Origin of the sequence: Polaribacter marinus, assembly GCF_022662535.1 — a bacterium.
Lineage (GTDB): Bacteria > Bacteroidota > Bacteroidia > Flavobacteriales > Flavobacteriaceae > Polaribacter > Polaribacter marinus.
Genome location: NZ_JAKQYM010000001.1, coordinates 1 through 57,671, shown reverse-complemented (window position 1 = coordinate 57,671; position 57,671 = coordinate 1). Strand labels below are relative to the sequence as shown.

The window sequence follows — 57,671 nt, the reverse complement described above, 5'->3', positions numbered from 1 at the left end:
TATAATTATATTCGAAAATTAGAAAAAAGGAAACACTATAGATAGAATGAATTTAATTGAAAGAGCCACAGAGTTTGAGAACAGAAAATTCTCATTTAAAACTACTAGTGACAGAATATTAGCCTCTAGAGAAGTAAAAGCTTTAATTTTAGAACTTAACGAAGTTTATAAATTAGAAAAAGATCCAGAAATTATGGATCAAATGAAACGATTAACCGCTGTGAAACAAAAAATTGAAAAGCGTTTAAAAGGAAGACGATAAACATTTTTCTAAAGTCTTTCTAATGATAAAGACTTGTATGGAAAATTTAATTTACAATATAAAAATCAACAGTTTACAAGATAAAGCTGTTGATTTTTCTGCTTTTAAGGGGAAATACATTCTTTTTGTAAATGTTGCTTCCAAATGTGGTTTTACCCCACAGTACAAAGATTTACAAAAACTAAATGACATTTATAAAAATAACTTAGTTGTTATTGGGGTTCCATGCAATCAATTTGGAAAACAAGAACCTGGTAATTCCGATGAGATCCAAGAATTTTGCCAAGTAAATTATGGCGTTTCTTTTTTAATAACAGAGAAAGTAGATGTTAAAGGTACAAATCAACATCCATTGTATACTTGGCTTACTTCAAAAAAATTAAACGGAAAAAAGAGTTCTTCTATTAAATGGAACTTTCAAAAATATTTAGTTTCTCCAGAAGGGAAATTAGTTGATTACTACTTTTCTATTACAAAACCTTTAAGTTCTAAAATTACTAAGCATTTTAAATAATGAAGCCACTTCTTAAACTCATAATTTTATTTTTATTTATCAATTTCGGAAGTCTTGCTTTGGGTAGTTTTCTTATGAATAATGGACCTTTAACGGAATGGTACACAAGTTTAAACAAAGCTCCTTGGACTCCTCCTGGATGGTTTTTCGGTGTTGCTTGGACAACTATAATGATTTGTTTTTCAATTTATCTAGGGCATTTATTCATAAAAGATAAAAGAAAAAAATTATTAGCAATCGTATTCTTTATTCAATCTATATTAAACATTAGTTGGAACTACATTTTCTTCAATCAGCATTTAGTTTTCTTTGGTTTAATAGTGATTGTAATACTATCATTAATTATATTCTATTATTTCTTCAAACTAAGTAAAAATGTTGGTAACTATAGATATTTAATTCTTCCTTACATGATCTGGTTGTGTATTGCAACATCTTTAAATCTATACTTTTTAATTTATAATTAAATGAAAATATACACACTTCATAAAAAACAAAACATCCCAATTAGTATTGAAAAAGCTTGGGAATTTTTATCTAATCCTATAAATTTAAAAACCATTACACCCGATTATATGAGTTTTGATATTCTTTCTGGAACTGAAAAACCAATGTTTGCGGGTCAAATTATACAGTACATTGTTACCCCTATTCTTAGAATTAAAACAAAATGGGTAACAGAAATTACACATGTAAAAGAAAATGAATATTTTGTAGATGAACAGCGTTTTGGTCCATATGCATTATGGCATCATAAACATTTTATCAAAGAAATTAAAGGAGGCGTACAAATGGAAGACATTATCGATTATAAAATACCTATGGGAATTTTAGGTCAATTAGCATATCCTATTTTAGTAAAACCAAAACTAGAAGAGATCTTTAACTACAGACAAAAAAAAATGATTGAACTTTTTGGAGAATACAAGTAAATGAACGAGGAAATCAACATTTTTTGGTTTAGAAGAGACCTCCGTTTAGATGATAATTGCGGACTATTTCACGCATTAAATTCTAAAAAAAAAGTGCTACCAATTTTTATTTTCGATAAAGAAATTTTAGAAAGACTACCAAAGGATGATGCGCGAGTAACTTTTATACATCAAGAATTAGAAAACCTCAATAATCAACTAAAAAAAATAGAGAGCTCTTTAACTGTTTTTTATGGAACCCCAAAAGATGTATTTACAAATCTTATTCAAAAACACCACATACATTCTGTTTTCACAAATAACGATTACGAACCATACGCCATCAAAAGAGATTTAGAAATTAAAGAATTCCTTACTTCAAAAAACATTAATTTTAACACTTATAAAGATCAAGTGATTTTTGAAAGAAATGAAATTGTAAAAAAAGACGGAACAGCTTATAAAGTATATACCCCTTACTCTAAAAAGTGGTTAGAATCTTTTCATTTTAAAGGAGTACATTTTTTCCCTTCAGAAAAGAATTTAGAAAATTTCATTAAAACTAAAAAACATCAAATTAAAACATTAGATGAAATTGGCTTTACAAAATCTTCTATAAAAATAGAATCTTATAAAGTTAGCCCAGAACTTATTGATGATTATGAAGAAACCAGAAATTTTCCTTCAAAAAACAGTACATCAAAATTAGGAACCCATTTAAGATTCGGAACCGTTAGTATTCGTAAAATGGTTAACCTAGCGTCTAAAAGTAATAACAACACTTTTTTAAAAGAATTGATTTGGCGTGAGTTTTTTATGCAAATTTTATGGCATTTTCCACTGACCGCAAAAAACAGTTTTAAACCCAAATACGATAGAATTCTGTGGAGAAATAACGAAAATGAATTTGAAGCTTGGTGTAAAGGAAAAACAGGTTATCCTTTAGTTGATGCTGGAATGAGAGAATTAAATCAAACTGGTTTTATGCATAACAGGGTAAGAATGTTAGTTGGTAGTTTTTTATGCAAACATTTATTAATTGATTGGAGATGGGGAGAAGCATACTTTGCAGAAAAATTACACGATTACGAGCAAGCAAGTAACGTTGGTAACTGGCAATGGGTTGCTGGTTGTGGTGTTGATGCTGCCCCTTACTTTAGAATTTTTAACCCTACAACCCAAATTCAAAAGTTTGACAAAGATTTAACCTATATAAAAAGCTGGGTTACAGACTTTCAAGAATTGACTTATCCAAGTCCAATTGTTTATCATAAATTAGCAAGAGAACGCTGTTTGAGCGTTTATAAAGACGCTTTAAAATAATATCAAATTTATCTTGTTCAGTTTCTTTTTTTGTATTTAATTTGCAAACTCTTAATTCAAAAAGCCGATGTAGCTCAGCTGGCTAGAGCAGCTGATTTGTAATCAGCAGGTCGTGGGTTCGAGTCCCTCCATCGGCTCTTAATTTAAAAATCTCAAAAAAATATTTTTTGAGATTTTTTTTTAGATTAAACTTTTATAAACCACCTTTTTAAGATTATAATTACACTAAAAAAAAGTTTCAATCATTCAAAAAAAATTAACTTTTTTTTATATAATTTCTTATTTTTAGAACGATTAAACGTTTTGTATTTTTGTGGTATATTCCTTTGATATAAAAAAAGAAGGAACTAACATTTTATACACATAAACACAACCTTTTTTAACTTGTATAATTTAATGTTTGCTTTAAAAGCAAAAGATATTAAAATCAATAACTTTATTAATCTATAAAAATCTTTAGATTTTTGTAAATTTGTGAAACTAAACACAACTAAATGTTAATAATTGGAATTGCTGGAGGAACAGGAAGTGGAAAAACTACTGTTGTAAATCAAATAATCAATCAACTTCCTGCAGATGAAGTTTGCGTAATATCACAAGACTCTTATTACAAGGAAACAAATAACTTATCTTATGAAGAAAGAACCAAAATAAATTTCGATCATCCTAGAGCAATCGATTTCGATTTAATAGTAAAACATTTAACAGCTCTTAAAAATGGCGAAATAATAGAACAACCAGTTTATTCTTTTGTAACACATAACAGAACAAAAGATACTGTAAAAACACATCCTAGAAAAGTTGTAATTGTAGAAGGAATTTTAATTTTTAATAGCGAAGCACTTCGAAACCTTTTCGATATTAAAATTTTTGTACATGCAGATACAGATGAACGCTTAATTAGAAGGGTTCGAAGAGACATTACAGAAAGAGGAAGAGACATAGATGAAGTTTTAAACCGTTATCAAGACACCCTAAAACCTATGCATCAGCAATTTATTGAGCCAACAAAGAATTTCGCCGATTTAATTATTCCTAATGATAGATTTAACACCGTAGCCATAGACATTGTAAGAACAGTAATTAACGAACGTTTATAATAATGACTTTTCGTACCTTTAAAAATAATAAAGTCGTAAAAATTATTACAAATATTTTTGTTTTAATTTTTATTCCATTTTTAATTTGGATGTTATTTTTTGATGAAAACTCATATTTGGTACATCGTAAATTTGATAAAGAAATTAACGATTTAGAAAACACCATTTCATTTTACAAAACAAAAATAGCAGAGGACAAGGCTACGATAAAAAAGTTAGAAGATTCTTTGCAATTGGAGCGTTTTGCTAGAGAAAAATATTTAATGAAAAAGGAAAACGAAGACATATATATAATTGAATTTGATACCATTAAAAAATAATGAGTAATTTTCTATTTGATGAATTTAAAGGAACGACACCTACAGCTTGGAAACAAAAAATTCAAGCAGATTTAAAAGGTGCAGACTATAATGAAACTTTACTTTGGAAAACCGAAGAAGGCATTGTTGTAAAACCTTTTTACACATCTGAAGATCGATCAAATCAAAAAATAAATACTCCTAAAAAAGGATTTAATATTTGTCAAACTATTTTTATTGATGATGAGAAAATTGCAAATTCGTTAGCTACAGACGCATTAAAAAGAGGAGCTAATTCAATTCAATTTAAAGCCAATTCTGTTTTTGATTATAAAATTGTGCTTCAAAACATTAATGTAAAGTCAACATTTATTTACTTTAATTTTTACTTTTTAAATGAGGAATTTCAAATTGAACTTTCAAATTACATCAAGTCAAAACATACTTTTTTTCAAACCGATATTATTGGCCATTTAGCAGAAAGCGGCAATTGGTTTGTTAGCTTAAAAGACGATTTTAAAAAGCTAGATAACATTGTAAAATCTACTAGTAATTGCATCTCTGTTTCTGGTGACTTGTATCAAAATGCCGGAGCAAACATTAGTCAACAACTTGCATATACTTTGGCACATGCAAACGAGTACCTACAACATATTGGTAGTAAAAATGCCCATAAAATTAACTTTATAATGTCTGTAAGTGGTAATTATTTTTTTGAAATTGCTAAATTAAGAGCTTTCAGAATCTTATGGGAAACACTTTTAAATGAATACGACATCCTAGACACTGAAGCTCATTTATTTGTTCAACCTAGTTTACGTAATAAAACCTTATACGATTACAACGTAAATTTACTAAGAACAACTTCCGAAACTATGAGTGCTATTTTGGGTGGTGCAAACACTATTTCTACCATTGCTTATGACACAATTTATCATAAATCAAATGAATTTGGAGAACGAATTGCAAGAAATCAATTATTAATTTTACAACAAGAAAGTTATTTAAATGAAGCTCAAAACTTTGCTGATGGAGCATATTATATTGAGTCTTTAACAGAGCAATTAGCTGAAAAAGCATTAGAAATTTTTAAACAAATAGAACAATCTGGTGGATTTTTAAAACAACTAAAGGACGGCAAGATTCAAAAAAAGATTAAAGAAAGTAGCGAAAAAGAATTAGAAAAACTAAACAAAAAAGAGATTGTACTTTTGGGAACAAACTTACAATCCAATAAAAATGATACAATGAAAAATGATTTGGAGTTGTATCCTTTTGCAAAAAAAAGAAATATTAAAACATTAATCCCCCCAATAATAAAAAGTCGTCTTTCAGAAACATTAGAAAAAGAAAGATTACAAGAAGAAACTAATTAAACACGTATTTGTTTTGGGGAATAATAATGAAATAATAAAGCACCGTAATAGGCAAAATATTCTTGAAAAAGAGATTGAACACATAAAAACAAAGACCCCAAAATATCTTTTAGGGTTAATGGTAATAACAATTGTTCTTACATTTTATTTAGAAGAAAAGGTATACCATTATTTTGGAAACGGTATAAACTTTATTATTTCAACAATAATAATTTTAATATTAATTAGTACTCTTTTTATATTTCAAAATTTTAAGAAAATTAAAATTAAAAAGAAAGAATTGAAAAGAATAAGCACAAAACTATACGATTTAATGAAGCTAAAATTAGATGAAGAAAACAACTAGAAAATCATTTGATACTCTTAAATTGAAAAAATCGTATTCAAAACCTTCTATCGCTTTTGAACACGAAAACTTTGTAGCAGGAATTGCGCCAAATTTACGTGGCCCCTATTCTACAATGTTCGTAAGAAGACCATGGACCATAAGACAATATGCTGGTTTTTCTACAGCAGAAGAAAGCAATGCCTTTTATAGAAGAAATTTAGAAGCCGGTCAAAAAGGACTATCTGTTGCTTTTGACTTAGCCACTCATAGAGGTTATGATTCAGATCATGAACGCGTACAAGGTGATGTTGGTAAAGCAGGTGTTGCTATAGATTCTGTTGAAGACATGAAAGTTTTATTTGACCAAATTCCGTTAGATAAGATGTCTGTCTCTATGACTATGAACGGAGCGGTCTTACCAATTCTAGCTTTTTATATTGTTGCCGCAGAAGAACAAGGAGTTTCTGCCGACTTATTAGCAGGAACTATTCAAAATGATATTTTAAAGGAGTTTATGGTGAGAAACACATACATCTACCCTCCTTCTCCTTCCATGAAAATTATTGCAGATATTTTTGAATACACCAGCAATAATATGCCAAAATTTAATTCGATTTCTATTTCTGGATATCATATGCAAGAAGCAGGTGCCACTGCAGAAATTGAGCTAGCTTATACATTGGCAGACGGATTAGAATATCTAAAAAAAGGAATAGAAGCAGGAATGGATATCGACTCTTTTGCTCCAAGATTGTCTTTCTTTTGGGCCATTGGTATGGATCATTTTTCAGAAATCGCAAAATTAAGAGCCGCAAGAATGTTGTGGGCAAAGATTGTAAAACAATTCAATCCTAAAAATCAAAAATCTCTAGCATTAAGAACCCATTGTCAAACAAGTGGCTGGTCATTAACAGAACAAGATCCATTTAACAATATTGCTAGAACAACGATTGAAGCCATGGCTGCTGCTTTTGGCGGCACACAAAGCTTACATACAAATGCTTTGGATGAAGCCATTGCATTACCAACGGATTTTTCAGCTAGAATTGCAAGAAACACACAAATCTACTTACAACAAGAAACACATATTACAAAAACGGTAGATCCCTGGGCTGGAAGCTACCATCTAGAAAAATTAACTGAAGATATTGCCAACAAAGCTTGGGAATTAATGACAGAAGTTGAGGAATTAGGAGGAATGACAAAAGCAATTGAAAAAGGAATTCCAAAAATGAGAATTGAAGAAGCCGCAGCAAAAAAGCAAGCAAAAATTGATAGCGGACAAGATGTTATTGTTGGAGTAAATAAGTATCAATTAAAAAAAGAAGACCCTTTACACATTTTAGAAGTAGACAATGAAGCTGTTCGTAAATCACAAATAGAAAGATTAAACAAACTAAAATTAGAAAGAAATGCTGTTGCCGTAAAAAAATCTTTAGTAGCTTTAACCGAAGCTGCAAAAACAGGAAAAGAAAACTTATTAGATTTAGCAGTTAAAGCAGCAAGAAACAGAGCTAGTTTAGGTGAAATTTCAGATGCTTTAGAGGAAGTTTTTGGAAGACATAAAGCAGTTCATAAAACCATTTCTGGCGTGTATAGTAAAGAGATAAAAGACGACAAGCTATTTAAAAAAGCTACCGAATTAGCAGACAAATTTGCAGATTTAGAAGGAAGACGTCCAAGAATTATGATTGCAAAATTAGGACAAGATGGCCATGACAGAGGCGCAAAAGTAGTAGCTACTGGTTATGCTGACTTAGGGTTTGATGTAGATATCGGACCACTTTTTCAAACACCTATAGAAGCTACAAAACAAGCTGTAGAAAACGATGTACATATTTTAGGTATTTCTTCCTTAGCAGCAGGTCATAAAACATTAGTACCACAAGTAATTGCAGAATTAAAAAAATATGGTCGAGAAGATATTATGGTAATTGTTGGAGGAGTAATACCTGCACAAGATTATCAATTCTTATTCGATGCAGGCGCTGTAGGTGTTTTTGGTCCTGGTACCAAAATTGCACAAGCTGCTATAGATTTACTAACCATATTAATTGACAGTGTAGCCGAATAATTAAATAAACGATCAAACTTAAATTAAGTTAAAACGAACTAGTACCAATCAAATAAAATCGTAGCGTACTCTCTGTAAATCTTAAAAAGCATACTTTTCCGATAAAAAAATATGCTTTTTTAACATTAAAAAACATCAAAACCACAACTGTTTTAGTGCTTTTATCCTTAAATTTGCAACACTTTTAAAGCAATACTTTCAGGATGAAAACTATTTTAAATTTCCTCTACTCTACACGTTTAATGGCCGTTTTATTTATTCTATTTGCAGCAGCAATGGGAGTTGCCACTTTTATAGAAAACGATTACGGAACACAAACTTCTAAAGCATTAGTCTATAACACTTGGTGGTTTGAGGCAATAATGGTGTTTTTTGTCATCAACTTTTTTGGTAATATATTTAGATATCGCCTCTACAAAAAAGAAAAATGGGCTGTTTTAATGTTTCACGGAGCTTTCTTATTTATTCTTATTGGAGCAGGAATAACAAGGTATGTTGGCTACGAAGGGATTATGTTGATAAACGAAGGTGAAACAACCAATGAGTTTTTGACGGAAACAACTTATGTAAACTTAATTGTTGACAATAGAAAAGTTCAAAAAAAACAACACAAACCTATTTTACTTTCCGCTTGGGGAAAAAACAATTGGTCATTTTCCGATGATTTTAAAGGAAAGGATTACAAAGTTTCTTTAGTTGATTACATCCCATGGGCAGAAAGAAAATTAGTTGAAGATAAAAATGGAGTAGAACATTTATTTTTTGTAGAATCTTCCGAAGGTACTCGTCATGAGCACTGGATCAAAAAAGGAACCATCCAAAATATCCACGGTGTTTTAGTTGGTTTTGAGGCAAAAGAAGAAAATATTTCCATCAATTTTAAAAACCAAGACGGAAACTTAAAAATGATTTCTAAGACCGATGGAGATTGGTTTAGAATGGCAGATCAAAAAAGAGGAAAAATAACCAAAGATTCTGTTCAAAATTTTCAATATTTAACTTTACACAATATTGGAGACTTACAATTTGTAATTCCTAAGCCAGCAGAGAAAGGAATCATGCAAACTATTAGAGGTCCCAAAGACGATAAAAAATTAGACATTATTGTTTTAGACGTCACTACAAATAATAAAACCGAAAGAGTAGAACTCTCAGGAGGAAAATATAATAATGATAATGCAAAAGAGTTTTCTATAGGTGATTTAAATTTTAGAATGTGGTACGGCGCTAAAGTTTTAAAAACTCCCTTTAGTATAAAATTAAACGATTTTCAGCTAGAGAAATATCCAGGTTCAGAAAGTGCAGCTTCCTATGCAAGTGAAGTTACAGTAATTGATGGCAAAGACAAATTTGATTATAGAATTTTCATGAATCATATTCTAGATCATAAAGGCTATAAATTCTTTCAATCTAGTTATGATTTATCTGGCGAAACAGAAGAAACTCATTTATCTGTAAATCATGATTTTTGGGGAACTTTTGTAACTTATTTAGGATATTCACTTTTATACACAGGTTTAATTTGTATGCTTTTTGCTAAAAACACACGCTTTGACGACTTAAAAAAATCGTTACGAAAAATAAGAAAGAAAAAGGTAACATTATCTATTGTAGCTGCTCTATTTTTATCTTCAATAAGTTTTGCTCAACATCAAGATAATCATATCAATAGAATTACTGATCAACAAATAGATTCTATTTTAAAAGCAAATTTAGTTGATACTCATCATGCTGAAAAGTTCAACAAATTAGTCATTCAAGATGCTGGTGGACGAATGAAACCTGCACATACTTTTGCTTCGGAACTCGTTAGAAAAGTAAGTCATACAAACGAATTATATGGCATGAAACCTAGTCAAGTTTTCTTGTCTATAATAGAAAACCCAAGATTATGGTACGAAGTTCCAGCCATTTATCTAGAAGAACATAATACCAAAATACGCAGACAATTAGGTATTGCTGATACTGCTACCTATGCTAGATTATCCGACTTTTTCACTTCTACTGTTACCTATAAAATTAGAGAACAAGTTGCAGAGGCTCAAAAGAAGAATGTTCAGAATAAATTTGAGAAGGATCTTATAAAAATTGACAAAAGAGTTGGCTTATTATACAGCGCTATTGGAGGTGGAATTTTACGAATTTATCCAATACAAGGTGATGAAAATAACAAATGGGTTTCGCATCCAGAACTTTCTTCTGTAAAAGTATTTAACACGGCAGATTCTGTTTTTGTTCCTAAACTGTTACCTCTTTATATACAACTTTTACAAAGTGCAAAAAAGACTCATGATTATACAAAAGCAAATCAAATTTTAGATGGAATTAAAAATTATCAGAAAAAATATGGTGCAGACGTATATCCTTCAGAAAAGAAAATTGACTTAGAAATTACCTATAACAAATTAGGCATCTTTAAATTAAGTGCTATTTTCTATATGACTTTAGGTTTGCTTTTAATTTTTATTGAAATTTTAAAAATATTTTACTACAAGTCTAAAGTTTTAAATTACATCATAAAGGGGTTAATTACCTTAATTATTCTTAGCTTTCTTTTTCACACTTTTGGACTTGCTTCTAGATGGTATATTAGTGGAAATGCTCCTTGGTCTAATGCTTATGAATCTATTATATATGTTGCTTGGGCCACGATGTTATTTGGTATGTTTTTAGGTAAAAAATCGGCTTTAACCATTGGTTCTACAACATTTTTAGCTGCAATCATCTTACTTTTTGCCCATCAAAATTGGTTAGATCCAGAAATTGCAAACCTACAACCCGTTTTAAATTCTTGGTGGTTATTAGTACATGTTTCTATTATTGTAGCAAGTTATGGGCCTTTTTCTTTAGCCATGATTTTAGGAATTGTTTCATTAATCTTAATTTCTTTTACAACCGAGAAAAATAAAAAGCGAATGGACATTAACATTAAAGAACTAACCATTATAAATGAAATGGCTGTAGTTGTTGGTTTGGTAATGCTAACTATTGGAAATTTCCTTGGAGGTATGTGGGCTAATGAAAGCTGGGGACGCTATTGGGGATGGGATCCAAAAGAAACTTGGGCTTTAATTTCTATTATGATTTATGCTTTTGTATTACACATGCGTTTAATACCTGGGCTACGTGGTAGATTATCATTTAACTTTGCATCAGCATTTGCCTATTTATCAATAATGATGACTTATTTTGGTGTTAATTTCTATTTATCTGGCTTACATTCTTATGCAAGTGGAGATAAAGCTGTAACTCCTAAAGAAGCATTTATTTATATAGGTGCATTAATTCTATTAACCATTATTGCATCATTTAAAAACAAGAAATACTTTAAAAAGTAATTCTTGTTTTTTAATAGAAAACTGTACTTTTGCAATTCAATAAAAATTAACAATGTTCAATAAAAATATAAAATTAGTTTTAGCAGTTTTAATAACAGTTTGGGCTGTTTATCAATTTAGTCAAGGAAATATAATGAACGGAATTTCTATCTTATTACTAGCTGGAATTTTTGTTTTATTCTACTTTAAAAACGAATTTATTTTACTGTCTTTTTTACAATTAAGAAAGCAAAATTTTCCCGGAGCTCAAAAATGGTTAGGATATATTAAAAACCCTGAAGCAGCTTTAACAGTAAAACAACAAGGTTACTTTAATTATTTACATGGGATTATGTTGAGTCAAACAAACATAACCCAAGCAGAGAAATATTTGCGTAAAGCGGTAAAATTAGGTTTGGCTATGGATCATGATTTAGCGATGGCTAAATTACAATTAGCAGGAATTGCAATGACAAAAAGACGCAAACGTGAAGCAACTAATTTAATGGCAGAGGCTAAAAAATTAGACAAACATGGAATGTTAAAAGAGCAAATGACAATGATGAAACAACAGATGAAAAAAATCTAATTTCTTTCTTGTTATTTTATAGATATAAAAAAATCCGCTTTAAAGCGGATTTTTTATTTTATAAGAATGCTACCATTTTATTTCAACCTCGTCAAACTTAAATCATCATTATATTCTAGGATAAACAATCCGTTATTTTCAGAAACCCCAAAGAGTTTATTATTATAATCAAATTTAGTTTCTACTCTAAAAGAAGCGCCTTCTTTAAATGTTGATTTTAGGTTCTCTCCCGAAGCCAATCTTATTAAAATATCATAAGTAATATCAAACCCTTTTGTAGCATAAAAAGAAGGTAAGGCATTATTTTTTTTATAATACTGTTGGTTAAAGACTTTAGTTGTGTATGAAGTTTCATCTACATAACTATCGCTTACATAGGTAAATCCTATTTTAGCTAATTTCTGATTGTTAATCCTATCAAAAGCTTTTCCTTTATCAAAAGCAAAAACCTTAACACTTGTAGAATCTGGCAAACTAATTAAACTGTTGATCGCATCAGCCACAATAACGTTATCATTTGTGGTCATGACTACCCAATTCTTTTTGTTAGTTTTTAATATTTTTAAAAACTTTTCTTTTTCAATATATCCATTTTCTGGTTTTAAGATATGAACCTTAGAAATCGAATCTGCAGATTCTAAAGAAGATTTTAAAACAGTATTTACATGGTTTGATGTTGCATTTCCATCTCCTACTAAAATTAAAGTTCCATCATTAAAATTCTCTTTGATATAAGTTTCTAACTCTTTTCTAAAAACACTTTTCTCTGGTGATGTTTTGATTAATTTTGACGAAGAAAATTTAGATTGATTTTTAGAGTACACCGGAAAAACTACTGGAATTTTTAATTTATTAGCAACAATTTCTGCTTCTTCAGAATACAAAGGACCAATGACAACATCGTTAGAATTTAGATCGTTTTCATTGATAATACTTCTAATTTTAGTGCTGTTTTTTTCGGTATCATATACCGTTAAATCGATTACTATTCCTTGTTTTCTTAACGAATCAATTGCTATTTCAGATCCCAAATAAAAATCAGTGACAATATTTGCTAAGGTACTTTTAGAAAAAATATCTTGATGTTGAATGGTATCAAACTCATTGGCTTTAAAAGGCAAAAGTAAGGCAACTTTTAATGCAAGATCTTCCTCTATGACATCTTCATAAATATTGTTTTCTGTTTCACCTTCATTTTCAATAGGTTTAATTTTTATGGTTTGACCAACTTTTAAGCCTTCAGATAATTCTGGATTTAAAGAAATTAAATCTTCTTGAGAAACATTGTAAAATCTAGTCAAACTATAAAAGGTATCTCCTTTTTTAACCTCATAAACAACAAATTCTTTCTTTAAGTCTTCTAAAAGTTTTGTGTCTTCTTTTACGACATCATCAATTTCTAGATTATCTGTTAACTCTTCATTTACAGTATCACTAACCTTTTTATTGGTTTTTATCATTTTCTTATTAGGAATGATAATTACGGTATTTGCATCTGGTTTCTTATTCACATCAGGATTTAAACGTAATAAATCCTTGGTTTTCATATCCAATTTCTTGGCTATGACACGCATAGTTTCACCTTCTTTAACCTTATATTCTATGTATTTTTTTTGTTGACCGCAAGAAACAGTAAACGTTAAAATACACAGAAATACAAAAAACTTTAAATGTTTCATATATTCTATTCCCATTCTATTGTTGCAGGTGGTTTAGAGCTAATATCATATACAACTCTATTAACACCTTTTACATTATTTATTATTTTATTAGATGTTTTTTGCAAAAATTCATAAGGTAAATTTACCCAATCTGCCGTCATTCCATCTGTACTTTCTACTGCTCTTAATGCGACTACTTTTTCATATGTTCTTTCATCTCCCATAACCCCCACAGAGTTTACGGGAAGTAACATTGCTCCAGCTTGCCAAACTTTATCATACAATCCGTCTTCTCTAAGTCCGTTTATAAAAATAGCATCTACTTCTTGCAAAATACGAACTTTTTCTTGAGTTATATCTCCTAAAATTCTAATTGCCAAACCTGGACCAGGAAATGGATGACGTCCTAATAATTCTGGATCAATTCCCATAGAAGCACCCACCCTTCTTACTTCATCTTTAAAAATCATACGTAAAGGTTCTACAATCTTTAATTTCATAAAATCTGGTAAACCTCCAACATTATGATGACTTTTAATTGTTGCAGACGGACCTCCATTTACAGAAACCGACTCGATAACGTCTGGATAAATGGTACCTTGTGCTAACCATTTTACATCTTTAATTTGATGCGCTTCATCATCAAAAACCTCTATAAAGGCTTTTCCTATTGCTTTTCTCTTCTTCTCAGGATCTGACAAACCTGCCAAGGCAGATAAAAATCGTTCAGATGCATCTACACCTTTAACGTTTAAACCCATTCCTTCGTATTGAGAAAGTACATTTTTAAACTCGTTTTTTCTTAACAGTCCATTATTTACAAAAATACAATACAAATTTTCACCAATTGCTTTATTTAATAAAACTGCCGCAACTGTAGAATCTACACCTCCCGAAAGACCTAAAACAACTCTATCATTTCCTACTTTTTCTTTTATTGAAGCTACAGTAGCATCTACAAAAGAATCTGGAGTCCATGTTTGTGCTACTCCTGCTATTTTAACTAAAAAATTTTCTAATAATTGTTTTCCATCTTTAGAGTGATATACTTCTGGATGAAATTGAATTGCATAAGTATCTTCTCCTTGTATTTTATAAGCTGCATTTTGCACATCTTTTGTACTAGCCAAAAGCAAACCATTGGTTGGTAATTCTTTAATGGTATCAGAATGACTCATCCACACTTGACTACCAACAGTAATATTGTCAAAGAAAATTTCATCACTTTTTACAAATGATAAATTGGCTCTTCCATATTCTCTAGTATTGGATGGTGCTACCTTTCCACCAGAAAAATGTGCTAAATATTGAGCACCATAACAAACGGCTAATACCGGTTTTTTTCCTCTAATTTCTGATAAATCAGGATGTAAAACATTTTCTCCTCTAACAGAATTTGGACTTCCTGATAAAATTATAGCTTTAAAATCGGCTACATTTTTGGGAAGTTTGTTATATGGATGAATTTCACAGTAAATGTTTAATTCTCTTACTCTTCTCGCAATTAGTTGTGTGTATTGCGATCCGAAATCTAAAATAAGTACGTTGTGTTGTTGCATGCGCAAAAATACTATTTCAGATTAAATTTTAATACTGAAAATGATGATTTTTTACGAATAATTAGAATTCGTAGCCATATAGAAATAATTCGTAACAGAAACTAGTATTTATACACTACAGCATTGATATTCATCCCTGCTCCAACAGAGGCTAAAATAATAACATCTCCTTTATCTACTTTTTGATTTTCTATTTTACCTTTTAACACCAAATCTAATAAAGTAGGTACTGTTGCCACAGAACTATTTCCTAAATTATGTATACTCATAGGCATAATACCTTCTGGAGTTGTTTTTTTGTACAATCTAAAAAATCGTTTTATAATGGCTTCATCCATTTTTTCATTTGCTTGATGAATAAAAATTTTCTTTACTTCATCTATAGAAACACCGCTTTTGTCTAAAGCTGTTTTCATTGCAAGAGGTACATTTGTAAGCGCAAATTCATAAATTTTTCTTCCGTACATTTTTATATAACGTACATCTTTGTCTTCATTTTTATCAAACGATTTTCCAAAATATAAAAAATAGGCTTCGTCTTTTGCAAAAGTTTGGGTAGCATGACTTAAAATTCCCGAATCTTGTTCTTCTGTTTTTTCTACAATACATGCTCCTGCTCCATCACTATAAATCATAGAATCTCTATCATACTTATCTACAACCCTAGATAGCGTTTCTGCACCTATTACCAAGCACTTTTTGGCAATTCCTGCTTTTATAAAAGCTTGTGCTTGTATTACCCCTTGTATCCAACCTGGGCAACCAAATAAAATATCATAAGCAACACAATTTGGATTTTCTATTCCTAATTTATGTTTCACTCTTGTGGCCAAACTTGGTAAAATGTCGCTTTGAATGGTGTTTTTTTTAACATCACCAAAATTATGAGCTAGAATGATATAATCCAATTCTTCTGGATTTATGTTTGCATCTTGAATGGCTTTTTCTGCTGCAAAAAAAGCTAAATCGGAGGCTGTATAATCTTCTTTTGCATAGCGCCTTTCTTCTATACCTGTAATTGCCTTAAATTTATTTATAATTACTTCATTATCTGAAGAAAAAACAGAACCATCTTCATTTAAGAAATGTTGGTTTACAAATGCAGTATTTTCTTTTTTTATTGAGGGGATAAAAGTTCCTGTTCCTGTAATTTTAGATGAAATCATTTTTTTTATTAATTATCAATTTATAAAGGTACTATTAATTGATAAAAAGTCAAATTAAATACTTGCTAGAAAACGAAATTCAATAAAGAAAAACATCCGAAAAAAACATCTTTTATTTTAAACGACTCTTTTAGTAAAGCTTCATTTTTAGTTGCATAACAGTAGCAATAGACCTTGCTCTATTTTTCATATTATCTGCTATTGATCCATCAAAAAAAGTGTCAATTGTTTCAAAAAAATACGATGTCCAAATTGTAAAATGTTCTTTCTTAAATTCAACAAAAGCATTTTTATCTACATGCTTTTTCATCACATTGTTAGAATAAGAATAGGTGTCAAAGAGAATATCACTCCAAAAATCGGTGATCACCTCTAAATGGGCTTCTAAGTGATTTTGAGCAACAATTTCTTTGAAAAAGGGAATCATTTTATCATCCACTAATAATTTATCATAAAACTTAGTGATAATGAATTTAATGTCTTTGCGTGATGAAATATCTGGTTTCATTTATAAGTATGAGCTATCAAAAGAAAAAGGCAGTAAAGAAAGTAATGAATCTGTTTTTACAATTTCACCAACTTCCCCCATAAAAAGAACTTCAAAAGGTTGTTTTTGATTGATTTCATATTCAGACAATGTTTGTCTACAGGCACCACAAGGACCAACAGGTTTATCAACCTTAGAAACAGAGGAACTTGCCGAAATAGCTAATTTTATAATTTTTACACCAGGAAAACTTGAACCGGCTTTCCAAATAGCCACTCTTTCTGCACACATTCCAGAAGGATAGGCGGCGCTTTCTTGATTGTTACCTAAAACAATTTCATTATTTTCTAACAATAAAGCTGCTCCAACACTAAATTTCGAATATGGGGCATAAGCTGTTTTTCTAGCTTCAATTGCTTTTTCCATTAATGCCTTGTCATCAGAAGAAAGTTCTGAAAAGTCTTGATAAACTGTAGCGGATGCTGTTACTTCAATTTTTCTCATAAAAGTATAGTGGTCAAAAAAAGCAGCCTTTTTTGACTGCTTTAAATATGGTATAAATTTACTAAAATTTTATGAATTCTAATAATCTTCATAAATTTCTCCTAAATCAAAAGATAAAGAGAAACGCAAAGAGTTTTCTAATGGATTATTTACATCAGAAGCATTGATTAAATATGATAAATCTATATTTAAAGCGTTGGTTTTAAAACCACCACCTAAAGTAAAATATTGTCTATTTCCTTTATCTTGACTTTCATGAAAATACCCTGTTCTTAAGGCAAAGGCATTATTGTATAAATACTCTGCACCAAAAGCATAAGTAAATTCTTTAAGTTCTTCGCTAAATCCTCCAGGAGCATCTCCAAAAGAACTAAACATTCCTTCTACCCAACCTTTATCTCTTTCAGAACCGTCTCCTTGTGGAGTTGGCACTAATAGTTTTGTAAATTCTAAAGTAGTAGAAATAATATTATAATCGTCTAAAATAAAATCGAAACCACCCCCTAATTTTAAGTTTGTTGGTATAAAATCTTCTTGACCAGGCGTATAAGAAACCTTAGGCCCAATATTAGCAATATTAAATCCTAGTCTATAACGTCCGTTAAAGTTTCCGTAATTTTCTTCTAAAGATTGATAAAAACCAGATACATCTACTCCGAATGAATTTATAGGTTGTAATGAATTCCCTGAAGTTCCGTTAAACGCTAAATTAGATCGAATATACTTTAATGAAACTCCCATAGAAAAAGTTTCACTTAATTTTAAAGCATAAGCTCCAGAAATGACAAACTCATTAGGATTGATGGTTCCGTTTGGATTCCCAAGATTGTCTGTTAAATCTATTTGCCCCAAAGAAAAATATTTAAAGTCTGCACCCCAAGCTGAATTTTCGCTAAGTCTATTTATATAAGAACCACTTCCAATAAAAATATCATCTGTTAAATTACGCAACCAAGGAGAATACGTTATTCCTGTTTTTATTTGTCTACTACTAAAAGCTATTTTTGCAGGATTATGAAAAAGAGACCAAGCATCTGCCGATGTTGCTACTCCAATATCTCCCATACCACCTGATCTTGCATCGGGCACAATTAATAAAAAAGGTGCTGCTGTTGTAATTGCATTTTCTTGTGCTTGAGTTTTAAACACGTATAAAACACATATAATTAAACATAATCCTAATTTCTTCATTTTGTTTTTTTTTGTTAAGTTGGCAAATATCTAATTTTTATTGAAGTATTACTAATTTTTCGTACTTCTCTGAAACTAAATTACTTGTTGTTGATTTTACTTTTAATTTATAAATATATACTCCTTTTCCAATTTTATTGCCAAAATCGTCTAAACCATTCCAGGTAATATTTCTAGATAAATTACCGGTAGTTTGTACATTTTGATTGATTGTTTTTACCAATTTCCCAGAAACCGTAAAAATTTGAACTTGCACCTCTAAAGGTTCATTAGGTTTGTTGTGATTGAACCAAAACTCTGTATAATTTACAAAAGGATTTGGATAATTTAAAACATTTTCTAGGTTTAAAATTGCATCACTAACAACCACGAAATTTAACGTAGCCTCAGATGAATTATTGTATGTATCCCAAGCTTTTAATTTTAAACTGTGTGGTCCTACGGATAAATCTCTTAATCTATAAGTAACTTTTCCGTTGGTAAAATCATTTAATTCTGTTTGATAAAAATCGTTTAGTACAATAGGGTTTGTTGCATCACCGTCTAAGATTGCAACAATATCATGATCTACAGCAGTAATTGAGGTGTTAATTCCGCTAACATCAAATAAGGTTACAATTAAATTTGGCGAAACGTTTGTGTTTCCTCCATCAATAAAAGACTCATCATTCATAAATAATTTTATCTCTGGACCTAAAGTGTCTTCTGGTGCATCTTCATTAATTCCACCTACAACAACATCAAAATTATACCCAGCCTTATCAATTTCTCCATTTTCTGCATAAAAACTTAGCTTTCCTTTTCCGTATGCTATTTTAACATCTTTTGGAACAATAAAATCGAAACTAAAAACACCATTTTCTACTGTTGATTTTCCTCTAAAAAGTTTACTATCTCTAGTATCAAAATTCATAATTATCCCAAATCCATCATTATCTAAAGTTGTTTTATCAATGGGTTTGTCAAAAACGGTTGTAGATAACGTTCCGTTAAAACTGGTTAAAGTTGTATTTGTATTATCTGTAACAACACCTTCAAACTTAACTTTAGCCAAGGCTTTTAGAGTATCTATAGATTGTGTTATTAACACATCGTTCATTTTTGTGATTCTCACATTGGGTTTTGGAATGGCCAATTTCATTGCAGGATCTCCAAAAGAATAGATAAAGAATTTTTGCGAGCTCGAAAATTGATTTTTTGTTTCTAGCAATGCCTCAGAAATGGTAAAGTCTTCATTATTAAAACTTAACAGTTTTCGAATCAACTGTTCGTTAAAATTTTGTCCTATTGAAATAAAAACTTCTCTAGTTGTGGTAATCATATTTGCGGCACCTCCAGATTTATTCCATAAAGTTAATTCGCCAGCAGTAATTCTATTTGGATTATCGAATCTAGAAAAATCGCAGGTAACCGTAATTAAAAGAGGTAGGATATTAAAGTTATTAAAATCTTGAATTTGTGGTTTTTCTAAAAATCTTTCGGAAGCAAAACCATCTTCTCCTCCATGACCAAAATAATCGAACACTAGAGTTCCTTTTTCAATGGCATTAGAAATTGCTTTTTTTACGTCCGGATAACGTTCTCCTCCAGAAGAATTTTGTTGCACATAAGCATCTGCATAAATTTTATTGATATTAAAAATGGGTTTGCTGTTCTTTATTTCATCTGCAATAGATTCAACACCTTGTTGTATCACCTCTTCTCCAACCGCATCAATATCATCTGCAAGTAAAGTAATGGTATTTCTCCAGTCTCCTATAGACTGTTTTGCATAATAGTTAAGAATCTTATCTACCACATCTTTTGCCTGAGAAATTGTAGAAACAGGAATTCTACTAGAAGCTACATCTACCGTATGAGAAGTCAACATATTTCCTTCATTTGCATCCAGCATTACAAAAAAATCATCTGTAACATATGAACTGGCAAGATTAAAACTAGTTTCTGCTAATTTTACAGGAATAATATTATTATTTCCAGGTAATCGATCTTTATAATCATAAGAAGCATCTCCAAAAAAGCATACATATTTTAATTTTTCAGCAGTAGTAGAGCTTCCGTCATACAAATGCTTTATAAAATCTCTAATTCCTGTAATGTCTCTAGCACCTGATGAAAATTCGTTAAAAATCTCATCAATCAAGACAACTTTTGTTGTTAAGTTTGAATTATTTTGATGATAGTCTGCCAATCGTTGAGCTTCTTGAGAAAGTTCTGAATTTGTGATCACTAAGTAATTAATAGCACTTAAACCATGTAAGTTTTGATTTGCAACTTTAGCATTATCCACAGTTTCTGGAATATAAAAATCTGATTGATCTAGAGCAACATACTCTCTTAGCACACCTCCGTTATCTTTGAACACAAAATCGCTAGATGTACTTTCATTTGTTATTATTTTAGGAGATGAATAATTGGTAACATCCCATAACTGAAATAAAGCACTTCCATTATTAATATGATATTCTACAATTCCCGTTGTATTTGCTTGCTCAAAACTCCTAAATGAAAATTGATAATCTGAAAAAGACAATTGTTTTTTCCCCACAATTTCTATAAAATCTAAATACGCATTGGCAGATGGATTACCATTATTATTATAGGTCAGAGATATATTAATGTTTGTAGAATTATTGGAGATATTTGCAGATCTTTCTGAAGCCTGTGCTTGTGTTAAAGAACCAGAAATTACAGCTGGATAATTAATTGTATAAATAGCTTGACCATTAACGGTTACATCCATAGAAGATGGAGAAACAGAATTAGAAACGCCTCTAATACGCACATTAAGATCTTCATTTAAAACTGCATTAGGAAAGGGAATATTTAAATTTAAGACATTCTCCACACTAAACCCTTCTCCAAACCACTGTGTTCCAACACCAAATAAATTTACTTCTTCTTTTTCATAAAAAGTAAAATCATCAAAAACATTTATTTGTGTAAGCACACTTCCGGTAACCGTGGTTTTTGGCTCAATCCTTTTTCCATCATCATTGTTTACTGTAATAAAGTAATACGCTTTATCAGAATAAATATTTTGTCTGTGATTTGCTGTTTCATTATTGCTGTCTACTTTCCAATCGTGAGGCCCTTTCGCATAAAACAAAATATAATCATTTGAATCAAAAGAACCATCAGCTTCTCCTTCTATATAAATTGCATTTTCAATAAGATCTTCCTTTCTAGAATCACTATTTAAAACAGGAATAAGTGTTCCTCCGTTTCCATAAATATGGATTTTTTTAGGATTTAAGTTGTTGGTAGACACCCCTATTTGTTGCAATAAATTTCTATCAATTTTAAAAACGCCTGTTGTATCAACAGAAAATTTATACCAATCACCAGAAGATAGTACAGAATTAGTCACTTGCGAAACGCTTGTAATACTAATAAGACAAACAAAAAGTAGTAAAATTTTATTTTTCATAATTCAATATTCAAAGAACGCAAATATTTTGAAGATATTTTAGTACTTACAAAGATAAATTATACTAAACTAAAAATGCAATCGTTAAATAGATTGAGAGTAAAAAAAGGATGCGTTAAATTTTAGAAATTACTTGTAAGAAAGTAATATTATTGTAAATTGCATCGCTATAACAAAACCTTATCAATTTCAATTAGGAAATGAAAAACGTATTAAAAATAACATTAGTAGCTTTAACAACATTACTTTTAGCTAACTGTAATAGATCTAGTTCTGGAAAATCATCTTTAACAGGCTTATCTTTTAATGATCCTAAAAACGGTAATTTTATCAGAGGAAAATCTTTTAAAGGAGAAAAACCACCTTTAGGGATGGTTACTATTGAAGGAGGTTCTTTTACAATGGGACAAGTACAAGATGATGTAATGTTTGATTGGAACACTACGCCAAAAAAATTACATGTTCGTTCTTTTTTTATGGACGAAGCAGAAGTTACAAATTCAGAATACTTTTTATATGTACAATATATAAAACAAGCTTTTCCTCCTTCAGAAGAAAAGTACAAGCATATATATAACTCTGTTTTACCAGACACTTTAGTTTGGAGAAAAAGTTTAGGAAATACTGATATTCTTTCAGAAAATTATTTTCGTCACCCAGCATATGCAGATTATCCTGTAGTGGGTGTAAGTTGGTTACAAGCTAACGAATATTGTAAATGGCGTACCAACGCTGTCAATCTTAAAACGTTAATAGACAAAGGTCATATCAAAAACATTTTTGAGAATGATACCATTAGCAATTTCTTTGATACGGATGTTTTCTTAACAGATGACAGCAAACTTTTTAATGGAGATACTACCGTTTATAAACGTGGAGTTAGAACAGCAAGAAGAAAAGGAGATCCAAAACCTTCAAAGGATGCTTTTCAAGGAAGAAAAATTACAAAGGCAGACGGAATTTTACAACAAAAATTTAGATTACCAACTGAAGCTGAGTGGGAATTTGCAGCAAAAGCAAATGTAGAAAACAGAGAATACAATAACATTAGAGGTAGAAAAAAATATGCTTGGGATGGTAAATATTCTAGAGATAAAAGCAAAAGATTTAGAGGTGATCAGTTAGCCAACTTTAAACAAGGTGAAGGAGATTATAGCGGATTGTCAGGATGGAGTTCTGATGGAGCGGATATTCCTATTAGAATAAAATCTTACCCTCCAAATGGATTTGGTTTATACGATATGTCTGGAAATGTAGCAGAATGGACAGCGGATGTTTACAGACCTATCATAGACAATGAAGCAAATGACTTTAATTATTTTAGAGGAAATATTTTTACTAAAAAAATGATTAGTGAAGATGGTAAGGTTGTCATTGCTGGTAATACAGAAGATGCAGAAATAGAATACGATACATTGCCAAATGGTAAAATTGTTCCAAAACAGTTACCAGGTACAATCAAATACATCCCAATCACTAAAGATGATACAACATTAAGAAGAAACTTTATGGTTTCTGATAACTCTAACATTAAAGATGGTGATTTGTATTCTTCTAGATTTTATGAAGATGATGAAGAGCAATTTGCTTCTAGACCAAGCATGTATAACTCTCCTCACAAACCAACAAGTATTATAGATTCTATTACAGGTAGAAAAAAGTTTATAAACGACAATAAAAATCGTACTACTTTGATCAGTGACAGAACAAGAGTATACAAAGGTGGTTCTTGGGCAGATAGAGAATACTGGTTAGATCCTGCTCAAAGAAGATTTTTACCAGAATACTTAGCAACTAACTACATCGGTTTTAGATGTGTTACCGATAAAATTGGACCTATGACCAATGAGAAAAGAAAAGCTAGAAATCCTAGTAGATAAAATAAAACATTAAAATTATTAGCCTCATTGTTGTCAAAAACAATGAGGTTTTTTTTATATTTAAAAAATGAAAATTGAAGCTATTTACCAGTTATATTCAAAAGAATTTCTTGTAGACACAGATACAAGAAACATTAGAAAGAACACTATTTTCTTTGCTTTAAAAGGTGATAATTTTAACGGAAATACATTTGCAGAGCAAGCATTAAAACTTGGCGCTAAGTGTGCTATTGTAGATGAAAAAGAATATTGTGTGCATAAAAATAGTATTCTTGTAGATAATGTTTTAGAAACATTACAAAAACTAGCAAGTTATCACAGAAGGCAATTAAAACTCCCAATAATTGGACTAACAGGTAGTAATGGCAAAACCACTACCAAAGAATTAATAAATACAGTTTTAGTTACTAAATATAAAACAGTAGCTACAAAAGGCAACCTTAACAATCATATAGGCGTACCCCTTACACTACTTTCTATGACTCCTAATACAGAAATTGGTATTGTAGAGATGGGCGCAAATCATCAAAAAGAAATTGATTTTTTATGTTCTATTTGTGCACCAGATTTTGGATACATTACCAATTTTGGAAAAGCACATTTAGAAGGATTTGGAGGAATCGAAGGAGTTATTGAAGGAAAAAGTGAACTTTATAATTATTTAGAAACAAATCATAAAATTGCTTTTGTAAATACGAATGATGCCATTCAAGTTGAAAAGACAAAAAACATTCAATCTATTTGTTTTGATACGGATAATTTACAATTTGTAGAAGTCAATCCTTTTGTAAAATTATCCTATAAAGACACCTTAATTCAAAGCAATTTAATAGGAAAATACAATTATACAAACATAGCTGCTGCCATTAGCATTGGTGAATATTTCAACATAAATATAAGTGATATTAAAACAGCCATAGAAAACTACGTTCCCAAAAACAATCGTTCTCAAATCATTACAACCAAAGAAAATGAAATTATTTTAGATGCTTATAATGCAAACCCTTCTAGCATGAAAGCTGCTTTAGAAAACTTTGCTAGTATCCATAAAAAATCAAAAACAATTATCTTGGGCGATATGTTTGAATTAGGTGAAACAAGCATTAAAGAACATCAAGAAATTATCGATTTAGCCAACTCAATGGATTTTGAAAATCGTTTTTTTATAGGTCAACTATTTTACAAAACTGTAAATTCCAATGCATTTAAAACTTTTGAAGATTTCAAAAATTATATTAAAAAACATCCTTTAAAAAACGCATCTATTTTAATAAAAGGCTCTAGAGGCATGCAATTAGAAAGACTATTAGATTTTATTAATTGATATTTTTTTTATGATATGCTAATAAATTATCAATAGGTCTTTGAATAACATCCGTTATTTTTAAATCGTATTTATTTGCCACTTTTTCTAAAATATCTCTAAAGTAAAAAGCGATAGAACCTATAAAATAAACAGGCGTTTCGGAGGTCTTATTGTAAGGTAAGATTCTACATTTAAAAAACTCTTGAAATCCTTTTTTAATGATTTTCTTAATATATTTATCCTCTTTATAATCAAACATAAATTTAGCAAAAGAAGCCAAGTACATATTTGGGTTTGTTTCCCTATATAAGTTTTGTTTTATATAATCTGCATCTAAATTAAATTCTTTTTCAAACTGTGCAGCAATTTTTTTTGGCATTTTTTTGTAATAATAATCGATGATTAGTTTTTTACCAAAATGATTACCACTTGCTTCATCCATTAGGATATATCCCAGAGAAGGCACCAACATTTCCATATTTTCGCCATTAAAATAGCAGCTATTAGAGCCTGTTCCCAAAATACAAACTATCGCAGGTTCTTTTCCTGTAGCAGCATAAACAGCTGCTAAGGTATCTTCTGCTATACATATTTTTGCATTTACAAAAATAGCTTGTAAAACTTTGCGTAAAATTTCTACAGGTTTCGGTGTACCACAGCCCGCTCCATAAAAATGAATCTCAGCAACCTCCTCTTTAATATGTATCAATTGAAACATATTTATGATCCTATTATGTAACTCTTCTGCTGCCACAACAGCAGGATTTAAACCAAGTGTTCTTACTCTAAAAGCTTCGTTTTTTGAATTATCTAAAGCAATCCAATCTGCTTTAGTAGAACCACCATCTGCAATTAAAATCATATTCATATATTTAGGAAACCAAATATATCATAAGAAAACGTCATACACAATAGCCTTATAAAACTCAATCGTTTTCGTATAATTTTAAAGATAATTTATTCTTTTGAATATTGTAAATTTGCCAAAAAGTAATTCAATGATATTTTTTAAAAACAAACAAATTCCATTAGCTGATTTTTTTCCTGAAGGTTTTGTAGATATTCATTCTCATCTACTTCCAGGAATTGATGATGGTGCTAAAAGCTTAGAAAATAGTATCGATTTGATCAAAAAAATGTCTTCTTACGGAATTAAAAATTTTATAACTACACCTCATGTTTTAGGTGATGTGTATCCAAATTCTTCTAAAACCATAAAAAACAAGTTAGAAGAAGTTAGAAATGAATTGAAGGCAAGAGAAATTTCCGACATTTCTATTCATGCAGCTGCAGAATACATGATGGATGAACAATTTTCGGACTTGTTAGCTAAGGATGACATTCTACCCTTAAAGGACAATTATATCTTAGTAGAAATGTCTTATTTTAACGCTCCATTTAATTTGTATGATATCTTATTTGAGATTCAATTAAAAGGCTATAAACCAGTATTAGCACATCCAGAGCGCTATAATTTTTATCACACTCATTTTGAAAGTTATTATAAACTTAAAAAAGCAGGCTGTTTATTTCAGTTAAACTTACTGTCTTTAACCGAACAGTACGGGAAACATGTACAAAAAGTAAGTGCAAAATTATTAAAAGAAAACATGTACGATTTTGTAGGATCAGATACCCATCATCAAAGTCATTTAAACTTATTAAAAAAAATTGGGACTAAAAAAACATTCAAAAGTATTGAACACTTATTAAACAATAACAAAAAGTTTATTCATTCGTTATCCCAATAAAAAACAAAAGGTATCACTACCTAACTGTCATCTCCAACGAGACATAATGAACAACCTCATTGATATCCAAACGTCATCCCGAAATGAGCCATCAGGCGAATGAGGGATCTCACTTTTAGGAACTAAAAACCATAAGATTTCTCGTCGCTCATACTTCACTCTGTCGAAATGACTTTGGAACTTTTAAAGTAATAGCAGGTCATCCCGAACGAAGTATGAGGAGGGATCTCATTAACCTCCAAACATCATCCCGAAATGAGTCTATAAGACGATTGAGGGATCATATTATTAATTACTATCAAGTATGAGATTTCTCGTCGCTCATACTTCTCTCTGTCGAAATGACTTTGGTGTTCTTTAAAAACCGAATGTCATCCCGAACCAAGTATGAGGAGGGATCTCACTAACCCCCATACATCATCCCGAAATAAGCCATCAGGCGAATGAGGGATCTTATTATTAATTACTATCAAGGATGAGATTTCTCGTCGCTCATACTTCACTCTGTCGAAATGACTTTGGAGGTCTTTAATAACCACATGTCATCCCGAACGAAGCATGAGGAGGGATCTCACTAACCCCAAAACGTCATCCCGAAATGAGTCTATAAGACGATTGAGGGATCTTGATAATAATTACTGTCAAGTATGAGATTTCTCGTCGCTCATGCTTCGCTCTGTCGAAATGACTTTGGTGTTCTTTAAAAACCGAATGTCATCCCGAACGAAGTATGAGGAGGGATCTCACTAACACCCAAACGTCATCCCGAAATAAGCCATCAGGCGAATGAGGGATCTTAATATCAATTACTATCAATTATAAGATTTCTCGTCGCTCATACTTCGCGCTGTCGAAATGACTTTGGAGGTCTTTAATAACCACATGTCATCCCGAACGAAGCATGAGGAGGAATCTCACTAACACCCAAACGTCATCCCGAAATGAGTCTATAAGACGAATGAGGGATCTTATTATTAATTACTATCAAGGATGAGATTTCTCGTCGCTCATACTTCACTCTGTCGAAATGACTTTGGAGGTCTTTAATAACCACATGTCATCCCGAACGAAGCATGAGGAGGGATCTCACTAACCCCAAAACGTCATCCCGAAATGAGCCATCAGGCGATCTACTATCAATTATGAGATTTCTCGTCGCTCATGCTTCGCTCTGTCGAAATGACTTTGGTGTTCTTTAATAACCACATGTCATCCCGAACGAAGCATGAGGAGGGATCTCACTAACCCCAAAACATCATTCCGAAATGAGTCCATTAAACGAATGAGGGATCTTATTATTAATGACTATCAAGTATAAGATTTCTCATCGCTCATGCTTCGCTCTGTCGAAATGACTTTGGAACTTTTAAAGTAATTCTATGTCATCCCGAACGAAATATGAGGAGGGATCTCCTCACTTTTAAAAACAAAAAAAAAGGAAGCCATATAGCTTCCTTTTTTTTTAAATATTACTTAAATATTTTTTGATACCAAGGTTTCTTTTCATTTTCAACATATCCGTATCCGTATCCGTATCCGTATCCGTATCCGTATCCGTATCCGTATCCGTATCCGTATCCGTATCCTCTAGACATATCCGTATCATTTAATACCACAGCCATGTTTGGTAATTTTTTCTCTTGATATAAGGTTTGAGGCACCATTAACATTCGCTTATCCAAATAGTTGGCCCTAGCCACATATAAAAACATATCTGCATATTTAGCTACTAATAATGTATCTGTTACTAGATTTACAGGAGCCGTATCTACAATAATATAATCATACTCATTCTTAACTTGATCAAACAATTCTTTCACCCTTTCTGTAAGTAATAATTCTGCAGGGTTGGGTGGAATGACCCCTGAAGCAATGATATCTAATCCTTTTATTTCAGGAATAGAAAATGTCACATCTTTCAAGGTGATATCTGTATTTGTAATAAAGTTGGTAATTCCTTTTCTTTCCGGAATCCCTAAATATTCGGTTACCTTGGGAGCTCTTAAGTCCATCCCAAGCAACAATACTTTTTTATTATTGAGTGATAAAGCAGCCGCTAAATTGATAGAAATAAATGACTTTCCTTCTCCACTGGTCGTAGACGTAACAAATATGGTCTTTCCTTTTTCCTTATTTACAGAACTAGGAAGCATAAAATCTAAGTTGGTTCTAATCAATCGAAATGCTTCTGCAGTACTCGATCTAGCATCTTTTCCAATCACCACCTTATCATCCGTTTCAGCATGAGGTACATCTCCTAAAAAAGGAATCTTTGTAGCCTCTTCAATATCCTTACGAGAATGTATTTTGGTGTCTAATAAATTCTTTATATATATATAAATAAATGGTACTAACAGCCCCAATAGTAAAGCGGCTAAATAAATAATTTTTCTTTTAGGAGATACTGGAATCCCGTTCCCATAAGCATAATCAATAATTTTGGCATTAGGAACCGTAACCGCTAAGGAAATGGCGGTTTCTTCTTTTTTCTTTAACAAATAAGAATACAGTCCTGCAATGATTTCTTGTTGTCTAGCAATGTCTATAAACCCTCTTTCTAAGCTTGGAATGGCAGATACTTTTTTATTTACTTGAGTTGCAAATTTATTCAATTCACTTAATTGAGATTTCAGGGATAAAATATAATTTTTGATGCTTTTCATCAAGTTACTTCTTTGCAAAAGCACTTCTTTTTGGTACTGAATTAAGCTAGGGTTTTCTTTCCCTGCGGTAAGTGCTAAATTATTTTTTCTACTCACCAAAGTATTATAGCCAATAATAGATTCTGAAATTTTCGCGTCTTTAAAACCTAAGTTTGGGGGCAATGTTTGATCTTCCGATATGGCTTCACTATCAATTTGTTCCATGATTCCCTCCGCTAAAATCAACTCCGAATTTATTTCAATGATTTTAACATTATTTTCAGAGGCATTCTTAAGAGTAAGCTCCCCCTCACTAGAGAGTCCTGTAATCTTATTTTCATCTTTAAAATTTTTGACTCTGTCTTGTATCACTCGTAAATCTTCAGCAATTTTCTCCAAGCGTTCGGTTATAAAATCCCTGGTCTTTTCAGAAACCTCACTCTTATCATTAATGGCATCAATATTATACTGTCGTACCAATTCATTCAAAAAATCTTCTGCTCGTTCTACTACAGGGTCATTTATAGAAAGTTTCAACACACTCGAATTTTTATTTACAGGTGTTATAGCAATTTTACCTATATAACTATCGATAACCGTAGATTTTCTTCTTACAACTATATAAAAAGAATTTCCTACAGATTTTAAATCACCAACTTTCGTTATATAAAAGAAACCTCCCTTATATTTTATTTTTTCATCAAAAGAAAACTTCCCCAATTGATCACCTTCATCATTATTTAAAACAAAATGATTCTCATCTATTTTTGATACCACAAACAAAGTATCTAATTTAGGTGCTTCCAAATGATCTTCTTCAAAATGAAAACGTATAGGCGATTTTGTATAAATATCCGTTTTCTTTATCCTTCCTTCTACAAAATAATTGACATTTAATTTTAAGGAATCTACTACATTTCCAACAATTTTTCGAGACTTTAAAATTTCAATTTCATTATCCGTATTATTAGCAGACGCTCCTCCAATAATCCCTAAATCTTTAAAAGCAGATAATTCTTGAGAAATCCCTGACTTTTGATTGTCTTTAATCAGAATAGAAGTGCTCGCACTGTATTGAGCTGTGCTATAACGCAAATAGAAAAAGGCAACAATCAGGGCTATAAAGCCCCCTAAAACAAACTTTCTCCAATGAAAGAGGTATTTTTCAACCTCGTCTCTAATATTAAGGGTATCGTTCTCATGTAACTCTGAAAAATGTTCTTTGTTTAACTCCATATTATCTTATTAAGATTGAAATTATCGTCATGACCAATCCAGTAATGGAAATAAATAAACTGGTATTGGAATTACTTGAAGCAGACTGGATTCTAGCATAGTTTTGCTCTACATAGACCACATCATTTTGCTGTAAGTAAAAGACTGGTGAGGTATTGATTTTATTGGACAAAAGATCGACTCTGTATTGTACTTTCTTATTCCCCTCTTCCCGTTGTACCATGATATTATTTCGCTGGGCAGAAATGTTCAAATCTCCTGCTAGCGCAATGGCATCAATGATGGAAATTCGTTCATTTGGTATGGTATAAGTCCCAGGTTTTTGTACATCCCCCAATACCGCTATTTTATAATTGGTAATACGGATGTTGATGGTCGGGTCTTTTACATAAGTAGGGTCTAACTTATCTTTAAATAATTGTATGGCTTCTTCTCGTGTCAAACCTCCTATTTGCAAACTACCTAAAACAGGGAAATCAATTCGTCCTTTAGAATCTACCAAATAAGATTGTTGCATGGCTTGCCCAACAGCTCTATCAGTGGTTATTGAATAAGATACTACCGGTAGGTTAAAGGGTTGTACAGCCTCTACATCTATAGCAGAAATATTAATAATTAACAAATCATCTGGCTTAATAATGGTTTGGTAACTATTGTTTACCAAGGCTTGATCAATTTCGTCATTTTGAAAATATACAATGTCTTTTTTGGAAACGCAAGCTCCCAAAAGAAACAAAGCAATCAAAAGTAAAAAAGGCATCTTTTTCTGTAATCTCATATAATTCATACACTTCTTTTTTTGCAAAAATAATATTTTAATTTGACTTGTTAATCTTTTGCATCTAACTTTTCATAGATCGAATTGTTCGACTTATATTCAAGAACGATTTCTTTTAGCAAACCAACAATTTCTGCATTTTTTAAGGTTTGATGATCAACGCAAAGTTGATTTATTTTTAATTGCATAAGGTGGCAATCCATTTCTTGAGGCTTGGCAATCATAATTTTTTCATGATATGTTTTTGTAGTATCCTCACCATTTGCCAATAATTCTTCATATAGCTTCTCCCCGGGTCTTAAACCTGTAATCTGAATATCGATATCTTCTGGATACTTCAATCCTGAAAGAGAAATCATTCTTTTTGCCATTTCAAATATTTTTACAGATTTCCCCATATCAAAAATATAAATCTCTCCTCCTACCCCCATTGTTCCCGCCTCTAGCACCAACCTACAGGCTTCTGGTATGGTCATAAAATACCGAGTAATGTCTTGATGAGTTACCGTTAAAGGTCCTCCGTTTTCAATCTGTTTTTTAAACAAAGGAATTACAGAGCCGTTAGAACCTAAAACGTTTCCAAAACGAGTTATTGTAAATTTAGTTTTTTCGGCTTCTTTACTTAAGCAACTTATATACATTTCTGCCACTCTTTTCGTTGCCCCCATCACATTGGTAGGGTTTACGGCTTTATCCGTAGAAACCATTACAAACCTTTCTACATGATAAATCATAGATAGGTCTGCTATATTTTTAGTGCCAAAAATGTTTATTTTAACTGCTTCATATGGATTTTGTTCCATTAAAGGAACATGTTTATAAGCCGCTGCATGAAATACTTTTTCAGGTAAATATTGCTCAAAAATCTCTTGCATTCTCTTTCGATCTCTCACATCAGCAACAATTACAGTAAAATTCTCAATCCCTTTCAAAGATAATTCTTGTTGTAAATCGTATAGAGGCGATTCTGCTTGATCTATTAAAACCAATTGTTTTAATTTATAGGTTGCTAATTGCCTAGAAATTTCACTTCCAATTGATCCTGCTGCTCCTGTAACAAATATGGTTCTATCTATTACTTCTTTTTTTACAATGGGATTGTCAAAACTTATTTGAGCTCTCCCTAATAAATCATCAATATTAATTTGTTTGATTTGATTTGCTTGCAAATCACCTCCAATCCATTTGGATAATGGTGGCACAATTTTCACTTCTACATTTAACTTTAATAAGTTATCGGTAATCTCTAAAAGGCTATTGGATTTTATATTTTGAATTGAGATAATGACTTCGTTTATGTCGTTATCCTCTATAAAATTAGGATCAATTTTAGAAAGACTGTATATTTTGATTCTGTCAATTTTTTTATCAATCTTATTAGGATCATCATCTATAAAACCCAAAACATTGTATTCGTTATTTCTCTCTCTATTTAACGCCCCATAGGTGATAATTCCAGAATCCCCTGCGCCATAAATCAATACATTTTTTACAGACTTTAATTCTGTTGAAATAATTTCAAAAAAGGTTTTAAAAACATACCTACTGACAATTAAAGAAAAAACAGCTACTAAATAGTGAATCAGAATAATTGACTTTGGGATTGTAAAATTAGGAAAAACACGAAACAGTTGGTTTATAGCAACAATAAACATGATTGTTAAACTAAAAATGGTAACGCCCATAAATACATTAATAGCATCTTTTGTTCCTGTATGCCTAATAATCCCTTTATAAGAGCCTACAATCAAAAAGCTACAACAAGCAACCACAACAATTAGTGGTAACTGCTTTATTAAAGTTGAAGTATCAAAGTCAAAGCTAATATTAAATCGAATGAAATAAGCAATTACAAAAGAAAAGCAAACTAAAAAAATATCAATAAACAACACCACCCATTTAGAAGCGTATTTGTTTAGTACTTTTAAAAAAAAATATCGAACCATTTTCTGTTTTCAAAATAACTCAGCGAATTTACAAAAAATTATTTATGCAAAATGCGATTCTTTTGGATTCCCCATAAGATCAACAAAACTGATATTCTGATATTCCTACAAAAAAGATTACTTCGTCGTACCTCCTCGGAATAACAGTAATAACACGTCATTGTGAGTGCAACGAAGCAATCTGTTGAAAATAGAAAGACTATTTCATAGTTACCTCCTCCCGATAATAATAGTAAATTTTTCCTTAACTTTTTCTTGATAAAAAGTTACAAAAATCAATTCCTGTCATAGGAAATTCTTGCAGAACATTCACTTTCAACACTTCATGCGTTACACTACGTGTCGCACTTCCGTGTCTTCGCTCTTTATTTCTTTTGACAGGACCACTTCCTAAAAAAGATTGATATTCCTACAAAAAAGATTACTTCGTCGTACCTCCTCGTAATGACGATAGAAAGATTCATTGGTAATAAATCCTTCGTAAGGTGATTATTTTACCAATTTCATGATGGCCTCAGCAATTCTACTTCTATCCTCATCGGTTAAATTAGATCCTGAAGGCAAGCACAATCCTTTTTCAAATAATGTTTCTGCTTCTTTAGCCCCATAATATTCACAATTCTTAAAAACAGGTTGCAAGTGCATGGGTTTCCATAATGGACGTGCCTCTATGTTCTCCTTTTCTAATTGTAGTCTAAGGTCTTCTCTAGTAAACCCTGTAATTTCAGCATCAATAACAACACAACTCAACCAATGATTCGAATAAAAGTCTGCGGTTGGCTCTGCAAAAACAGTAACGCCTTTTACATCTTTAAAAAGATTTCTATAAAACTGATTGTTTTTTCTACGAAGTGCTACATGTTGATCTAAAACTTCCATTTGCCCCCTACCAATACCTGCAACAATATTGCTCATTCTATAATTGTATCCAATTTCTGAATGTTGGTAATGCGGCGCATTATCTCTAGCCTGTGTTGCTAAAAAAATTGCTTTTTGTTTCATAGCATCGGTTTTACAAACCAAGGCACCTCCTCCAGAGGTTGTAATAATTTTATTTCCATTGAAAGATAAAATCCCAAAATCACCAAAGGTACCACAGTTTTTCCCTCTATAGGTTGCTCCTAAAGCTTCTGCCGCATCCTCTATTAAAATGATTTCATATTTCTTTGCAATGGCAACTATAGCGTCCATTTTTGCAGGCATTCCGTATAAATGCACAACAATCATCGCTTTCGGTTTTTTCCCTTTTTCAATACTCCCTTTAATGGCATCTTCTAAATGGATAGGACAGATATTCCAAGTATCTAATTCACTATCAACAAAAATAGGTTTGGCTCCTAGATAAGTGATGGGATTGGCAGATGCTGAAAATGTCATAGATTGACAAATCACCTCTTCATTTAGTTTGACACCTGACAAAATCAAAGCCAAATGTATTGCTGCTGTACCAGAAGCTAAACATGCTACTTTAGATTCTTCCTTGATATAATTTTCTAAATCTTTTTCAAAACCATTTACGTTGGGTCCTAATGGAGCTACCCAATTGGTGTCAAATGCTTCTTGTACGTATTTTTGCTCCGTTCCTCCCATATGAGGAGATGAGAGCCATATTTTGTTATTCAAGACAATAAATTTAATGATGAAACTTAATGGGTTTAGCTGGTATACCTACAGCTGTACAATTAGCGGGTAAAGATTTAGCAACAACAGCACCTGCTCCCACAATTGTATTTTCACCAATTTTTAATTGATTAATTACCTTTGCACCAGTGCCAATGTATACACCTTTTTCAATAACTACTTCTCCGGAAATATTAACTGTTGGCATAAATGAGCAAAAATCTTCAATTATTGTATCATGACCAACTGTACAACTTAAATTTAATGTAATAAATTCCTTTAATTTAATATTACAAGTAATAATACATCCCGCACATATAATACTCCCTTGCCCAATAACTACATCAACTTCTGGCACTATAGCTGAAGGGTGCTTTAATGTAGGGAATAAAATAAAATCATTTTTAATTTTATTTATAATTTTCTTTTTAATCATTGGTTCTGCAACCCCTAATACAACATTTAAATTATAATTAATACTATTTAATGAAGAGACATCACCTAAAACTGGTAAGTCATTTATTTTTTCTCCTTTCTCAAAAGCATCATCAAAAAAACCTATAATTTCATATTTTTTTTCAATATTATTTATTTGCTCAATTAAAACCCTAACTTCTCTCCCAAAACCACCTGCACCAATTATTGCTATTTTTTCCATTTTAAATTGTTTTTAAAATCAAAATTTTTTTCTAATATTTTGATTATTGTTTTTAAAATAATCTTCAAATCTACCAAAAAATTTCTATTGTAGTAATAATTTAAATTCATTTTAACTTTATCTTGAAAAATAACTTCATTATTATATCTCTGAGGATTATTTTGCATTTGTAAAATTTTCTCTTCCTCAAAATACTTCAAAGTTGTTTCTGATGTTAGTCCTGGCTTTAGTTTTAATAATACTCTATTTTTTTCTTTTAAAGTATCATAAAGACCTGGTAAATCTGGTCTTGGACCAACAAAACTCATATCTCCTTTAATGATATTTATTAGCTGCGGTAACTCATCACATTTTGTTTTACGTAAAAACAAACCCCATTTTGAAATCCTTTTCCTATCCTTGTATAAGGTTTTATATTTATAAATTGTGAAAAACATACCATATTGACCTACTCGTGTTTGAAAAAACAATCCATTTGACATAAAACAAATACTAGTAATTATCCAAATAATAAACATTGGTACAATCAAAATAATTAATAACGTAAAAGAAAATATTATATCAAAAACACGTTTTTTTATCATTTATTAAGCTAGAAAAAATTTAATTTTTAATTATTCTTTCAACAATAAAACTTTCAGCTCTTTTAACCCCAACTGTTGCTCCTCTGTATTTAGCCAATGCTTCAAAAGTTTCTGTTGAACGTGTATGAGGAAATTCTTTAATTTGAGATTTAAAGAATTTCATTGCTGTTAACTTTTCTTCAAAAAAATCAGTTACGTCGTTAAACATATTTGGTACAAATGCCTTTTCCTGACGAGGTGCCCATTCTGTTTCTGAAAGTGTCTCATAACAGTATATTTCTTTTATAGAATATTCCCCTTGAGGTCTTGAAGCAACTAAACTTGCTCTATAAATTGCTTTATGATCCTGATGCAAATCTCCAGGGTGCGGTAAATACAATATATTAGGTTTCAATTTATTAATAATTTTAGATAACTCTATAGAAATCTTGTATTCTGGGAAAGCATTTAATGCAGGTGCCGGAAAGTCTAGAAAGAAAGTTTTTTTAATCCCTAAAAAATTATGGGCAGCTAATGCTTCTTGCCTAACAATATCAATAGCTTTTTCATCAAATAACTCAGGAGCACCTATACTTGCATTAGTTGCAATTACAACAAAAACTTCACTGCCATTACTTATAGCTTTAGCTATTGTGCCACCACAACCAATAATTTCATCATCTGCATGAGGTGCGATTACTAAAATTTTATTTTTCATTTTTCAATTTCTTTTTAAACTTGTAAATCTCGTCTTCTATATTATAGCCTAATTTGTCTCCAACCTTTAAAGTGTTGTCAAATTCAAATTCTAGATCATATAACCAAAGTAGTCCATCACCACATTGAATCAAATATCCTTTATCTTCATTTATAAGTAATACACGTCCAACTACACCTTTGATAGCAATAGAATTTTCAATTTGTGATTTCCAAATAACTACCTTTGAATCATTAAAATATGTATATGCTCCAGGGTGCGGTTTTGAACTGGCTTTAATAAGTCTATTAAGATTCTTAGCTGAATCACCCCAATTTAGCCAACCATCTTCAGGACCTCTTTTACCATACCAACTTGCTAAACTATGATTTTGAGGAATAGGATTCCAATTTCCATTTTTAAGTTCTGGAAGCCAATTGTCTAATGCAATTTTTATGTGTTCCCCAATTTTCTTTTCTATTTTACTTGCATCATCATTCTCTTCTACATCAAAGAATGATTGTGTAAATATGGGCCCATCATCAGCTCCTTCTCCCATTAAAAAAAAACTTGCAGCTCCTTTCTTTTTTTCTAGTGTTATCCATGCCAATGGTGCCCTACCCCGACCTTCAGGAAGTCTTGTTGGATGAAAACCAACACATCCTAATTTTGGCATTTGTAACCATACATTATATAATAACTGTGAAAAACCTACCGCAAAAATAATATCTGGTTTTTTTTCTACTGCCCAATTAACACATTCATTATCGTTAATTTTTTTAAATCCTAAATAATCTAAATTATTAGTGTTTGCAATAGTTCTTAAATCTGACCAACCAGAAACTCTTTCTATATTATTAGGCTCATGCCCTAAAATTCCAACAATATTAAACTTATGCTTAGTTAACATTTCAATCGTTATGGCTGTTGTTTGAACAGCTCCTATAACAAGTATTTTATACATTTGGCTTTTTTAAAAATGATTCTTCCCCCTTAAAAACAATCTGTATCGTTTTTATAAAAATTTGAACGTCTAATAAAAAACTAATGTTTTCAACATAATACCGATCATATTTCCAACGTTCTTCCCAAGTTAAGTATATATTCCCATTAGTTTGTGCAAGCCCTGTTAATCCTGGACGTACTAGCATTCTTTTCAAAGCATTTTCATCAAATTTCTCTTGAAGTGAAGGTAAACAAGGTCTTGGCCCTACAAATGACATATCTCCTTTTAAAATGTTTATAAATTGCGGTAATTCGTCTATTTTTAATCTTCTTAAAACAGCACCAACTTTAGTTACCTCAGCATTTCCTTTGAAGATTTCTTGTGTTGTTTCTCTAGGCTTATCTGTCATCGTTCTAATTTTAAATACCTTAAAAAGTTTTCCGTTTTTACCCAATCTTTCTTGAAAGAAAAAAAAGTTTCCTTTTGAATCTAATTTTACAACAATATAAATAAATAAAAATATTGGAGTTAATACTAAACAAATAATTAACGAAAAGAATAGGTCGAAAAATCTTTTAAAAAAAAGTTTATACATAAACTTGATTATTATTAATTTTATTAATGATTAAGGAATATGATATTTCTACTTTATATTTTTCTTGAAGCAATTTATATGAATTATTATTTAAATCTTCCAGCGATTCTTTATTTGCAAAAAGATCAATAGCTTGTTGCATTAGCTTATGATTTCCGGAAATTACTTTTAAGCCACAATTTGCATTTTCAATTATATCTCCAATATCTGTATTTTTATCGGTAGCAGCTATAACCGGCATTTTCATTTCTAAATAAGAAAGCAGTCGGGAAGGGAAATTTGGAATCGAAAAATATTTATTTAAAAAAATAAGCCCAACATCACAACTTGATAATAGTAAATCATATTCACCCTTTGGCAAACTATTTAATAATTTTGCATTATTTGGCTTATTCTGTATAAACCATTTATTCATTCTATTATACTCTGTCCCATTTCCAACAATTAAAAAGAAAACGTTCGGATGCTTATTCTTTTCAATTGTTTGCAATAAAAAATCTAGTCCTTGAGGTTTCCCTAAATTTCCACCGTAAACAAATATCCTGTTATTTGTTGGTAAATTATATTTTTTCCTAATAGAAATTCTTTGTTTTTTATTTAGGTTAAATCCAACTGGGTCAATTGTATTAGGGTTTTCTTCTATTTTTGTGGTATCCAAATTTGGATTGTGATCTTTAATATACTTTACGTTTGCTTGAGACATACATCCAATTGCATCCGATACTTCATATAATTTTTTTTCTTTTTTTCTGAAAAATTTATACAACAAATTTCCTTTATTCAACATGCCTAAATCAACAGCGTTTTGAGGAAAAATATCTTTTAATAACAAATAACTATAAGTATTATCTCTATTTTTAATATACTGTATAACCTTAGTAAAAGTTATTGGTGGAGTAGAATACAAAACCAAATCAAAACAAATATCCTTAAAATTCTTTTTAATTGCGGAAAGATATTGATGTTCTATAGCAAAAGTACCTATTCCCTTTTCTATTAGGTTTGCTTTTTGGATGTTTAATGTCTTTACCTTTAAAATGGTAGAAAACGCATCTTTTATAAGGTATGTTTTTTTCTTTTTCCGTCTTTCAGTTGGAGACACAATGTAGAGTGAATGTTTATTTTTTGAAAACTCTCTAAGTAAATCTTGATAAAGACCTCTTTCGTTTATGGAGTTAATATCAATTAAAGTTAAAAATAAAATTTTCATAAATATCTTTTAATTTATTTTTTACTCCAAACAACTCTATTAATATAATCAGTATACGAAATAATTATTCTCACTACCTTATCACTTACGTTTGGCATAGAGTAATCACTAACTAATCTTAGCAATCTATCTTCGCCACTACTTTGGGAATCTAAAAGTACTAAACCTTGCATAATACGCTCTGGATTTAGCCCTACCATCATAACAGAAGCTTCTTCCATTGCTTCAGGTCGCTCATGTGCCTCTCTAATATTTAAGGCAGGGAAATTCATAATAGAAGATTCTTCTGAAATAGTACCACTATCTGATAAAACTGCCTTGGCATTCTTTTGTAAATTATTATAATCATGAAAACCTAGTGGCTTCATTAATTGAATTAATGAATTAAATGCAACACCAGTTTCATTAATTTTATTTCTAGTACGCGGGTGTGTAGAAACAATAATAGGCAATTTATATTTTTCAGCAATCGTATTTAAAGATTCAACTAATTTAAGAAAGTTATCTGAATTAATGTTTTCTTCTCGATGCGCAGAAACAAGGAAATACTTCCCTTTTTGTAAATTTAATTCTTGTAAAACATTTGAAGCTTCAATTTTATCTTCATATGCTGTGACAACTTCAAAGATTGGAGACCCTGTCTTAATAATTCTATCCGCTGATAACCCTTCTCTCAATAAGTATTCTCTAGCAATATCACTATAGGTTAAATTGATATCTGAAATATGATCTACAATTTTTCGATTCGTTTCTTCAGGAACTCTTTGATCAAAACATCGATTTCCCGCCTCCATGTGAAAAATGGGGATTTTTCGTTTTTTAGCAGCGATAGCACACAAACAAGAATTCGTATCTCCTAATACTAAAAACGCATCAGGTTGAGTCTCCTCTAAAACTGGGTCGATATTAATTAAAATCTGGCCTGCAGTTGTTGTTGCATTTCCGCCCGCTGCATTTAAAAAATAATCAGGTTTTCTCAACCCTAAATCTTTAAAAAAAACTTCATTTAATTCATAATCATAATTTTGACCAGTATGCACTAAAATATGCTCAATGCTTTCTGTTTCATCTAATTTTAGCAATACTCTAGAAAGTCTTATAATTTCTGGTCGTGTACCAACAACTGTAACAACTTTTAATTTTTTCATAATATTTTATTTTTTAAACTTCTTCAAAAAAAGTATCCGCATCTTCTGCGTTATAAAGTTCGTTTATCCAAAAATTTGTATATAAAATTTCATCTCCTATATTTTTTATATTGTGGGTGTACCAAATAGGCATATCAACATAAGCTGGCTCATCACCATCCAAATAAAAATCTAACACCTCATCTGTACCAATTTTTCTCAATTGTATTAATGCTCTCCCTTTAATAACAGCAAAACGTTCTATTTTACGTGTATGATAATGATTCCCTCTTGTAATTCCTGGTACTGTCGTAGAAAAAGAAACTTGACCTCCCACCCCTAAACGTATAATTTCTACAAAACTTCCTCTAGAATCTGTATGTTGAGTAAATTTTACAGGAAAATGATTTTTGATATCCATATAACAACGATACGTATTAAATAAATTCAGCTCAAAAGAAGTTTTGATAGTTGGTATTTCTCCTCTATCTTGATATTCTTCTTTATATTTTTTTAATAAATTTAATATCTCTGATACTTTAGCTGTTGCTGTATGTGGAACATGATAAAGCGATTCATTCTTTTGCTCTTTCGCTTTTTCTATAATTTTTAAAACTAATTCACCAACATAAATTAACTTTAACTCACCATCAACTTCAATTTCAGGAGTTTCTCCATGTGAAATTTGATGAGAAAAAGTGGCAACCACAGAGTTGTAATTAGGGTGGCCAAAAGGACCAAATACATTTGGAATAATAAGCCCAGTAATGCTCCCTCCGTTTTTAGAAGCCCATTTTTCTAATAATTTTCGCCCTTCTTTTTTTGATCTACCATAAGGATTGTCTCTTTCTTCTTGACTTGATGATGAAAACAAAACATGTGCCGTACTTTTACTACGCTCTAAAGATGCTATTAATTTTTCTACTAATTGAATATTTGTATTGTAAATTACATCAGGATCGTTATGACGGTTCATAGCTGCTAAATGAACAATAACATCACACTTTGATACAAAGTCATCTAATTGTGTATCATTACTAAAATAGCTAATGTTATAATCTATACAACAATATTCTTCGGGAAATAAATTTAACGTATTGTATAAATGAGTTCCAACAAACCCCTCTTGTCCTGTAATTCCAATCTTTAACATTTTTTTTCAATTTTAATTTATAGATGCTCAAAATAGTTTTGAGGAAATTTATATTCGTCTTTGATCTCCCCTAATAAATAATCTGCCAAAACTAATAATTTTGATTCTTCTTTTAGTGCTTTTATAGAAGTAATATAACCTTTTGGAATATGCAATATATCTAAAGTACTAGAATTTAATATAAATTCTTTTGGTATTAAATCTTTACTTGGCTTCTCCCAATTGTCAATTTCTAGTATAGAAATTTTAAAACTACCTGTAACCGAACTAAACCAACGCTGTTCTATTTTATGTCCTTGCCACCCCCTATTAATTAATGTAGTGGCATTTTCAATAAAATAGATTCTTTTTATAATACTTGCATCAAAATCATTATTATAAAATAAGCTTCCTCTATCATCATTATAGACATTTCCGCTTATCAGTATTGGCTTTTTTTTCATTACGCTTATCAATTAAGATGCTACAGCTTCCTTTACGATAGGTAATTGTAATAATAGTTTTTTCATTCCTTCAACACCTTGTTGCTCTGTATTGTGAGAATGATAATCTTCCACGACAGATACGTCTTCACCTCCTTTAGAGAAATACTGTGCATAATTTAAGTTTCTATTATCCGCCGGAATTCGATAAAATTCTCCCATATCTTCAGCTTTCACCATTTCTTCACGCGTACATAAAGTTTCGTACAATTTTTCTCCGTGTCTTGTGCCTATTATTTTTATTTCATTCTTGGCATCACAGATTTCTTTTAATGCCTGTGCCAAATCTCCAATTGTACCAGCAGGCGCTTTATTTACAAAAAGATCTCCTTGGTTACCATGTTCAAAAGCAAACAATACCAATTCTACAGCTTCCTCTAACGACATTAAAAAACGGGTCATTTTAGGATCTGTAACTGTTATGGTATCTCCGTTTTTAATTTGATTTAAAAACAATGGAATTACAGATCCTCTAGAAGCCATTACATTACCATATCTTGTTAAACAAACTGTTGTGTTTGTACAATTTCTTGCAGCAGCAACCGCTACTTTTTCCATTAAAGCTTTAGAAATCCCCATAGCATTAATTGGATACGCTGCTTTATCAGTACTTAAACAAATAACTTTTTTTACCTTATTTAGATCTGCTGCATCAATTACATTTTGTGTTCCAAAAACATTTGTTTTAGTTGCTTCTATTGGAAAAAACTCGCATGAAGGTACTTGCTTTAATGCTGCCGCATGGAATACATAATCTACACCACGCATTGCTCTTTCTACACTAGCATAATCTCGTACATCACCAATATAAAACTTTAATTTTTCGTTTTTTAATTGATTACGCATATCATCTTGTTTCTTTTCATCTCTAGAAAAAATACGAATTTCTTTAAAATGATTGGTGTTTAAAAATCGATTTAAAACTGCGTTTCCGAAGGAGCCAGTTCCTCCAGTAATTAATAGTGTTTTATTTTCTATTTTCATGAATTAAAGTTTATTTAACATATTATAAATCTTCTTTGCCTGTTTTTCTGATGTTTTATTAGTCAAAATAAACTGCTTTGCTTTATCCCCATACTCCTTTAATTCATCTTCTGTTTTTTCACAAACTAAAGTAATTGTTTGGGATAAACTGAAAGGAGTTTCATTTTCTACAACAAAACAATAATTAAAATACTCTTCAGGTATACCCTCTAATTTGTAAATTATTGAAGGTGTCCCTGAAGCTAAATACTCCATAGTTTTTGATGGAAATGAATATTTTGTAAACTCACCCTTTGAGTCTCTAGGGTTTACTAAAACTGTAGCACGCTTTTGTAACTTTAAAACTTGTTCTCTTTCAACTTGACCAAGATAACAAATTCTTTTATCAGCTGTTGATATCTTTTCTAGTTCTCTTTTGGTATCTCCGTCTCCACAAATCCACAATCTATAGTTTTCGTCTGCTATCATTGAAAAAGCTTCCAATAAGTTCATAATTCCATATCTTTTTGCTAGGGTACCAGAATATAGAATAGTTTTAAGTTTTTCTTTTTTCTGTTCTATTATTAAGTCCTCATTATTGAACACCCCCTCAACCCTTACCCATGGTCTATTATTAACCTTTAAAGGCCTATACATATGATCTGACAAAAGAACAAATGCATCAACTTCATTTAATAACTTTTTTTGAATACTTTCTTGCACTTTTTTTAAAATCCTTTCAAAAAAATTATTACCTCCTCCCATAAATGAAGGCAAGTCTGGCACAATTAAGCAGATTTTTAAAGAAGGATAAGTTGATTTTAAATCAACAGCTGCTTTCAAAAAAGAAGTGTGAATCGCATAAATTATAATAACATCATTTTTCTTTGTTATTTTTGTTAAGTATTTTTTCACATTAATGTAACGCGAATAAAATTTATATAAAGGTAAGTTTAAAAAGCCAACATTAAATCCTTCAATATCTTCATTTATTAAAAATGAATAAGAGGAAATCTTACTTTTTTTATATTTTTTGGGATAAGATCCAATATATACACTATTCACAATTACAACATTATTACTATTAACTAACATACCTTTTACAATCGCTTGTTGCAATGCATCAGCTGCATATTGAATTACACCTTTACTGTTTACTTCAATTTCTTTTCTTTTTGAATCAGGAAAAAAACCTCCTAAAAACACAACCCTACTAATACTCATAACTAACAATAATTATTTCCTATCCATATCACACTCATAAACCAAAAAAAAAGCATACTCTTTAAAAAAATTATTTACTTATTTTTTATTGAAAAATAAAAACACATAAAAATAAATATCCAACTACTTGGAGTTGTAAACGACCAATTCATATTAGATAAATATAAAGTTACAGTAAAAAAAGCAAATATAATAATATTTATCATTGTAGGATAAACATAAAACCTTTTAAAAAAATAACTAAAAACAATTCCATTAAAAATTGAACAAACGAAAACACCCAATAAATTAAAATCCGCATACATATAAAATATATTTGTATATAATGCATTAAAGTTTTGATTAACACCTATAGATATTTCATTAAAAAGAACTTCACCTACCTCTAAATTTGCTGAAGTTACTTTAAAACCAATGTAATTTAAAAAAACTGTTATAAATTCATCTAAACCTCCAAAATACAATCTAAAAAATTTATAATTTTGCGTTGCGTTAAAGCTGTTAACCCCTTGTTCAAGAGCCCTTAACGGACCAATATTATATATAACTGCATGTTCCAAAAGCCTTTCATTACCTTCTAAAATAGTATTTATATTATATTCATAAATACCCCTTCTAATATTTTGAAAGTAAATTGCTATTAAATATAAACATAGAAATATAAATGAAAAAGCACCTTTCTTTATAAAAGTTGACTTAACTCCAAAGTACATTCTTTTAATTATAGAAATAACTATTACATAAAAAGATATCTCAATTAATAAAAATCGTCCTGCCCCAATGTTTGCGAAAAAATACACATATAATAAATTGATAAAAGCTAGCAAAGTAAACCTAGAGAAAACAAATACAAAAGAAATGTATAAAACAGAAAGTATAGCAATAGTTTCAAAATAGTAATTATAGAAATATATTTCTAGAGTTGAACTAAAAAGCTCTCCAGAAAAGAATCTTAATCTTCTAGCTTCGGACGAACCAAGAACAACTAACGCTTTTTGATATATAGAATAATATCTAAAAATAAAAATTAAGTTTAATAACATAATAAGCTTAATAAAAATATTTTTATTAAGCTTATTAATGAAAGAGGTAATATTAAAAATGACTTCCTTCTTAGATTTTTTTATTTTATCATCCAAAAGTTTCTTTTTCTCCAAACCTTTATTAGATAAAAACACACCTAATAAAAAACAAAAAATTGAGAAAAAAATTAAGTAATATATTTTAACAGAAACTTCATATAAACCGTATAAATTAAATGAAGACATTATTAAAACTACAAACCAAATAAGTAGAAATATATACACATATACCCTCTTAATTTTATTTTTAATAAATAAATTAACCAACAAAATAAATATAGAGAATATAATGATTACTAAATACTGCATAAATACTAATTTCTATTGTTTAAATAATGTCTTCATTTAATTTCTTCATATTTCAATCTAATTACTAAGTATAGTTTTGTATGATTTTAATTGTTTAACAGCTATATCAGTATTATTTTTATTCACTTTACTTTTGTACGCATTTTTAGAAATTTTCATCGATAAGTTTTTATCATTCATTAACCTTTCAATAAAGTTTGCACACATTTCTATATCTCCTGAAGGATAAAACAAAGCACTTTCTTCATGTTTAGCAAGTTCTGGCATTGCTCCAGAAAACGACACTACTGTTGGAACACCAACAGTAAGAGCTTCATCTAAAGCTAAACAATATGTTTCTATAAAGGAGGGGACGACAACCACATTTGCTCTATGCATTTGAAAAACAATATCATTAGCACTTAATGAACCTAGCCATGTTATATTATTTGCTAAATCATTTTTACTAATTTTATCTTTAAGCCACTTAGAATATCCATCCATTCTTATCCCTGACACTATACTTCCTGCTATATGTAAGTTTATTTTTGGATATCGCTTTTTTAAAATAGTTAATGCATCTAATAGAATATGTAACCCTTTATACGAAAGTGATGTACCTGAAGTTGAAGTAAAAATTTGTAATGGACAACATTTATCTACCTCCCACTTATTAGCTTGTAGAAACTCATTTCTTAATGGTAATTCTGTTTTAATTAATTTTGCTTTACCATTTATATTGCTCACATAAGTTCTAACCCAATCAGACTGCGTAGATATATAACCACATTTCAAAATCATTTCCTTCTCAAATTTTCCCCATTTTTTAAACCTTAATTTTGAACCAATTAAAGAGCTAGTAGGTTTTATAAATTCCTTTAAACGAAAACATCTAATAATATCTAATAGAGACATGCCTGCATAGAAATATTTAGCATAAGCATACTTTAAACCTTGTATTTCAAGTAATACATTCCCTTTAATAAAGCCGCGAGCATACAATAATCCCCAATAATTTTCTGTGCCCCAAATATGTATAATATCTGGTTTGATATCTTTTATTATTAATTGAATTTCTAAAACAATTTTGGTGCTAGGTAGCCCATTCTTCTTAATGCTATTGTTTGGTAAAACCCATTGTTTTAAAACCCCATAATCATCTCTAACCACTTTATCAACTGAACCTTCAGTAATATTAAATAGCTCGACTTCACCTGTCTCAATAAGTGCTTCTGACATTGAGTATAGCCAACTGCCAGTTGCTACAGATTTAGAGTTTGAAAACTTAACATTACAAAACCATAATACCTTTATTGATTTTTTCATATATTAATTGTTATTACACCTAATGGAAAAAGTGGTAATTATAAAACTCTTTTTAAATTAAAAAACCTCAAAATAAATGTTTATTCTACAAATTGTAAAACAATATTATTCACTAAATTTTTACTTATAAAATTAAATATTAAATAAATTTTTTAAAATTTTTATTTGTACCATAGGGTTATATTTTTTTTCTATAACAGTATAACAAGACTCTCTAACGCCTTGTCTTTTTTGTTCTTTAATTGATGTCCAAACCTTTATTTTTTGGCATAAATCCTCTAAATTATCTTCTTCAAAGAAATCCCCAGTTAAGCCTGGTTCAATTGCCTCAAATTCTGGCATTTGATAAGATATATTATCATGCGTGATTACTGGTGTACCATAAACTAAGCTATGCATTGCTGTTAAACCAACATTACCAGGAGAAACACATACATCTGCATTAAATATTAAATTACCAATTAGTTCCTCTTTATAGCAACTACCATACAACCAAACATAATTTTGTAAGTTATTTTTCTTAATAATTTTATCAATAAATACATTTTCATTATCATCCCCAATAATTATTAAATTACAATAATGTCCTACACTTTTAAGGATACCCATAGCATCAATAATCATATCAATCTTTTTTAAAAGTTGTATACGACCTATATAAATTAAAACTGGATAATCATTTTTGAAGTAATCTTTATAGACATTAGATAACTTTAAATCAGATCTTATTTTTAGTTGTTTTACATAATCTAATGAATTGTAAATACAAATCATTTTTTTCTCATTAAAGCCTTTTTTTATCATATTTCTTTTGGCTGTTTCACCATACAGTAAAAATTTATTTGCCATAAAGTATTGTGGATAAGTTAATAGTTTTTCTTTCCAAGAAAGCTCTCTTACCAAACCATGCATCCATAAATATACTTTTTTATTTAAAATCAAACAGAACAAAGAAATTAACCAATTGGATAATATATTTGTATCACCTGTAAGTATAAAAAATTTGTATTTTTTAAAAGCTAATTTTACAACTCCTACTTGCCAAACAAATTTTTTGAAAATTATTTTTTTGTTTTTAACTGTTTTTTTATATCCCTTTAGAGTAGAAGTATCCATTAACTTTATTAATGTACTTACTTTATCTCCAAAATAAAAATCACATTTAAGCTCCTCATCCATTAGCTTATATATAGGCTCTCTATAGTGAGATGCTATGTTAAAAATACAACAAATTTCATTTTTTTTTCCCATATACATTTTTATAATTAAATTATCTTTTGTAACGAATTAAACTAATTTTTAGCTTAGTGTAAAATGTGATAAATTCTTGTACTTTAAATAGGTAAATAAAAATAAAATAAAGTGGCAAAGCCGTAAAAATAGCTAAAACTAACTTTATTATATTGTTTTCAATAAAATAAATAGCAACAAAGACTCCAAACATCATTATTAAACTAGCAAAAACAATAGGTAGTAAGTCCTTAATTTGATCAAATGGACCATATTTCAATAATTTTCCGGGGTAATATGTATTTATAAAAAAATGTATCATTGTAGATGTCAATTCAGCAAATGCAATAAAGATTATACCGTATTTAAGAGATATAGATACAAGAACCACCCTTACAAGTATTTTTACATACTGCTGCTTTAATGCTAAATCAGCTCTACCAATTGCATATAATACATTTATATTTATTCCTGAAATAATTGTAATCATTCTAGCAATACACATAATTTGCATTATTGGCACAGCCATTATCCATTTATCAGTTAATAAGGTTTTTATTAACGGCTCCGCCAACAATATTAGTAACATAAATAATGGTATGTTTATGATGGCTGTAGATTTAATTATTTTCCTTGTAACATTAACTAATTTTTTTTGTTCATTTTGTATTTGAGATAACGTTGGCAAAAGCACACTATCTAAAACAGAACTAAAAACACCATAAACAACATCACTAAATTGTGTACCTCGAGTATAGTATCCCAAATCTTTTACACTTGAAAGTTTTGCAATAAATATACTCGTAAAGTTATTTACGACCATATTTAAAAGCGAAGAATATAATAATTTCGACCCAAAAGAAAATAAGTTTTTAAAAGATGTAGCTGAAAACATAAAAACGGGACGCCAACTCACGTTGAAAAAAACAACTAACAAAGCTACTACTACACGAATAATTGTTTGAAAAACTAACGCCCATATTCCAAAGTCTAAATATGCCATTATTATAGCTATAACACCACTTACTAAAGCAGATATAAAATTAATCCTACCAATTGATTTAAAATTTACATCTATTGTTAAAATCGTTATAGGGATAGCTATTAAAGCATTAAAAAAGAGTGAAATACCAACAACCCTAATATATAAACTTAATTCTAAATTGTTATAGAATTCAGCTATAAAAGGGGAAGCTACCCATAATAAAATATAGCAAAAAATACTTACACCTATGTTAAAGAAAAAAACAGTTGAAATATCGACAAATGTTCTGTCTTGTTTCTGTATTAAAGCTTTACTAAAGCCTGAATCAACAAACACTTGCAAAAAAGCAATTATTACAAATAAAATGCCCATAACGCCGTATTCTTCAGGGTCTAAAATACGTGCTAAAACAACACCAACTACAAACTGAATTATTTGAACACTCAATCGTTCTATTGAACTCCAAAGTATGCCACTAAGAATTTTTTCTGATAAATTCAATTATTAATTTCTTAATTAAAAATTTTGTTGCAAGTTTAATATTTGTACTTATTTACCTATTCTATAATACTCAATCCCTTTATCCTCCAATTTATATGCTATATACTGATTTCTCCCATCAAAAATAATAGGTGAAATTAATGTGTTTTTTATTTCTTCAAAATCAGGAGAACGAAATTCTTTCCATTCTGTTAATAAAATCAACGCATTTGCTTCTTTTAAAACCTCATACTTCGAATTAAAATATTCGATATTCTCAACATTTTTTAAGTAAAATTCTTTTGCTTCTTTCATTGCTTTTGGATCATACATTTTTACCTTGGCTCCTCTTTTCACGAGTTCTTTCACAACATAAATAGCGGGAGCTTCTCTCATATCATCGGTACCTGGTTTAAAAGCCAATCCCCATAAACCGAAAGTCATCCCAGATAAATTTTCTCCAAATCGTTTTACAATTTTATGAGCAATCACTAATTTTTGAGCATCATTCACATTCTCTACAGACTCTATTAAATTTGCTTTATATCCATTTTCTTCTGCTATCTTCTTTAGAGCTTTTACATCTTTAGGAAAACAAGAACCTCCATATCCTGCACCGGGATAAATAAAACTATAGCCAATTCTTTGATCTGAACCTATACCTATTCTTACTTGATTTGCATCAGCACCAACTCTTTCACATATATTAGCAATCTCATTCATAAAGGATATTTTTGTTGCTAACATGGCATTTGCTGCATATTTAGTCATTTCTGCAGAACGTATATCCATAGTTATAAAACGATCGTGCGTTCTAAAAAATGGTGAATACAATTGCTTCATTTTATCAAAAGCATACTCAGAATCTGCTCCTATCACAACCCTATCAGGCTTCATAAAATCAGTTATTGCTGCTCCTTCTTTTAAAAATTCAGGATTAGAAACCACATCAAAATCAATATCCTCCCCTCTAACATCTAATTCCTTTTGAATAGTAATTTTTACTTTATCAGCCGTTCCAACTGGCACGGTAGATTTATCCACAACCACCAATCTTTTTTTCATGGTCTTACCTATCGATTTAGCGACAGCTAAAACATATTGCAAGTCTGCAGAACCATCATCTCCCATTGGGGTTCCCACCGCAATAAAGACAATCTCAGCATCACTAATAGCATTTCCTAAATTGGTTGTAAAAAATAAATTTTTGTTTTTTACATTTTTTAAAACCATTTGTTCTAATCCTGGTTCAAAAATAGGAATGATTCCTTCCTCTAATTTTTGAATTTTCTTTTGATCTATATCTACACAAGTCACTTTGTTTCCCATTTCTGCAAAACAAGTACCAGAAACCAAGCCTACATAACCTGATCCAACTACAGTTATATTCATAACTATTTATCTTTTATCTTTAAATTTTCTTTCTCTTGTACTTCCTTTCTTAAACCACTACTCGAAAAACGATGCTCTCTTTTATTAAAATACAAATCAATCCCTTTTTCTTCACAATAGTGCCTTCCGGTAAATTGTTTACTAGCATACTCATCTCCAATGATACGAACATCAATGTTAAAAGATCTTAATACATCTTCTAAATCTTGCTCTGTAGCATAAGGGACAATTTCATCCACAAACTTACATCCTTTTAACTGAATATATCTTTCAACGACAGACTGGATGGGTCTATTCTTTTCTGGTCTATCTAGCGTTGGATCTGTTTGAAGTCCACAGATCAAATAATCGCATTGCCGTTTAGCATCTTCTAACATTTTTATATGCCCAGCATGCAACAAATCAAATGCACTGAAAGTGATTCCTATTTTCATTTTTTTAAGCAAATATAGTCATTTTATTTATTTTACAAATTGATGTTTTTCCCCCTTAAACATAACTTCTTGGTTCCTAATACCATGCACTATTTCAATTGATTGTTTTGCATCTTCTAACCCAAAACTTTCCCCTTTTAAAATCCCTCTATAACTATCTGTATGCAACTCCGTAAACCCTTGGCTAAATTCTAACTCTTCCTCATCAATTGTTATTGAGCGATAAGTTCTCTGACCAATCTTTTTTAATCGTACTGGTACATCATTTTCATCTATTGATAAAAACCAACGTACTCTTGCATTTTGAAATTCCAAATAACCCGCAGATTTATCTTTCTCTTTTAAATGCACTATATTCTCTTGCACTTCTCCAAAAATCCAAGACAACATATCATAAAAATGCACGCCAATATTGGTGGCGATACCACCAGATTTACTTTCATCTCCTTTCCAAGAAATATCATACCAATTTCCTCTTGAGGTAATATAAGTTAAATCGATATCGTATTTTCCTTTTTTATTACTAGAATCTACTTTTTGTTTTAGTTTTATGATAGATTCATGCAAACGCAACTGAAGTATTGTATGAATCTTTCCTTTAGATTCTTTCTCGATAGCAGCCAACGCATCTATGTTCCAAGGGTTTAATACCAAAGGTTTCTCACAAATAGCATCTGCACCTCTACGCAAAGCCATTCTAATATGAGAATCGTGCAAGTAGTTTGGAGTACAAATACTCACATAATCTAAATTGATGTTTTGTTGACGCTTTATTTTTTCAATATGACGATCAAATCTTTCAAACTCTACAAAAAAGTCTGCCTTTGGGAAATAACCATCCATTACACCAACACTGTCAAACTTATCAAGTGCAGCTATTAGATTGTTATTGGTATCTTTAATTGCTTTTAAATGTCTTGGAGCTATGTAACCTGCAACTCCTATTAAAGCGAAATTCTTCATACACTATAATGATTTATTAACTTTTTCTGATGGAAGAAAATTCTTCACATCGTAAACAATCGCTTTTTCTTTTTGAAGCGATTTCACATTCAATTCTCCAAACTCTTTATGCGCCACTGTTAACACAATAGCATCAAATTTTTGATTTGTCAAAATCTTTTCTGAAATTAAATTATACTCTTTTTTAACTTCTTTTGGGTTTGCATTAGGATCAAAAATTGTAACTTTAGCTCCATAATCCGTCAACTCATTTATAACCTCTACAGACTTTGTATTTCTAACATCCGGACAATTCTCTTTAAATGTAATTCCCAACACTAAAATTTCCGAATCTTTTACATTAATATCTGCCTGAATCATCAATTTTGCTACTTCCGAAGCTACGTACTTCCCCATACTATCATTCATCCTTCTTCCCGCCAAAATAATTTCTGGATGATACCCATATTCTTGCGCTTTTTGTGCTAAATAGTAAGGATCTACCCCAATACAATGCCCTCCCACCAAACCGGGTGTAAAAGGTAAAAAATTCCATTTTGTACCTGCAGCAGCTAAAACATCCTGTGTATTGATCCCCATTAATCCAAAAATTTTCGCCAATTCATTGACAAAGGCAATATTGATATCTCTTTGTGAGTTTTCAATTACTTTTGCTGCTTCTGCTACTTTAATAGTGGGTGCCAAATGGGTGCCTGCTATGATGACTGATTTATACAATTCATCTACTTTTAACCCAATTTCTGGAGTAGATCCCGAAGTTACTTTTAATATTTTTTCTACCGTATGCTCTTTATCACCTGGGTTAATTCTTTCCGGAGAATAGCCTGCATAAAAATCTGTATTAAATTTTAATCCAGATACTCTTTCTAACACCGGAATACACTCTTCTTCTGTTGCCCCAGGATACACCGTAGATTCATAAATAACAATATCTCCTTTTTTTAATACTTTCCCAACCGTTTCACTCGCTTTTACCAAAGGGGTTAAAACAGGTCTATTATTCTTATCAACGGGTGTTGGCACTGTAATAATGTAGTAGTTGCATTCTGCAATATCTTGTATTTCTTTACTACAATAGAGACCATTTATGGATGCTTCAGCCGCTGGGACTAGGGACTGGGGATTAGGGACTAATACTTTCTGTAAAACCTCATCAGACACCTCTAATGTTGAATCCTTTCCAGACATTAATTCCGCTACCCTTTCTACATTAATATCAAATCCAACTACTGAATATTTTGTTGCAAACAATCTTGCTAATGGCAAGCCTACATAGCCTAGTCCGATGATTGCGATTTTTATTTCTTTGTTCATAATTATTCTTATATTAGGAATTAGGGAATAGGGATTAGGGAATAGGGATTAGGGTTAGGGGTTAGGAAATGAGAATTAACCACAACCTAATAATCTCTATTTGTTCCTCTATTCTTTATTCTTTATTCTTTTATACGTTTATTAATTTTATTGATCAGTGCTGTAAGCATTTTAGATATCCCTATCAATTCTTCTTTTAAATTATTTTTATTCGATTGCAGATAACCCAAATTTTCAGAAATAATTAGCTGAGTTTCAACTTCTGCCGCAGACGCTCTTGCAATATACAAAAACCGAACAAAGTCTTTATCTGATTTTCTACCAGCTCCTTCTGCTATGTTAGAAGGTATTGAAATCGCAGCTCTTCTTAATTGACTTACCAATCCATACATTTCATGATTAGGAAACTCATTCGTTAATTTATAGATTTCCGTCACCAAAGCAATTGACTTTTGCCAAACCAGTAAATCTTTATGCGTTTTCATCCAATTACCTAATAACTAATCCTCACTTCCAAATCCCTTAATCTCTACAAATTCCCCCAATACCATTTCACCGCCTCTTTCAATCCTTTTTGCAAAGAAAACTGCGGGTTATAGTTCAGTAAGTCTTTTGCCTTATCAACACTGGCATGAGAATGTGGGATATCTCCCAATCTATTTTCACCATGAATCACTTCGACTTCTTTAATTTTTGGGTTGAATTCAGATAAATATTCCTTTAAAAAACTCATTAAGTTATTTAAAGTATTTCGATCTCCGTACGCAACATTATACACAGTATTTACAGCTTTTTTAGCTGCCACTAAACTTAATAAATTTGCCTGAATTACATTATCAATATAAGTAAAATCTCTAGAGTAATTTCCATCCCCATTAATAGTAGGTGATTCTAAATTCATTAATTGACTCACAAATTTAGGAATTACTGCAGCGTAGGCACCGTTTGGATCTTGTTTGCGTCCAAAAACATTAAAGTATCTTAAGCCTATGGTTTCCAATCCGTAAGTTTTAGAAAAAACATCTGCATACAACTCGTTAACATATTTAGTAACCGCATAAGGTGATAAGGGTTTTCCAATATTATCTTCTACCTTAGGCAAAGCTTCAGAATCACCATAAGTAGAAGAACTAGCCGCATACACAAATCGCTGCACCTTATTATCTCTACAAGCCATTAACATGTTTAAAAAACCACTGACATTTACATCGTTAGAAGTAATTGGATCTTTTATAGACCTTGGCACAGAACCTAATGCAGCCTCATGCAACACATAATCTACACCTTTAGTTGCCAACATGCAATCTTCAAGATTTCGAATATCTCCTTCAAGTAAAGTAAAGTTAGGATTGTTGATAATAGCTGCTAAATTCTCTCTTTTTCCCGTAGCAAAATTATCTAGACAGACAACTTGATTATTTCTATTTATCAATTCTTCACATAAGTTAGAACCGATAAAACCTGCCCCACCAGTAACTAAAATTTTTTTACCAGATAATTGCAATACAATTTATTTTTTTTACAAACTTACAAAAAAAGGTTTTTATTGGACCAATGAATACCCTACAAAAATTAGCACATTCTAAAAACAAACCGACATTATTTGCGTCTCATTTCACCAAAACATAAGGAGAACACTGTCAATTTTTAAATTATCATCAACAAAAAAACGTACTGAAAACAATAAGCAAAAAGCTATTATCATTGTTGTTTAGTGATTTTTGATAAAGAAAACAGACTAAAATGTATGAGCACAAAAAAAAGAAAGGATACTTATTTTAAAAGTATCCTTTCTTTTAGAGAAATCTATCTATATTTTTGGTAAAAAGTTAAGAAATTATCTGCAAAAAGTAAACTATGTTTTTTTGATCTTTTAGTAAGAAATTACTACAAAAGGCTACATGATCTTTGCATACAACTTTAACATTATTCTGCGTACTTATTCGTTTTTGAAGAAATAAAAAAAAATGTTCGATAAGAGCCCTATTTCTACATCATAATTATAGAAGAGCTCTCATCGAACATCATTTCACAAAATTAATCTAATGTATACCCTACATTTGTCAACATATTACGCAAACGTTTGTCGGGTCTAAAATTAATATGTGCTTTTTTAACCGCATTCGTAGAAACCTCTTCTAAAGTGTCCACACCCTGTGAACTAACTCCTATTTGAAAAGCGCCTAATTTATCTAACTTTACGATTTTACCCTGCTCTAATTCATCTTTAATATTGTGTAATAAAGATAATAAAACAGCATAACAATCGGCCTCTCTAACCGTACTTTGATTGGATACCAAATAAGCCAACCTTTCCAAATCAGTAACACCGGTTGCTATTGCTTGTACATAAAATTTATTGTCCGCGGCTCTATCCTGAGGATTTGGACGCGATATAGGTTTTAATTTAACCATCTTTATTTGTTTTTAAAATTAAAAAAATTACAACTTTTATTTACAAAGAGACAGTTGTACCACATCTCTTTTGTACGCTTTTAAAACTCTGTACAACGTACCCAACCACTCGCGATTTTGAGCAGTAAAACACTAACCAACAATTAGCTAGCGGAGATCCTATAAACTAAATTTAAATCATACCTTACCCTTGCAGTTTGGCAAACTGCTTTAAAAATTATACACTATTTTTTGGTAAGCTTTAAGAAGTATTGTAATTTTGAAGTAGTTAAAAACAAAACAAACACTCCTAAAAGTGTTACCGTTTTAAAAAAGGTCTTAAAGTGCCAGCCTTTAAGGCTTTTTTTTATTTTTTGTAAAGATACAATCATGTTTCCTTCTTAATACATTTTTTTATTCACCATTTATTAACATTTTAAATGTGTTTTTCGCTGTTTTTTACAGTGTAAGTATGGTTTTAGATGTTTTTTAACATAAAATAGTGCTAAGCGGCTTAAATTGTCCTAAAATTTAATTTGTTTTGATTATAAATGGCATTTCCTTATTGTTAATAAAAAGTTTTATGATTTTATAAGGTAGTCATAGAGGATTAATGGACCATTCCCAAAAACCATAGAAGTAACAGTTTGATTTCAGAAGGTAAATCTTATCTAGCCTTGGTTCGTTGTTTGTTGTTGGAGATTCCTCGTCGCTCGTACCTCACTCTGTCGGAATGACTCTCGTAAAATGTTTTTAGCTATTAGCTTATGGTCGTCAACTGATAACTGACGACTTAAAACTGAAAAAAGATTCCTCGTCGTTCGTTCCTTACTCTGTCGGAATGATCTGTGTTAAAAACCTATTGTTTTTTGTTAAATTTTCATCTAATTACAGCAATATAAATTTTGATGATTT

At 30.5% G+C, this 57,671-nt stretch carries 48 protein-coding genes and 1 tRNA gene; 15 read left to right on the top strand and 34 right to left on the bottom strand.

Annotated features, from left to right (window positions below):
• Window positions 1-46: 46 nt before the first annotated feature.
• The 12 genes from MC378_RS00245 to MC378_RS00190 all read left to right on the top strand — a co-directional run bounded on the left by MC378_RS00245 (window position 47) and on the right by MC378_RS00190 (window position 12,093).
• Entirely contained in the window at window positions 47-262 is a 216-nt protein-coding gene (locus tag MC378_RS00245) for a hypothetical protein (protein ID WP_242176707.1), read from the top strand.
• Between the two features lie 37 nt (window positions 263-299).
• Entirely contained in the window at window positions 300-776 is a 477-nt protein-coding gene (locus tag MC378_RS00240) for a glutathione peroxidase (protein WP_242176706.1), read from the top strand.
• Window positions 776-1,243, top strand: a complete 468-nt coding sequence (locus MC378_RS00235; RefSeq protein ID WP_242176705.1) for a TspO/MBR family protein — start codon at window positions 776-778, stop codon at window positions 1,241-1,243. Before MC378_RS00240 ends, MC378_RS00235 begins: the two co-directional genes overlap by 1 nt.
• Window positions 1,244-1,708: an SRPBCC family protein gene (locus MC378_RS00230; RefSeq protein ID WP_242176703.1), complete on the top strand. Its 465-nt coding sequence runs from the start codon at window positions 1,244-1,246 to the stop codon at window positions 1,706-1,708. It begins immediately after the preceding gene.
• Complete coding sequence (locus tag MC378_RS00225; RefSeq protein ID WP_242176702.1) at window positions 1,709-3,010, top strand: cryptochrome/photolyase family protein; 1,302 nt, start codon at window positions 1,709-1,711, stop codon at window positions 3,008-3,010. It begins immediately after the preceding gene.
• A gap of 63 nt (window positions 3,011-3,073) precedes the next feature.
• Window positions 3,074-3,147: transfer RNA gene (locus tag MC378_RS00220), tRNA-Thr, on the top strand.
• 357 nt (window positions 3,148-3,504) lie between these two features.
• Complete coding sequence (gene udk / locus MC378_RS00215; RefSeq protein ID WP_242176701.1) at window positions 3,505-4,110, top strand: uridine kinase; 606 nt, start codon at window positions 3,505-3,507, stop codon at window positions 4,108-4,110.
• 2 nt (window positions 4,111-4,112) lie between these two features.
• Complete coding sequence (locus MC378_RS00210) at window positions 4,113-4,430, top strand: FtsB family cell division protein (RefSeq protein WP_242176700.1); 318 nt, start codon at window positions 4,113-4,115, stop codon at window positions 4,428-4,430.
• Window positions 4,430-5,785 carry a methylmalonyl-CoA mutase subunit beta gene (locus tag MC378_RS00205; RefSeq protein WP_242176699.1) on the top strand — a complete coding sequence of 452 codons (1,356 nt, stop codon included), beginning with the start codon at window positions 4,430-4,432 and terminating at the stop codon, window positions 5,783-5,785. The genes MC378_RS00210 and MC378_RS00205 overlap by 1 nt, the downstream gene beginning before the upstream one ends.
• Before the next feature lie 329 nt (window positions 5,786-6,114).
• Window positions 6,115-8,187, top strand: a complete 2,073-nt coding sequence (scpA, locus tag MC378_RS00200) for a methylmalonyl-CoA mutase (protein WP_242176698.1) — start codon at window positions 6,115-6,117, stop codon at window positions 8,185-8,187.
• A 203-nt stretch (window positions 8,188-8,390) separates the two neighbouring features.
• The gene (locus MC378_RS00195) at window positions 8,391-11,525 is read left to right on the top strand and encodes a cytochrome c biogenesis protein CcsA (RefSeq protein WP_242176696.1); all 3,135 of its coding nucleotides are present in this window, start codon (window positions 8,391-8,393) and stop codon (window positions 11,523-11,525) included.
• A 52-nt stretch (window positions 11,526-11,577) separates the two neighbouring features.
• Entirely contained in the window at window positions 11,578-12,093 is a 516-nt protein-coding gene (locus tag MC378_RS00190; RefSeq protein WP_242176694.1) for a DUF2892 domain-containing protein, read from the top strand.
• Between the two features lie 77 nt (window positions 12,094-12,170).
• Here MC378_RS00190 and MC378_RS00185 read toward each other — a convergent pair whose 3' ends face one another.
• The 7 genes from MC378_RS00185 to porU form a co-directional block, all read right to left on the bottom strand.
• Entirely contained in the window at window positions 12,171-13,640 is a 1,470-nt protein-coding gene (locus MC378_RS00185; protein WP_242176693.1) for a LysM peptidoglycan-binding domain-containing protein, read from the bottom strand.
• Between the two features lie 137 nt (window positions 13,641-13,777).
• Window positions 13,778-15,313, bottom strand: coding sequence for a glutamine-hydrolyzing GMP synthase (gene guaA, locus MC378_RS00180; protein ID WP_242176692.1), 1,536 nt, complete (start codon window positions 15,311-15,313; stop codon window positions 13,778-13,780).
• A 101-nt stretch (window positions 15,314-15,414) separates the two neighbouring features.
• Window positions 15,415-16,479 carry a 3-oxoacyl-ACP synthase III family protein gene (locus MC378_RS00175; protein WP_242176691.1) on the bottom strand — a complete coding sequence of 355 codons (1,065 nt, stop codon included), beginning with the start codon at window positions 16,477-16,479 and terminating at the stop codon, window positions 15,415-15,417.
• Window positions 16,480-16,609: 130 nt separating this feature from the next.
• A complete protein-coding gene (locus MC378_RS00170; protein ID WP_242176690.1) occupies window positions 16,610-16,987 on the bottom strand; it encodes a group III truncated hemoglobin in 378 nt (125 codons plus the stop codon).
• A complete protein-coding gene (gene cdd, locus MC378_RS00165) occupies window positions 16,988-17,470 on the bottom strand; it encodes a cytidine deaminase (protein ID WP_242176689.1) in 483 nt (160 codons plus the stop codon). It abuts the gene before it with no gap.
• Window positions 17,471-17,548: 78 nt separating this feature from the next.
• Window positions 17,549-18,661 carry a type IX secretion system outer membrane channel protein PorV gene (gene porV / locus MC378_RS00160; protein ID WP_242176688.1) on the bottom strand — a complete coding sequence of 371 codons (1,113 nt, stop codon included), beginning with the start codon at window positions 18,659-18,661 and terminating at the stop codon, window positions 17,549-17,551.
• Between the two features lie 37 nt (window positions 18,662-18,698).
• The gene (gene porU, locus MC378_RS00155; RefSeq protein ID WP_242176687.1) at window positions 18,699-22,091 is read right to left on the bottom strand and encodes a type IX secretion system sortase PorU; all 3,393 of its coding nucleotides are present in this window, start codon (window positions 22,089-22,091) and stop codon (window positions 18,699-18,701) included.
• A 200-nt stretch (window positions 22,092-22,291) separates the two neighbouring features.
• On the opposite strand from porU, the gene gldJ reads away from it, so the two are divergent.
• Both gldJ and MC378_RS00145 read left to right on the top strand, forming a co-directional pair.
• Window positions 22,292-23,971 carry a gliding motility lipoprotein GldJ gene (gene gldJ, locus MC378_RS00150; RefSeq protein WP_242176685.1) on the top strand — a complete coding sequence of 560 codons (1,680 nt, stop codon included), beginning with the start codon at window positions 22,292-22,294 and terminating at the stop codon, window positions 23,969-23,971.
• 67 nt (window positions 23,972-24,038) lie between these two features.
• Window positions 24,039-25,295, top strand: coding sequence for a UDP-N-acetylmuramoyl-tripeptide--D-alanyl-D-alanine ligase (locus tag MC378_RS00145; protein WP_242176683.1), 1,257 nt, complete (start codon window positions 24,039-24,041; stop codon window positions 25,293-25,295).
• Here the strand turns inward: MC378_RS00145 and MC378_RS00140 are convergent.
• Window positions 25,288-26,139 carry an N-acetylglucosamine kinase gene (locus tag MC378_RS00140; protein WP_242176682.1) on the bottom strand — a complete coding sequence of 284 codons (852 nt, stop codon included), beginning with the start codon at window positions 26,137-26,139 and terminating at the stop codon, window positions 25,288-25,290. The two genes, MC378_RS00145 and MC378_RS00140, sit on opposite strands and share 8 nt — an antisense overlap.
• Window positions 26,140-26,275: 136 nt before the next feature.
• Here MC378_RS00140 and MC378_RS00135 point away from each other — a divergent pair, with 136 nt between their 5' ends.
• Entirely contained in the window at window positions 26,276-27,028 is a 753-nt protein-coding gene (locus MC378_RS00135; protein WP_242176681.1) for a tyrosine-protein phosphatase, read from the top strand.
• 1,469 nt (window positions 27,029-28,497) lie between these two features.
• Here the strand turns inward: MC378_RS00135 and MC378_RS00130 are convergent.
• The 26 genes from MC378_RS00130 to MC378_RS00005 form a co-directional block, all read right to left on the bottom strand.
• Window positions 28,498-30,906, bottom strand: coding sequence for a GumC family protein (locus tag MC378_RS00130; protein WP_242176680.1), 2,409 nt, complete (start codon window positions 30,904-30,906; stop codon window positions 28,498-28,500).
• Between the two features lies 1 nt (window position 30,907).
• Complete coding sequence (locus tag MC378_RS00125; protein WP_242176679.1) at window positions 30,908-31,693, bottom strand: polysaccharide biosynthesis/export family protein; 786 nt, start codon at window positions 31,691-31,693, stop codon at window positions 30,908-30,910.
• 41 nt (window positions 31,694-31,734) lie between these two features.
• Window positions 31,735-33,630, bottom strand: coding sequence for a polysaccharide biosynthesis protein (locus MC378_RS00120; RefSeq protein WP_242176678.1), 1,896 nt, complete (start codon window positions 33,628-33,630; stop codon window positions 31,735-31,737).
• A gap of 489 nt (window positions 33,631-34,119) precedes the next feature.
• Window positions 34,120-35,253 carry a DegT/DnrJ/EryC1/StrS family aminotransferase gene (locus tag MC378_RS00115; RefSeq protein WP_242176677.1) on the bottom strand — a complete coding sequence of 378 codons (1,134 nt, stop codon included), beginning with the start codon at window positions 35,251-35,253 and terminating at the stop codon, window positions 34,120-34,122.
• 10 nt (window positions 35,254-35,263) lie between these two features.
• Window positions 35,264-35,908: an acetyltransferase gene (locus MC378_RS00110; protein ID WP_242176675.1), complete on the bottom strand. Its 645-nt coding sequence runs from the start codon at window positions 35,906-35,908 to the stop codon at window positions 35,264-35,266.
• Window positions 35,896-36,492, bottom strand: a complete 597-nt coding sequence (locus MC378_RS00105) for a sugar transferase (RefSeq protein WP_242176673.1) — start codon at window positions 36,490-36,492, stop codon at window positions 35,896-35,898. Before MC378_RS00105 ends, MC378_RS00110 begins: the two co-directional genes overlap by 13 nt.
• Window positions 36,493-36,511: 19 nt before the next feature.
• The gene (locus MC378_RS00100; protein WP_242176670.1) at window positions 36,512-37,189 is read right to left on the bottom strand and encodes a PIG-L deacetylase family protein; all 678 of its coding nucleotides are present in this window, start codon (window positions 37,187-37,189) and stop codon (window positions 36,512-36,514) included.
• Entirely contained in the window at window positions 37,179-38,132 is a 954-nt protein-coding gene (locus tag MC378_RS00095) for a methionyl-tRNA formyltransferase (RefSeq protein WP_242176668.1), read from the bottom strand. The genes MC378_RS00100 and MC378_RS00095 overlap by 11 nt, the downstream gene beginning before the upstream one ends.
• Entirely contained in the window at window positions 38,125-38,709 is a 585-nt protein-coding gene (locus tag MC378_RS00090) for a sugar transferase (protein WP_242176666.1), read from the bottom strand. The genes MC378_RS00095 and MC378_RS00090 overlap by 8 nt, the downstream gene beginning before the upstream one ends.
• A complete protein-coding gene (locus tag MC378_RS00085; protein WP_242176665.1) occupies window positions 38,702-39,919 on the bottom strand; it encodes a glycosyltransferase family 4 protein in 1,218 nt (405 codons plus the stop codon). The genes MC378_RS00090 and MC378_RS00085 overlap by 8 nt, the downstream gene beginning before the upstream one ends.
• Before the next feature lie 14 nt (window positions 39,920-39,933).
• Complete coding sequence (gene wecB / locus MC378_RS00080; protein WP_242176663.1) at window positions 39,934-41,067, bottom strand: non-hydrolyzing UDP-N-acetylglucosamine 2-epimerase; 1,134 nt, start codon at window positions 41,065-41,067, stop codon at window positions 39,934-39,936.
• A 13-nt stretch (window positions 41,068-41,080) separates the two neighbouring features.
• Window positions 41,081-42,199: a polysaccharide biosynthesis C-terminal domain-containing protein gene (locus MC378_RS00075; RefSeq protein WP_242176662.1), complete on the bottom strand. Its 1,119-nt coding sequence runs from the start codon at window positions 42,197-42,199 to the stop codon at window positions 41,081-41,083.
• Window positions 42,200-42,216: 17 nt separating this feature from the next.
• Window positions 42,217-42,642: a WxcM-like domain-containing protein gene (locus tag MC378_RS00070; RefSeq protein WP_242176661.1), complete on the bottom strand. Its 426-nt coding sequence runs from the start codon at window positions 42,640-42,642 to the stop codon at window positions 42,217-42,219.
• Window positions 42,643-42,654: 12 nt separating this feature from the next.
• Entirely contained in the window at window positions 42,655-43,665 is a 1,011-nt protein-coding gene (locus MC378_RS00065; RefSeq protein ID WP_242176660.1) for a polysaccharide biosynthesis protein, read from the bottom strand.
• Window positions 43,666-43,668: 3 nt separating this feature from the next.
• Window positions 43,669-44,868, bottom strand: coding sequence for a glycosyltransferase (locus MC378_RS00060; RefSeq protein ID WP_242176659.1), 1,200 nt, complete (start codon window positions 44,866-44,868; stop codon window positions 43,669-43,671).
• Between the two features lie 74 nt (window positions 44,869-44,942).
• The gene (locus MC378_RS00055; RefSeq protein ID WP_242176658.1) at window positions 44,943-46,259 is read right to left on the bottom strand and encodes an O-antigen polymerase; all 1,317 of its coding nucleotides are present in this window, start codon (window positions 46,257-46,259) and stop codon (window positions 44,943-44,945) included.
• A gap of 57 nt (window positions 46,260-46,316) precedes the next feature.
• The gene (locus MC378_RS00050) at window positions 46,317-47,564 is read right to left on the bottom strand and encodes a glycosyltransferase (RefSeq protein ID WP_242176656.1); all 1,248 of its coding nucleotides are present in this window, start codon (window positions 47,562-47,564) and stop codon (window positions 46,317-46,319) included.
• A gap of 132 nt (window positions 47,565-47,696) precedes the next feature.
• Window positions 47,697-48,815, bottom strand: coding sequence for a glycosyltransferase (locus tag MC378_RS00045; protein ID WP_242176655.1), 1,119 nt, complete (start codon window positions 48,813-48,815; stop codon window positions 47,697-47,699).
• A gap of 19 nt (window positions 48,816-48,834) precedes the next feature.
• Window positions 48,835-50,280: a lipopolysaccharide biosynthesis protein gene (locus MC378_RS00040; RefSeq protein WP_242176654.1), complete on the bottom strand. Its 1,446-nt coding sequence runs from the start codon at window positions 50,278-50,280 to the stop codon at window positions 48,835-48,837.
• Between the two features lie 48 nt (window positions 50,281-50,328).
• Window positions 50,329-51,651 carry a UDP-glucose dehydrogenase family protein gene (locus MC378_RS00035; RefSeq protein ID WP_242176653.1) on the bottom strand — a complete coding sequence of 441 codons (1,323 nt, stop codon included), beginning with the start codon at window positions 51,649-51,651 and terminating at the stop codon, window positions 50,329-50,331.
• Between the two features lie 2 nt (window positions 51,652-51,653).
• Window positions 51,654-52,085 carry an adenylyltransferase/cytidyltransferase family protein gene (locus tag MC378_RS00030; protein WP_242176652.1) on the bottom strand — a complete coding sequence of 144 codons (432 nt, stop codon included), beginning with the start codon at window positions 52,083-52,085 and terminating at the stop codon, window positions 51,654-51,656.
• 27 nt (window positions 52,086-52,112) lie between these two features.
• Window positions 52,113-53,048 carry a Gfo/Idh/MocA family oxidoreductase gene (locus tag MC378_RS00025; RefSeq protein WP_242176651.1) on the bottom strand — a complete coding sequence of 312 codons (936 nt, stop codon included), beginning with the start codon at window positions 53,046-53,048 and terminating at the stop codon, window positions 52,113-52,115.
• 3 nt (window positions 53,049-53,051) lie between these two features.
• The gene (locus tag MC378_RS00020) at window positions 53,052-54,362 is read right to left on the bottom strand and encodes a nucleotide sugar dehydrogenase (protein WP_242176650.1); all 1,311 of its coding nucleotides are present in this window, start codon (window positions 54,360-54,362) and stop codon (window positions 53,052-53,054) included.
• Between the two features lie 122 nt (window positions 54,363-54,484).
• On the bottom strand, window positions 54,485-54,847 hold the full coding sequence (locus tag MC378_RS00015; RefSeq protein ID WP_242176648.1) for a four helix bundle protein: 363 nt from the start codon (window positions 54,845-54,847) through the stop codon (window positions 54,485-54,487).
• A 44-nt stretch (window positions 54,848-54,891) separates the two neighbouring features.
• Window positions 54,892-55,866: an SDR family oxidoreductase gene (locus MC378_RS00010; RefSeq protein ID WP_242176646.1), complete on the bottom strand. Its 975-nt coding sequence runs from the start codon at window positions 55,864-55,866 to the stop codon at window positions 54,892-54,894.
• A 533-nt stretch (window positions 55,867-56,399) separates the two neighbouring features.
• Window positions 56,400-56,777, bottom strand: a complete 378-nt coding sequence (locus tag MC378_RS00005) for an HU family DNA-binding protein (protein WP_242176645.1) — start codon at window positions 56,775-56,777, stop codon at window positions 56,400-56,402.
• Between the last annotated feature and the right edge of the window lie 894 nt (window positions 56,778-57,671).

Excerpts from the sequence above, each read along its gene's own strand:
- porV (WP_242176688.1), bottom strand. The coding sequence starts at position 18,661 with ATGAAGAAATTAGGATTATGTTTAATTATATGTGTTTTATACGTGTTT.
- MC378_RS00025 (WP_242176651.1), bottom strand. The coding sequence starts at position 53,048 with ATGAAGAATTTCGCTTTAATAGGAGTTGCAGGTTACATAGCTCCAAGA.
- MC378_RS00140 (WP_242176682.1), bottom strand. The coding sequence starts at position 26,139 with ATGATTTTAATTGCAGATGGTGGTTCTACTAAAGCAGATTGGATTGCT.
- udk (WP_242176701.1), top strand. The coding sequence starts at position 3,505 with ATGTTAATAATTGGAATTGCTGGAGGAACAGGAAGTGGAAAAACTACT.
- cdd (WP_242176689.1), bottom strand. The coding sequence starts at position 17,470 with ATGAGAAAAATTGAAGTAACAGCATCCGCTACAGTTTATCAAGACTTT.
- MC378_RS00190 (WP_242176694.1), top strand. The coding sequence starts at position 11,578 with ATGTTCAATAAAAATATAAAATTAGTTTTAGCAGTTTTAATAACAGTT.
- gldJ (WP_242176685.1), top strand. The coding sequence starts at position 22,292 with ATGAAAAACGTATTAAAAATAACATTAGTAGCTTTAACAACATTACTT.
- MC378_RS00245 (WP_242176707.1), top strand. The coding sequence starts at position 47 with ATGAATTTAATTGAAAGAGCCACAGAGTTTGAGAACAGAAAATTCTCA.
- MC378_RS00230 (WP_242176703.1), top strand. The coding sequence starts at position 1,244 with ATGAAAATATACACACTTCATAAAAAACAAAACATCCCAATTAGTATT.
- MC378_RS00045 (WP_242176655.1), bottom strand. The coding sequence starts at position 48,815 with ATGGGAAAAAAAAATGAAATTTGTTGTATTTTTAACATAGCATCTCAC.
- MC378_RS00210 (WP_242176700.1), top strand. The coding sequence starts at position 4,113 with ATGACTTTTCGTACCTTTAAAAATAATAAAGTCGTAAAAATTATTACA.
- wecB (WP_242176663.1), bottom strand. The coding sequence starts at position 41,067 with ATGAAAAAATTAAAAGTTGTTACAGTTGTTGGTACACGACCAGAAATT.
- MC378_RS00090 (WP_242176666.1), bottom strand. The coding sequence starts at position 38,709 with ATGTATAAACTTTTTTTTAAAAGATTTTTCGACCTATTCTTTTCGTTA.
- MC378_RS00125 (WP_242176679.1), bottom strand. The coding sequence starts at position 31,693 with ATGAATTATATGAGATTACAGAAAAAGATGCCTTTTTTACTTTTGATT.
- MC378_RS00100 (WP_242176670.1), bottom strand. The coding sequence starts at position 37,189 with ATGAAAAATAAAATTTTAGTAATCGCACCTCATGCAGATGATGAAATT.
- guaA (WP_242176692.1), bottom strand. The coding sequence starts at position 15,313 with ATGCAACAACACAACGTACTTATTTTAGATTTCGGATCGCAATACACA.
- porU (WP_242176687.1), bottom strand. The coding sequence starts at position 22,091 with ATGAAAAATAAAATTTTACTACTTTTTGTTTGTCTTATTAGTATTACA.
- MC378_RS00005 (WP_242176645.1), bottom strand. The coding sequence starts at position 56,777 with ATGGTTAAATTAAAACCTATATCGCGTCCAAATCCTCAGGATAGAGCC.
- MC378_RS00130 (WP_242176680.1), bottom strand. The coding sequence starts at position 30,906 with ATGGAGTTAAACAAAGAACATTTTTCAGAGTTACATGAGAACGATACC.
- MC378_RS00195 (WP_242176696.1), top strand. The coding sequence starts at position 8,391 with ATGAAAACTATTTTAAATTTCCTCTACTCTACACGTTTAATGGCCGTT.
- MC378_RS00145 (WP_242176683.1), top strand. The coding sequence starts at position 24,039 with ATGAAAATTGAAGCTATTTACCAGTTATATTCAAAAGAATTTCTTGTA.
- MC378_RS00065 (WP_242176660.1), bottom strand. The coding sequence starts at position 43,665 with ATGAAAATAGAAAATAAAACACTATTAATTACTGGAGGAACTGGCTCC.
- MC378_RS00170 (WP_242176690.1), bottom strand. The coding sequence starts at position 16,987 with ATGAAACCAGATATTTCATCACGCAAAGACATTAAATTCATTATCACT.
- MC378_RS00175 (WP_242176691.1), bottom strand. The coding sequence starts at position 16,479 with ATGATTTCATCTAAAATTACAGGAACAGGAACTTTTATCCCCTCAATA.
- MC378_RS00105 (WP_242176673.1), bottom strand. The coding sequence starts at position 36,492 with ATGATAAAAAAACGTGTTTTTGATATAATATTTTCTTTTACGTTATTA.
- MC378_RS00095 (WP_242176668.1), bottom strand. The coding sequence starts at position 38,132 with ATGTATAAAATACTTGTTATAGGAGCTGTTCAAACAACAGCCATAACG.
- MC378_RS00060 (WP_242176659.1), bottom strand. The coding sequence starts at position 44,868 with ATGAGTATTAGTAGGGTTGTGTTTTTAGGAGGTTTTTTTCCTGATTCA.
- MC378_RS00070 (WP_242176661.1), bottom strand. The coding sequence starts at position 42,642 with ATGAAAAAAAAGCCAATACTGATAAGCGGAAATGTCTATAATGATGAT.
- MC378_RS00075 (WP_242176662.1), bottom strand. The coding sequence starts at position 42,199 with ATGTTAAAGATTGGAATTACAGGACAAGAGGGGTTTGTTGGAACTCAT.
- MC378_RS00185 (WP_242176693.1), bottom strand. The coding sequence starts at position 13,640 with ATGAAAACCAAGGATTTATTACGTTTAAATCCTGATGTGAATAAGAAA.
- MC378_RS00225 (WP_242176702.1), top strand. The coding sequence starts at position 1,709 with ATGAACGAGGAAATCAACATTTTTTGGTTTAGAAGAGACCTCCGTTTA.
- MC378_RS00030 (WP_242176652.1), bottom strand. The coding sequence starts at position 52,085 with ATGAAAATAGGAATCACTTTCAGTGCATTTGATTTGTTGCATGCTGGG.
- MC378_RS00015 (WP_242176648.1), bottom strand. The coding sequence starts at position 54,847 with ATGAAAACGCATAAAGATTTACTGGTTTGGCAAAAGTCAATTGCTTTG.
- MC378_RS00085 (WP_242176665.1), bottom strand. The coding sequence starts at position 39,919 with ATGAAAATTTTATTTTTAACTTTAATTGATATTAACTCCATAAACGAA.
- MC378_RS00110 (WP_242176675.1), bottom strand. The coding sequence starts at position 35,908 with ATGGAAAAAATAGCAATAATTGGTGCAGGTGGTTTTGGGAGAGAAGTT.
- MC378_RS00055 (WP_242176658.1), bottom strand. The coding sequence starts at position 46,259 with ATGCAGTATTTAGTAATCATTATATTCTCTATATTTATTTTGTTGGTT.
- MC378_RS00120 (WP_242176678.1), bottom strand. The coding sequence starts at position 33,630 with ATGGTTCGATATTTTTTTTTAAAAGTACTAAACAAATACGCTTCTAAA.
- MC378_RS00020 (WP_242176650.1), bottom strand. The coding sequence starts at position 54,362 with ATGAACAAAGAAATAAAAATCGCAATCATCGGACTAGGCTATGTAGGC.
- MC378_RS00235 (WP_242176705.1), top strand. The coding sequence starts at position 776 with ATGAAGCCACTTCTTAAACTCATAATTTTATTTTTATTTATCAATTTC.
- MC378_RS00035 (WP_242176653.1), bottom strand. The coding sequence starts at position 51,651 with ATGAATATAACTGTAGTTGGATCAGGTTATGTAGGCTTGGTTTCTGGT.
- MC378_RS00205 (WP_242176699.1), top strand. The coding sequence starts at position 4,430 with ATGAGTAATTTTCTATTTGATGAATTTAAAGGAACGACACCTACAGCT.
- scpA (WP_242176698.1), top strand. The coding sequence starts at position 6,115 with ATGAAGAAAACAACTAGAAAATCATTTGATACTCTTAAATTGAAAAAA.
- MC378_RS00050 (WP_242176656.1), bottom strand. The coding sequence starts at position 47,564 with ATGAAAAAATCAATAAAGGTATTATGGTTTTGTAATGTTAAGTTTTCA.
- MC378_RS00240 (WP_242176706.1), top strand. The coding sequence starts at position 300 with ATGGAAAATTTAATTTACAATATAAAAATCAACAGTTTACAAGATAAA.
- MC378_RS00135 (WP_242176681.1), top strand. The coding sequence starts at position 26,276 with ATGATATTTTTTAAAAACAAACAAATTCCATTAGCTGATTTTTTTCCT.